The organism is Pseudoalteromonas sp. SG43-8 (assembly GCF_014164245.1).
Lineage (GTDB): Bacteria > Pseudomonadota > Gammaproteobacteria > Enterobacterales > Alteromonadaceae > Pseudoalteromonas > Pseudoalteromonas distincta.
In genome coordinates this window covers 995,898-1,053,568 of sequence record NZ_JACJEX010000001.1, presented here as the reverse complement: position 1 = coordinate 1,053,568, position 57,671 = coordinate 995,898, and the positions used below count along the sequence as shown (strand labels likewise).

Here is a 57,671-nt window from a genome sequence, read left to right as displayed (position 1 = left end):
AAGTAATTTAATTGTAGGCACGGAGCAGTTAAGTGAATGTGTACATGTTGATGTGCAGTCAGGTGTTGCAATAATGCCAAGTGGGCAAATACCTAGTAACCCATTAGAGCTTTTGTCTAACGCGCGCTTTAGTGAAGTAATTGATGGCTTGAAAGCTGAATACGATCATATAATCATAGATACGCCACCTACACAGGCAGTGAGTGACGCTTTAGTTATTGCACAGAGTGTAGACTCGGTAATTTATGTTGTTAAGTCTGATATTACGCGAATTAAGCCTATTAAGGCGGGTATTGAGCGTTTGTTTGAATCTAAAGCCCATGTTGCAGGTATTGTGCTTAACCAAGTAGATATGAGTAAAAGTAAAGACGAGCATAGCCATGGTTATTACGATTATTACGATTACTCGCAAAAACCTGAACAACCTAATGCATAGTTAAATACAAATCTATGATTGATATTCATTCCCATATTTTGCCAGGCATTGATGATGGTGCTAAAGATTTAAAAGAATCTTTAGCACTATTAACTATTGCACAAAATGATGGAATAACTCATATGGTTGCTACGCCACATATACATATTGGGCGATTTAATAACTTTGCCTCACAATTGTATAGCGAGCTTGCTAATTTAAAAGCACAGGCATTAGTAAATAATATTGGTATTAAATTAGCTGTGGCTGCTGAAGTTAGGCTTGATGTAGAACTAATGAGCTTAGTGCTTGGTAATAAACTCCCGTTTATTGGTACGCTTAATTCAGTAAATTATTTATTATTAGAACTTCCGCATTCGCATGTCCCCCAAGGTTACGATAAGTTTATAAATTGGCTAGCTAAACAAAATATAAAAGTAATTATTCCTCACCCTGAGCGTAATCGTGATATTCAAGTAAATCCTTTTTATATTGAGCGTTTGAAGCAATTAGGTTGTGAGTTTCAATTAACGGCTTCAAGCATTGAAGGTGCATGGGGCGAAACTGCAAAAAATATTAGTATAGGTATGCTAAAAAAGGGTTTAGTAACTTATATTGCATCTGATGCCCATTCAGTTAAGCGTAGGCCGCCTATTTTAAGTAAAGCTAAGCAAATAGTGAGCGAGCTAATCGGTCAAAATGATGGACATGATTTATTTTTTACTAACCCTAAGCGTCTAACAGAGTCGTTGTTTAATGAGTAATTTAAATGCAAACCGCCTCACACAAATTACCATACTTGCAGTTATTACATTAGTAATAGGTTATCAAAGCTTACAAAGTATGCGTGCAAATACATGGTATTTTAATGCACTTAATATTTTAAAGCAGACTGAAAGCACAATTACTCTCGAAGAGCTAAAGCTTGCAGATAGGGCAATTACATCTGCAACAAGCCAAGACCCTTCACAGCCTCATTACTGGCAGTTAAGTGCTTATGTAAAAATGCTCAATCTAGCCCTAACTAGTGACCAAAATATGAATAAGCGTTTGGTTTATCAACAAGCAGAAAAAGATTTATTAAAGTCATTAGAGTTAAGGCAAACATGGTCAGAAACGTGGATTGCACTGGCGAAAGTACTTAGTTATCAAGAAGGACCTACAGAACGAGTATATGAGTATATTCAGCAGGCTAAAAAATTTGGGCCGTACAAGTTTGATGTGCAGCTTGGTATTATTCAAATAGCTCTAATGAACTGGCAGCGACTCCCTCCAAAGTATAAAGCATTGTATGTTGCCGAGCTTAATTTAGCCGTTAAATATGGTTATAAATTTTATCAAGTTTTTGATGTTGCTAAGCAAGTTGATGCTTTGCCTATTTTATGTCTATCGCTTAAGTTTGGATCTCACTTTGAACCAGTTAGAACTAGCTGGATGTTTAAAAAACATTGTAACTAGGTAGGTTTCGAATGCGTTAAGTTTGTTTACGTTAAAGTGAAAACCAATTGCACAAAGAGAAGTGAATGAGGAGTAAATGAGTAGACACCGAGTAAGCTATTCACGAATCGATAGATCACTTCTCTATAAGCGCAGCGTCTCATAACCTCTTTGTGAATAATTGTCTTATTGGTAAAAGCGTTGTATTAAACAGCAGCAAGCAGCTCGTACTGTATCTCTACAAGAGTTTTGTGTTTACTTGTAATCGTGAAGCAGGTTCACGTTAAAGTTAAATCTGAAAAAACAATTGCACAAAGAGAAGTTAATTAGGATGAATGAGCAGACACCAAGTGATCTATTCAACTAACTGATTTATCCCTTCTCTAAAAGCGCAGCGTCTCATAACCTCTTTGTGAATACTTGTCTTATTGGTAAAAGCGTTGTATTAAACAGCAGCAAGCAGCTCGTACTTTATCTCTACAAGAGTTTTGTGTTTACTTGTAATCGTGAAGCAGGTTCACGTTAAAGTTAAATCTGAATAAACAATTGCACAAAGAGAAGTTTATGAGGAGTAAATGAGTAGACACCAAGTGATCTATTCAACTAACTGATTTATCACTTCTCTAAAAGCGCAGCGTCTCAAATCCTCTTTGTGAATATTTGTTTTATTGGTAAAAGCTGAATTGTTATTATACGGCGTAAAAAATTGCCCAGAGGTTAAAAACATCTGGGCTATAAATTGACTCTAGATTGAGCCTAGCGTTAACTAAAACACTTTCTTGGTTCTACAAGGGAGAAGAAAGTTCTTAAAGTATAGCCAAGTAGTTTAGTTATGCTCACTATAAAAAACATTTATTTATTATTAATGATAAATGGCTGAATCATAATGTTTATTATGTAATCATTACCATCGTTTTTTGTTTAAAGACAAGCCTTTAAGTTCAATATAGTTATATGTAATGTGTGATATAAAAATGATTGTAATTAATGTTATAAATATAGAGATATTATTAACTATAGCTCCCCCAAAATTTAAGTATCTTTGTGTTTCAATCATTGGTGCTATCTCTTGACTAAGTATCTTTTCAAGTATTACTCCAAGAGAAGTCACGCAAAATAATATTGCAGCATGGGTCATATATATAGAATAAGAAAGCTTGCCAGTAAACTGAAAAAGCCTTAGTTTTAGAATTTTTGAACAAAGCCCAACTTCAAATGCAAAAAATAAAACGGTTGCGAAGAACAGCAGTGGAGCGGCTAGAGGTTTATATTCGAATTTATTGTTCACCACCAGCACGATTAAAATTAATAATGAAGTTTCTATGAGAGTCGCAATTAAAAATGATGGTTTTAAATGAGATAGTTTTTTATAAATCACGTAAGTGAATGCACCACCAAAAAAGCAAGAAAGGCCTTTTAATACGCTTTCTACTAAAAAGTCGGATTTGAAATATAAAAGAATAAAAGCAATTGCTGAAACTAAAAGCCATACAGATTTTTTTTGTTTTTTAAAAAAAACAATTGAACAAAATAATAACGAATACATATAAAATTCAATGCTAATACTCCATGATGGGTAGTTAAAGCTCAGTGGGTTAGTGTATGAGGACCATGATTGGATTAATAATAAGTTAGGTATTATTTCATTTGGTGCAAAGTCATTAGTGAACGGTAAACTGTTAAATGAAAGCCCACCAAACTCATAAGCCAATAATTTTCCTCCTTCCAAGACTAAGAACACAATTAGCATAAACAGGTGAAGGGGGTAAATGCGAAAGAAGCGTGCTTTTATGAATGTTTTAAATTTAAGTCCTTCGCGAGAGCCATATCCATGGGCTAGAACAAATCCACTCAATATAAAGAAAAACTCTACAAATATAGCACTGCCTCTAAAAAAACTTAACTCAGTTATAGAATCAATAAAATGCATATGAAATATAACTACAGATATTGCACATATTCCTCTAAACGCATCTAAAGCTTCAAATCTTTTATTCATGTTTATCCCTAAAATCCTTTTGTATATGTATTATATAGCCGATGCATAATAAGCAAAGATAAAATTGCTCTAAACCCAGCTTATTAATTGTGTATTCTGCACGAGATCTCGTGGTAGTGAATTTTTGATCTTATTTTTTTGCCATTTACCCAGCCCAATAGGGCAACCACACAGTGTTAATACTACTTCACCTATTGTTTGAGTTGCTTTAGTTAAGCGTATATCTTTACCTTGAAAATAATCATTTGCTTGCTCATTATTTAAAGCAAATACATTGTTTTTACACTCATTGCCAAATACGGTTGCAAACTCGTGCGTTAGTCTTACGCCGTTTTTATGGATGATGCCAATTTGAATACCTAAGCGTGCATATTTAATTTTATTTTGCACGGCCTCAAATCCCTCAGGAAATAACCACAGTTCTTTATCACGCTGCATTAGGCTGCCAGGCAGGTTAGTTAACCCAAAATGCTTTTTAAGTGATTGCATAAATGCGGCACTTTGCTTTTTATCAAACTCGTTAAACGGGAATGCACCTTTTTTAACTGTTTGATTTGGATTATTACAGCTTGCGCGCTTTTTAAATTTTGCAATAAAAAAGCCTTCGCTATCGAACGTTTGCGGCCATACATGCAAATAGCCTTCAGTAGTTGTGGCTTTACTTGCACCTTCAAATAAATCACTTAGTGACTCAGGCTCTATATAGTCGCCAAATTCACTGAGCAAATAATCGCACACTTGCTGGTTTTCGAGTGGAGTAAGTGTGCAGGTTGAATATACTAATGTGCCACCTGGCTTTAATGCGTAAAACGCGCTTTTAATTAAGTCTTTTTGCACTTGGGCTATTTGTATGTTTGATTCTATTGACCAATTTTTTAGTGCGTCGGCGTCTTTACGTACCGTGCCTTCGCCAGAGCAGGGCGCGTCTAGCAATATGTTGTCAAAGCATTCAAACATGTAGTTGCCAAATATAATGCCATCAAAGTGTGAGAGCGCACAGTTACCAACCCCCATACGTTTGAGCGTTGCGCTGAGTACCTTTAAACGAGATGACGATAGCTCATTTGCAACAAGCACGCCTTGGTTATTCATAAGTGCAGCTAGCTGCGATGTTTTAGAACCCGGCGCTGATGCCATATCAAGCACGGTGCTACTTTGAGAGCCTGCGAGTTCAATGCTTTGCTTTAATGCTATAGGGGGCAGCATTGAGCTTGCTTCTTGCACGTACATAGCCCCGCTTAAATGTAAGTCGGTATTACCAAGGGCTAGGTTTTGCTCTTCATTGCTTGGGCGCTCTAACCAAAAGCCTTCACTGCACCATGGGATTGGGGTTAGCAGCCAATTTTTTTCAGTTGCACGTTTTATAAATTCTTCAATGCTAATTTTTAATGTATTAACGCGGATAGATTTTCTGAGCGGTCTGCGACAAGCATTTAAAAAGTCATCTAAGTTTAGATGCGCTGGTAAATAGGTTTTTACGTCATCAATAAAGTGCTCAGGAATAAAAGTGTTGGCGTTCACGCGTTAGCTCATACTATAAAAATAAAGCGCGATAATAGCATTTATATTAGGGGTTTTCAGCGCTAAAAAACGTAATATCTGATTTATTGCACTGTCGACACTTCACTGTTTTAGTCTATTTTAAAACCATTTTTATGCGACTTTAGATTAATAGTGTCGACAATAGGCGTGTTTTTTAGCTATTTTGATAGATTTAAGGGTTGACATGATTTTTTAATAAGCCCATAGTAACCACATCAATTGTCGACAATCTAAAAAATAACTTATGACACACACATTTTTAAACGAAGCGCCTATAACTACCGCATCAGATCAAGTATTTGTAGATATGCGCCGTGAGATTGTTGAAGGGAGCATAGTTCAAGGCAGTAAAATATCAGAGCCTGAGCTTGCCAAACGTTATGGTGTAAGCCGTGCAACGCTTAGAGAGGCATTAAATCGTCTAGAAAGTTGCTACCTTGTTGAGCGTAAAGCTAATGTAGGTTGCCGAGTAGTTGCCCTTACCGCTGAGCGTTTGATTGAAGTTTATCAAGTTCGCAGCTCACTTGAAGGCTTGGCATGTAGGCTTGCTGCCGACAATATGGAACCCGAAGAAGTAAAAGGCTTAAAGCAATTACTTAATCAGCACCTACAAACACAACGTGTTAAAGAGGGCGAGTCTTACTATCAAGAAGCCGGCGATTTAGATTTTCATTACCGTATTATTCAAGGCAGTAAAAACGCGCATTTAATTCATTTACTGTGTAATGAGCTCTATCAATTAATACGCATGTACCGTGTACAAATGGGCATGGTGGGGCCGCGTGTATCAAAAGCGTTTGATGAGCATTTAGCTATTATTAACGCCATTGAAAACCACGACGGCGAACTGGCCGAAATGCTTATGAAGCGCCACATAAGCGCATCGCAAGCAAATATTCAAACCAAATTCGACTTATTAGCTAAGCAAAAAGCATAAGCTGTTAAAAGTTAAAAGTTAAAAGTTAAAAGCTAGCAAAAGCAGTCAAACAGTCACAATTACAGATTAAAACTATAAGTTACTCCACGTAGCAACCGTTCAAAGTGAGGAGAAAGTAATGTCAGCAGGATTAAAATTTAAACACGCTATTGCCAATAACCGCCCGTTACAAGTAGTAGGTACTATTAACGCCTACACAGCGATGATGGCAGAAAAAATGGGTCACCAAGCTATTTACCTCTCAGGTGCAGGTGTTGCAAACGCCTCGTTTGGTATGCCTGATTTGGGTATGACAAGCCTTGATAACGTGCTTGAAGATATTCGTCGTATTACTGGTGCGAGCGATTTACCACTACTTGTTGATGCCGATACCGGTTGGGGTGGGGCGTTTAACATTGCACGCACAGTAAAAGAAATGACTAAAGCGGGTGCGGCGGGTTTTCATATAGAAGACCAAGTAGCGCAAAAGCGCTGTGGTCATCGCCCTAATAAAGAAATTGTAAGCCAAGGTGAAATGGTTGACCGCATTAAAGCGGCGGTTGATGCAAAAACCGATAGCGACTTTTATATTATGGCCCGTACCGATGCATTTCAAAAAGAAGGTTTAAACGCCGCGATAGACCGTGCAGCTGCCTGTGTTGAAGCCGGTGCTGACGCTATTTTTGCAGAAGCCGTAAACGACCTTGCTGATTACCAAGCATTTGCAAAAGCGATTAATGTACCAATTTTGGCAAACATTACTGAATTTGGCCAAACACCAATTTACACAAAAGAGCAGCTAAGTGATGTAGGTGTTGAAATGGTGCTTTACCCACTCAGTGCATTTAGAGCCATGAACAAAGCAGCATTAAACGTGTATTCAGCAATTTTAAATGAAGGCTCGCAACAAAGCCAAATTGAAAATATGCAAACGCGTTCTGAGCTTTACGACTTTTTAGATTACCACACGTACGAGAACACACTCGACACACTTTTTTCATCAAAATCTGACAAATAATAATTATTAAAAAATAAAATCACACACAAATTTAAGATAGGAGAAGATCATGGTAGATAAAGCATTAGGCGGCGCGGGTTTACGCGGACAAGTGGCTGGTCAAACAGCATTGTGTACTGTTGGACAAAGTGGTTCTGGTTTAACGTATTGTGGTTACGATATTAGCGAACTTGCCGAAAAAGCGCAGTTTGAAGAAGTGTCTTTTTTACTTTCACGCGGTGAGTTACCAACCACAAGCGAATTGGCAGAATATAAAGCAAAACTAAAAAGTTTACGCGGCTTACCTGATGCGCTTAAAACCGTGCTTGAAAACATTCCTAAAGACGCGCACCCAATGGATGTAATGCGCACGGGTTGCTCAATGTTGGGTAACCTTGAAATGGAAAATGATTTTAGCCAAGCTAATGATGCAATCGACCGTATGGTTGCTGTGTTCCCAAGTATTATTTGTTACTGGTACCGCTTTACACACGATGGCGTTCGCATTGAAACACAAACTGATGACGACTCAGTTGGCGCACATTTTTTAAATTTATTACACGACAAAGCACCTAGTGAATTGTTTGCACAGGTAATGAATGTATCACTAATTTTGTACGCAGAGCACGAGTTTAACGCCTCTACTTTTACAGGGCGTGTGTGTGCATCAACGCTTTCTGATATTCATTCTTGCGTAACTGGTGCGATTGGTACGCTGCGTGGTCCATTACATGGTGGTGCTAACGAAGCGGCAATGGATATGATTCAAGGCTTTACAAGCGCTGAACATGCTGAGAAAGAAATTATGGGCATGCTTGAACGTAAAGACAAAATAATGGGTTTTGGTCATGCTATTTATCGCGAGTCTGATCCGCGTAATGTAATTATTAAAAAGTGGTCTGAAAAACTAGCGGCAGAGGTGGGCGATACCGTACTTTACCCTGTTTCTGTTCGTTGTGAAGAAATTATGTGGCGCGAGAAAAAACTGTTTTGTAATGCCGATTTTTTCCATGCGTCTGCTTATCACTTTATGGATATTCCGACTAAGTTATTTACGCCAATATTTGTAATGAGCCGTGTTACGGGCTGGACAGCACATGTAAAAGAGCAACGCGCTAACAACCGTATTATTCGCCCAAGTGCCGATTACACAGGCCCTGATGCACGTAGTTACACACCAATAGAGTCACGTTAAAAAATGAGTGAGCACGCATGTGCTCACTTTTTTATTGCACATAGCCACTAGCGAGCAGTTTTTCTCAAACTTTTTATTAAGCACGCTAGCTGTGAGCAAACACCGTCACCAAATTAGCGAACCCTTACCATGACCATAATTAATAACACCCAATACCGTAAACCTTTACCGGGCTCAAATGTCGACTACTACGATACGCAAGAAGCCGTAGATGCAATTAAGCCAGGTGCATACGCCACACTACCTTATTCATCACGTGTATTTGCCGAAAACCTAGTACGCAGATGCGACCCTGCCATGTTAACCGATGCACTTAACCAGCTAATTGAGCGCAAGCAAGATTTAGATTTCCCGTGGTATCCCGCGCGCGTAGTATGCCACGATATTTTAGGCCAAACGGCACTTGTTGATTTAGCAGGTTTGCGTGATGCAATTGCAGCCAAAGGCGGTGACCCAGCAAAAGTGAATCCGGTAGTACCTACGCAGTTAATAGTGGATCATTCACTGGCGGTAGAGCATGCCGGTTTTGATCCTGACGCATTTGAAAAAAACCGCGCCATTGAAGACAGACGCAATGATGATCGTTTTCATTTTATAAACTGGACTAAAACTGCGTTTAAAAATATTGACGTGATCCCACCGGGTAACGGCATTATGCATCAAATTAATCTTGAAAAAATGTCGCCGGTTATTCAAAACCGAGATGGCATTGCATTCCCAGATACACTAGTTGGTACCGACAGCCACACGCCACATGTTGATGCGCTGGGCGTTATTGCTGTGGGTGTAGGCGGGCTTGAAGCTGAAAGTGTTATGCTTGGCCGTGCTTCTTATATTCGCTTACCTGATATTGTCGGTGTAGAACTAACAGGTAAGCGCCAACCCGGTATTACCGCGACCGATATTGTACTGGCTATTACTGAATTTTTACGTGAGCAACGTGTTGTATCTACTTATTTAGAGTTTTACGGTGAAGGTGCTGATGCGCTTACTCTTGGCGACAGAGCAACCATTTCAAACATGACACCTGAATTTGGCGCAACTGCAGCCATGTTTTATATCGACGATAAAACAATAGATTATTTGCGTTTAACAGGGCGTGAAGAAGAACAAATTGCCCTTGTAGAAAACTACGCAAAAACAGCAGGCCTTTGGAGCGATAGCTTAAAAACCGCAAAATACGAACGTGTACTTAAGTTTGATTTATCAAGCGTGGGGCGCAATATTGCCGGTCCATCTAATCCGCACCGCCGTGTATCGACAAGCGATTTAGCTAAAGAAGGTATTTCGGGCGTTGTTGAAAATGAAGAAGGCTTAATGCCAGACGGCGCATGTATTATTGCGGCTATTACTAGTTGTACCAATACCAGTAATCCACGCAATGTAATTGCTGCAGCACTCCTTGCCCGTAACGCAAATGCTAAGGGGTTAATGCGTAAACCTTGGGTTAAAACTTCATTAGCACCAGGTTCAAAAGCGGTGCAATCATACCTTGAAGATGCAAACCTACTAACAGAGCTTGAGCAACTTGGCTTTGGCATTGTTGGTTTTGCGTGTACTACCTGTAACGGTATGAGCGGGGCGCTTGACCCTGTTATTCAAAAAGAAGTAATCGAACGCGATTTATACACTACCGCGGTGCTTTCGGGCAATCGTAACTTTGATGGGCGTATTCATCCTTATGCTAAGCAAGCATTTTTAGCGTCACCTCCTTTAGTTGTTGCGTACGCTATTGCAGGTACTATTCGCTTTGATATTGAAAAAGGGATACTAGGGCAAGATCAACAAGGCAACGATATTACGCTTAAAGATTTATGGCCATCTGATGAGGAGATTGATGCAGTTATTAAGCAAAGCGTTAAGCCAGAGCAATTTAGAAAAGTATACGAGCCTATGTTTAATTTAACCGTAGATTACGGTGAAGATAACGACCCACTTTACGATTGGCGCCCAGAAAGCACCTACATTCGTCGCCCTCCTTATTGGGAAGGTGCACTTGCGGGTGAGCGCACTATGACCGGTATGCGCGCGCTTGCAGTACTTGGCGATAACATTACAACGGATCATTTATCGCCATCAAACGCGATTATGGCAAGTAGTGCTGCTGGCGAATACTTAACCAAAATGAACGTCCCAGAGGAAGACTATAACTCGTACGCAACGCACCGGGGCGATCATTTAACAGCGCAGCGCGCAACCTTTGCAAACCCAAAACTACTTAATGAAATGGTACTGGACGAAAACGGCGACGTTAAACAAGGTTCTTACGCTCGCCTAGAGCCACAAGGCACTAATACCCGTATGTGGGAAGCAATCGAAGCCTACATGGAGCGTAAACAGCCGCTTATTATCGTAGCCGGTGCCGATTACGGTCAAGGTTCGTCGCGCGATTGGGCTGCAAAAGGGGTAAGACTTGCAGGCGTTGAAGTAATAGCAGCTGAGGGCTTTGAGCGTATTCACCGTACTAACTTAATTGGTATGGGGGTTTTACCGCTTGAATTTAAAGCAGGCACAACGCGTAAAACCCTAAAGCTGGATGGCAGTGAAACGTACGATGTAACGGGCGATGTAAAACCAGGCGCCACCGTTAATTTAAGTATTACCCGTAAAGATGGTGAAGTGCTTACTGTGCCTATGAAGTGCCGTATAGATACCCAAGAAGAGCTTTCTATTTACGCAGCTGGTGGTGTGTTACAACGCTTTGCTCAAGACTTTTTAGAAGCAGCGCAATCTGCATAAGGGCAAACACTATGTTTAAACCGCAAATTAAAGTGCCTGCAACTTATATGCGTGGCGGCACCAGTAAAGGTGTATTTTTTAATTTAACTGATTTGCCAACGCCTGCTCAAGTAGCAGGCGAGGCGCGCGATAATTTATTACTGCGTGTTATTGGCAGCCCCGATCCGTATGCCAAACAAACGGATGGAATGGGCGGCGCTACATCAAGCACTAGTAAAACCGTAATCCTAAGTAAAAGTGAGCAAGCCGACCACGATGTTGATTACTTGTTTGGTCAAGTGGCTATAGATAAACCTTTTGTGGATTGGAGCGGTAACTGCGGTAACTTAACGTCAGCAGTGGGGGCTTTTGCCATTAGTAATGGTTTGGTCGATAAAAACCGAGTACCTAATAACGGTGTTGCTATTGTGCGCGTGTGGCAGGCTAATATTAAAAAAAGCATATTAGTGCATGTCCCTATGACCAATGGCGAAGTACAAGAAACCGGCGACTTTGAGCTCGATGGCGTTACATTTGCTGCAGCTGAAGTAAAACTTGAATTTATCGACCCCGCCGATGGCGATGGCGCGTTATTTCCAACAGGCAACGTAGTTGATGACTTAGAGGTTCCAGGTGTTGGCATTTTAAAAGCAACAATGATAAATGCAGGTATTCCTACTGTATTTATCAACGCCGCTGATATTGGTTATACCGGCACAGAGCTGCAAGACGATATAAATAACGATGTTGCAGCGCTTAAAAAGCTTGAAACCATTCGTGCTTATGGCGCTGTTAAAATGGGCTTAATCACTAATATTAGTGAAGCACAGGCTCGCCAACATACGCCAAAGGTTGCGTTTGTTGCAGCGCCTTTAGATTACAAAGCGTCTAGCGGTAAAATGATTGAGGCTGCCAATATCAACTTATTAGTACGTGCTATGTCGATGGGTAAACTGCACCACGCCATGATGGGCACAGCGGCTGTAGCTATTGGTACGGCTGCGGCTATTGAAGGCACACTCGTAAATATAGCCGCTGGTGGCGGCGCATTGAGTGAAGTTAACTTTGGTCACCCGTCGGGCACGCTAAAAGTAGGTGCTGAGGCTAAAAATAATGCTGGCAACTGGCTAGTTACCAAAGCAAGTATGAGCCGAAGTGCACGTGTATTAATGGAAGGGGTTGTAAGAGTCCCTTACTAATCACTGGTGAAGTTAAGCGCAACTAAACATTTATTTTAGTTAAGCAAACAAATTTTATAAACGTTTGCTTAGCTAAAGTAAAACCTACTCACACTCGTTAGAAATAATCCTTTTTCATTAATTTTTCGAATTATCGTCTTTTTTAGCTCTCATCCACCGCATTTACTTGAAGAATATAATTAACAAACTAGATTGTATGTAATATTCATTTAATAAAGTGAATATATTGTATCAATATGTGCTGGTTCTTTATGAGTGTCTATAGGTTATTGAATAATAGAGATGCTGATAAAGAAGTAGCTCATAGAATAAAGATAAATACTTCTATAAAACGTATAAATATGTAGCATAACTATATAGCTTAATGGTATTTTTAATGTTCTAGTAACAAAAGTTATGATTGTGTACTTTTTTGATGCTTTTAGAATATAAAAGCTTACATAAATCACTATCAACTAAACTAATTTCTGATACTCATTCCAGGCTATCAAGGAGAAATAAATGGTAAAGCGTACGATCAAATTTACACCTATTGCAGCTTCAGTTGCACTTACATTAGGCTTAACAGCATGTGGTTCTGATAACGACAGAAATATTCCTGTTGCACCTGTAGAATCTTTTACTGCAACGGGCGATGCACAATTTAACATTGAAGTAACAGGTAAAGCAGTTAAAGGTTCAATGAAAAGTGCAGTAGTAACTGTAATGACTTTAGATGCATCTGGTCAAAGCGTTCCTGTTGCATTTCGCTCAGCTGCCTCAGCAGAGGCTGAGTCTTTTACTGAAGAAGCACTATCACAAGATGCTGCAGATGCAGCGGTAGAAGCAAGTAAAATTGCCGCTAACCCTGAAGTGCTAACTGATGAAAACGGTCGTTACAGCATCTACCTAGATGATGATTTTACTGGACCTGTTTACATTACTGTTAAAACGTCTGAAGAAGGCGATGATAGCTTTTTACGTTGTGATGCTTACGTAGGTTGTGGCACTTACGATGAAGCGCCAGAAGTTGACGACGAAAATGATGGCGATATTGATATTGAGTTTGGCGAATGGTACAAAACTGACCTAGAGCTTTCAGTTGTTAAGTTTATTCCAGCTGTTGAAGCAGATACATCTGGAGCGAGCGGAGCAGCTGGCGACGATAATGTTTTAGGTTCTTATAAAGCTAATGTTACTTTTTTAACATCGTTAGTGGCGGGTCTTCTTCTTGACTCAGGTTCAAGTGTAGATGAAGACGCTATTGCTACAGCTAGCTTAAACACTGTTGTACAAGTAATGGGTCAAGACGCAGCACTTTTACTTTCTGCTATTATTGGCGATTTATCTAACGGCGGCGCTGTAGATTTAAGTAATGTTGATGGCGAAGAAGAACTTACTGACGGTATTTTAGCAATTGCACAGCTTTCATCTTCAATTCAAGGTTTACCTTCAATTGGTGATGTAATGAGCAGCATTAAAGCTGGTATTAAATCAGGCCAGTTTAAAGGTAATACTGACGCTGACATTGCTGCAATAGCTACAATGTTACAAACAGCAATTACAAATACTGCAAATATTTTTGTTGCTGTAGCAACGGGTGATGAAACTGCAATTGAAAACGCTTTAAAAGCGGCATTCTCTGCTAACAACCCTAATGCAACACAAGCACAAATTGATGCGTTTGCCGCTAATTCAGTAGGTATTGCTAAAAAAGCAAAAGCAGCGAAAGACAAAGCTGTTAAAAATGGTGCAGCAACTGATGCCGGCCTTGCAGCCGCTGCAGTAAAAGTTAAAAAAGCACTAGAAGTAATTGGTTGTACTGGTGCAGAGTGTACAGTTGGAGATGATTTTTATACAGCTCTAGCAGCTGCATTAACAGTAGAAGTTACAGCTTCACAGACTGCACTTACTGCATTAGAAATGGATATTGAAACAGCTCAAAGTTCACTTGCTGATGTTCAAGCAATGGGTGGCGATGCTCTTACAGCTGATAACGCAGCTGCATTTGTAAGCGCTGTTACATTACTGAAAAATGAAGCTGCTACTGCTGGTTTAACAGCTAAAGCGGGTTCTATTTTTGTTAAATCACAAGGTTATGTAACTGCTGCAAAAGCGTTAGTTACTCAAAGCTCTGATTACCAACAGATTCTTGATTCTGCAACGTCTTTACAAACAGATGCAGGTGTTGCTGTAACTGACACAGTTGCATACGACGCTGCATTAGCTGCACTAGTAGCAGAAGCAGAAGCAGCGATTGAAACGTTTGATATTGCTCTTGCTGCTGCAAAACTAGTTGCTGAAAACACTGCCGACGTTGCTGATGAGAAAAAATCAGCAGCAGACACAGCTGAAGCAGCTTCTACAAGCGCACTTGCTAACGCAGAAGGTGCAATGGTAGATACAGCCGCAAACGCAACGGAAGCTCTTGAGCTTGCAATGACTGCTGTTACTGCTGCGTCTGATTTTGCTGCTGCTGTTGATGCACTTGAAATTGCTATTGAGCAAGCACTTGTTGCTGCTAATGCTTACCTAGACCTTGAAGGCGAAGGCGCACAAGCAATGATTGATGCGCTTACAGCTATGCAAACAGCTGCTGTAGCTCAAGGTGAACTAGCTAGCGAGCAATTTGTAACAGCTTATAATCTACAACTTGTTGCTGAAGCGGCGGTTGCTAAACTTGAAGTACTAACTTCTGTTAAAGCTACATCAGAGTCATTATCGACTATGACTGTGCTTACTAATACTGGCGGTCAAGCGGTTATCGATGCAGCAGACGTTCTTGCTGACGTAATTGATGAACTAGCTGAAATGGGTAACTCAGGTGAAGGTACTTCTACTCGTCAACCTGATTGGTCATATAACTATGACTTAGATGCGTTAGTTTTAGAATTAGAAAACGAAACTACCGGTGAAATGATCAGTGCTTCAGCTTCTTACCAAGGCGAGCAATTAGTTGTTGCTTGGGGCGCTACATTAATGGGTGAAAATGACGCAACTGTGTCACTTGTTACGGGTGAAAGCCGTACTGCAGCTCTAGAAGAGTGTGAACTGTTTGCTGACGGTACGATTATTGATCCTACGCAAATTGATTCATGTTTAATATTCACATTTGATGGTGCAGTAAATGCTGACACAGTTGATGACGCTGAAATCGTTAACACTGAAGCTTGGAACCACGTTGAAATTATGGACGGTGATTCTGGTTTCACTGGTATGCTAAACCTTACTGCAACTGAAGAATCAGATTCTTCAAGTATTACACTTGAAGGTATGTCTGGCGACTTAGACTTTAAAGTAATGGGTATGGTTGACAGTAGTGGTGATGAAGATGAAAGTACATTAGAAGTTATGGTTAAAGGTGACGCAGCAATGGGTTACACATTGTCTCTAACTGGTATGGAATCTACAGGTTACACTGGTGATGTTAAAGCTATGTACAATGGCGAAATGATGTCATTTGGTACTGCTTCTAAAGTTACTAACGGTGTATCTATCACTTACATCGATGGTGATGTAGTGCCTTACACTGATGTTGATTTAATTGATTCATCTAAGTAATATTTAAACTATAAAAGGGGAAAGCAGCGCTTTTCCCTTTTTTTATAGAAAGCGATTAAATTATGAAAAAAAAAATTCTCTTGTTAGGATTTTCAACAGCTTTTATTTCTCCTCTTGCTTCCGCAGATAACCAATTTCAAATATTTACTCATTTTGACGCAGAAATTTATACTGAAGCACAACCAGTACAAGCCTTTGTAGATGATTTTGATGCACCATTAAAATCGGGTGACAGTGCATTTACCTATAATATTTTTGAAGTGGGTGTTGGCTACGGTAATTTTAAAGTGGGTTTACAAAGTCGTTATGACTATGTTCTTAACTTTGATCCTGATACAGCAAAATATACTCATACCGAAAAGAATGACTTAGAGTTTGAAGATAGATTTTATACTTATTACCTCGATGCTAAACAAGCAACGTCTAATGGTGTATTTGTATCTTATGATTTTAAATTTTTAGATAAAAATGCATTAACAATAACACCTAAGCTTTCTGTTTTTGCCAGCTCACACTATCAAGATGCGACAGTAAATGGTGAAATTTTTAGTGATGAAGTTGAAGGTGCTGTAACTGTCGATTACAACTTTTCAAAAGATATTTTATTTAAAGAATTTACACCTTCACAAAAGCCTGAAGGGCTAGGCTATAGCCTAGATATTTTTGCCGATTGGCAAGTAAATGACGAGCTTAAAGTTGGTTTTAGCGTAAAAGATTTGCTCTATAAAACTCAGTACGAAGACAGTGGCTCTGTAAAGGGTCAAACTACTGAAATTCCATTTAGCGAAGATGATAACGGCGATATTATTACTCAGCCAACAGTTTCATTAAAAACATCTGCATTTGGAAATACGGTATCTCATGATTTCGAAATGGAAATGCGACTACAAGCATTTGCCGATTACAGAATAAACGATCGGTTTTCGACTCAGTTAACTTTAAAACGTTACGATAAAGACACGTTTAGCCAATTAAAAGGCCGTATTCACTTTTGGGATCATTGGCGAGTACAAGCAGGCTACGAAACAAAAAGCGAAGCATTTTTAGTTGGTATAGAAAACGAATATTTTGGTCTTAATTTACAAACTGATAGCCTAGATTTAGATAAAGCCTATTATGCGAATGTGAATTGGTACGTGAACATTAAGTTTTAAGGAATGAAGATGTTAAAACAAATTATACCTTTAGGGGTCGCTATTGCATTGGCAGGTTGTGGTTCTTCATCAGACAGTGACAGTTCTGAATCTGTTGCAGTGAGTGAAATTACTACATCTTCTTCTGTGAGTTTTTATGTATCTAATTGGCAATCACCACAGGGCACGCTTAATGTTTTAGATAGCGATGGGGTGGTGCAAGAATCAATTGAAGTCGAAAACATCAATACTGCGAGTGTAAGTGTAACTCCACTTACTTTTAATAGTTTTGAGTTTATACCTAGCGATACCACTCTACCTTGTCCGCGATTTACAGGGTGTGGCAGAACTGTGCGTGGTGATGTAAATGACTTAAACGCAAACCGGTTAATCGATTACCAAGAATTGACAGCCGTTACTCTTAATTACAAAGCGGATGCATTTAGTGCACCGGGTGTAAATAAGGTTTATTTATCACCATTGAGCAAAGCAATTACAGAAGAAGGCTTTAGTGCTACACAGGCGAGTTTATCAGCCACGCCTTTTTATCATTTAACGCACAGTAATTTAAATGCAAGTGTTGAAGCAGAAATGGTGACAAATGCCTTCACCTACGCGGCAATTTTAGCTGGTGTTGCTGATAGTTCGTTTAGTGTTGAAAGTGCTTTTAATACATTTACTAACTTGGAGACTGACCAGCAAGCATGGCAAGATTACAGCGACTTAGCAGCGCAGTATGTTACAGACAACTTATTTAGCGACCAAGGTAATGCTTTGCTGAAAAATGTAGCTGGTCAAGTTAAGCAAACGATTGCAAGTGTAACTACATTTGCAAATTGGCAGGCTCGCTCAGCAGAAGTGCAAAGCTTAGACTCAAGAGAGTTACTTGTTGATACGCGAAATATAATTGGTGTTGCAAGACTTCAAGAAAAAAGCTATTCAGATGAATTAGACGCAAAATTTACTGAGCTTGAAGGTGCGTTTGATGAAGATACACAAAGAACCCTTGATGCACTTAGTAATGCTTTAAACGAAGTTATCACAAATTATTCACCACTAGCTGATGGCTCTACACCATCAGGGCAATATAAGCTTCGTGATTTAGATATTGATTACAACCAATCACCTTATACTTGGGCTATTACTGGCACATATGATGAGTTACCTATAACCATTGATTTATCAATTCCAACTTTCAGAGTAAGTGGTGTATTAGGTAATAAAATCGAAGGTGTAATGAGCGCAACGGTCACAAATGGTACTACGGTATTAAGTGTGGATGTAAGTGAGTTGCTGATTGAGTTTGATGGCATAGATGCTCAAAGTGAATTAAACCCAGAAGCCGATACGGGTATTACACAGGTAACCACCAACGTAATTATTAATAAAGCAGCGGGTAAACTCGAAGGTGATTTATCAGTAAACTTAAATCGTTTTGTTAATTCACTAGGTGAGGAGTCAACCACGTTATCTACTTTTGATTTTAATGGTGATTACGTAAGCGACATTCAAAACACTGCATTTCATATCACAGCAGTAGAGGCTTCGCCTTTTGTTGGTGAAGATAATGACGATTTAGCATTCACTTTTGAATTAGATTTTCCATTGAGTGGTGCAAGCGATTTTAAATTTGCGTACGTAGGCGATGTGGAAAACTTATCAGAACTTACCTCTACAGATATATTTGTTAGCATACAAAATCGCGCGTTAGATTTACGTATTCGTGATGTTAGTGGCAACATTAATCTAATAGCGAAAGGCGAAAATGGACGTTGGTTAGATGTAAAGCAAAAGGGCCGTAATTACAGTGGCGGTTTATATTTTGGTGATACTAAACTAGCTGATGTTACTGCGGTACGTGGTATTCCTGGTGTTTTATTTCCAAATGGTGAGTTTGAGTCGTTATTTTAACCATTAGATTAAATAATTAAAAACTCAGCATATGCCTTACAGCTCAGCGCTTTTTGCGATGAGTGAAGTGTTTTTATAGCTATTCAAAATCCGATATTAGTTTCTGATATCGGATTTTTTAATGTTTGTTATATTAGTTAAATGCGCCTGAATCGAGGTAGCTGCCAATCCCGAGTGTAAACATCCATAGCCCCCATAAGCTGTGTTCAATAACACACACGACCGTTGAGCGGCTTTGTGCGTAGGTATACGCAAACAGTAAACCGCCCAAAAAGGCTAAGGCTACTGCAATCCAATTGGCATACACAATATGCGCCAGCGCAAATACACTCGCACTGACTACAATACGCACTGCTTTTTTCGGCATGATGCGTTTATAACGATGAAAAAAATACGTTCGGAATATTAATTCTTGAGGAATAACCGACAGTATTGGATACAGCACCAATAGTAAAAGCCAACCATTAAATGAGTTACGGGGAAGGGTAAACCAGTTGCCTTGATGAATAATCCCGTAAAACATGCCTGAGAACAGCGCACCTAAAAAAAAGAAGCTAAACACACGCCTTTTAACAGCAGAAAATTGCCCAAGGCTTGTGAGTCTAAACCGTTTAAAATGGGGATCGCCTAGTAGCAACATACAACACACACTCATAAGTATAATAAGCGCAGGGATAAGCCAATTAGCTAAATGCTCGCGTAATCCAAAACCCAACAAGGGCAGCAATATAAAAATGAGGGTAAATTCAAACCAGCGGTATTGATTAGCGTTCAAGGTCGTCTCAACTTGCTTTTTTTAATAAGCTAACAAGCTAAGACGACACTTTTATGACGAGGGGCTTACTTTGCAGGTTCTTCTTCATCAGGGAGGTATTTGTACAAGGCAATAATGGTGGCAAAAATACTTACAAAGGTAATACCCATTAAACCAAATACTTTAAAGTTAACCCAAAAGTCGAGCGAAAAATTATATGCAATATAAATGTTTAGTGCTGCGATGCCAGAAGTAATTACAACCCACATTAAATTAAGCTTATCCCATAATGGTTCTGGGACAACAATGGCTTGCTTTGTATCATTAGCGTTTTCGAGGATTGAGCTAAGCGCTTTTTTAACGAGATTTTTATTAAGTACATAACGGCTAACAAGTAGCGTTAAACTTAAACCTGCATATATGAGTGTTGCTTTCCATTTAATGTATTGCTCATCATGAAGTACCAGCGTTAACGTACCGAACACGGCAGCAATGGCAAAAAATATCCAATGACGAGTAGGCACATTTCCATGTTTAAAGTAGCTATAAGCAACTTGAATAAGCGTAGTGGCCATTAATAAACCGGTAGCCCAATAAATATCGACGAGTTTAAACACTGCAAAAAACAGTATGAGTGGAATGTATTCAATTAATGCGTGCATATACTACCTAAATTATACAAAAAAGAGTCAAAGGCTTTTTACCACATAAAGCTTAGCAACTACAAGGTTGACTTGTTGCCCTGTAACCCTTAGCCTGCGTGGCTTTATTACCAATTTGGTTTGGTATTTTTTATATCATCATATTCCCACGCTTAACCAACACTGATTTGGCGTGTATTTAGGAGCCTAAAATGAATAAAGCAGAACTCGTTGCTGCCATTTCACAAAAAAGTGAATTAACAAAAAAAGATTCTCAAGCGGCACTTTCAAGCTTGCAAAAAGTCATTACTAAATCGCTTTCTGAGGGCGATCAAGTTCAAATTAATGGCTTTGGTACCTTTGCACTAAGTTATTACCCAGCGCGTACTGGGCGTAACCCACAAACAGGGGCTGCAATTGAAATAGAAGGCGCAAATAAAGCGGTTTTTAAACCGGCTAAAGCGTTAAAAGACCTGCTTTAAATAGCACTACTTAGCTTGGTCGTTGACTGAGCTTTGCCCATCACGCCAACAAGTTGTGCGTCTACAAAAATAAACATAATGCCGAGCGTTAGTTGTAGGCGTTGAGCTTGCTCACGCGAGAAGCGAAGTTTCTGTATTTAAATCACCAAGTAGCAAAGCTATGTCTGATCTATGTAGTTTTTTCATCCCTTCTAAATGATTTACATGGCATTATAAATCCTACTTAAATTAACTCCTTTATTTTCAATTGCTTGTTATCGGCACGCATCGTGCTTTTTTGATTGTGTATTTTAAATATACCTTTTAAGAAAATAAGGAGATCTCAATGAGTACATTACAAACAAGCACACGTTTACAAGGCAAAAAAATCGCAATTTTAGCCACTGATGGATTTGAGCAAAGTGAGCTTTTATCTCCACGCAGCGCATTACTTGATGCTGGTGCAAACATCGAAATAGTATCAATTAAAGAAGGCCAAATTACTGGCTGGGATGAAGACAAGTGGGGCGATAAAGTAACAGTAGATAAACTAGTTACAAACGCAGATCCTGCTGATTACGACGCGCTTATGCTTCCTGGTGGTTTATTTAATCCAGACAGTTTACGCCAAGATAAAGATGCTAAAGCATTTATTGATGGCTTTTTTGGCGCAGAAAAAAACAAACCCGTTGCTGCTATTTGCCACGCACCGTGGTTGTTAGCTGAAATTAATAAATTGCGCGACCGTACTATTACTTCTTTTCCTAGTATTAAAAGCGATTTAATTAATGCAGGTGCTAATTGGGTCGATCAAGAAGTATGTGTAGACCAAGGTTTGGTAACAAGCCGAAGCCCAGCTGATTTAGAAGCATTTAATGCTAAATTTATTGAAGAGATTTTAGAGGGTAAACACCAAGCTCACTAATTTGCTTTTAAAAAACAAAAAAGGGCATTTAATTGCCCTTTTTTAATGCGTAAATTTACACTTTTTATAATGCGGTTGCGGCTTTCATTTCACTAACAAATGCTTTTAACTGCGTTGTCATTGCGTCTAAATCGTTAAGGTTAGCTTCAATAATTTTAACTACAGCAGAGCCTGAAATAGCACCTGCTGCGCCTGCATTAAGTGCCGCTTTTACATCATCTGGCATTGAAATACCAAATCCTAAAAGAGCAGGAGCTGCATGGTATTCTTTTAATTTAGTAACAATATTACCCGCTGGCATTTGTGCTTTTGTATCGGTACCGGTAACACCAGCGCGCGATAGTAAATACGTATAACCACGACCGTAAGAGGCGCATTGGCGAAGAGTGTCGTCATCTGCATTAGGTGTGGCAATAAAAATTGGGTCTACACCGTTATCCATTGCTGACTTTCTAAATATTTTAGATTCATGCAGAGGCACGTCAGCCACTAAAATAGAGTCTACACCTACCGCTTTTGCATCTTTATAAAATGCTTCTATGCCGCGCTTAAAAACAAGGTTTGAGTAAAGCAATAATCCAATTGGAATATCGGCGTTATACTCGCGTATCTCTTTAATAACATCAAAGCAATCTTGCGTGTTAATGTGCACATCAAGTGCCCGAATATTTGCTTTTTGAATTACAGGGCCATCCGCAATCGGATCAGAAAACGGAATACCAAGCTCAAGTGCATCTGCGCCGCCATCAATTAAGCTTTTAATAATCGCAACACTTTGCTCTTTACCTGGGTCGCCAATTGTTACAAATGGTACAAACGCACCTTGTTTTTGCTCGTTAAGCGCTGCAAACATTTTACCGTAACGATCCGTTTTTACTTGGCTCATAGCTGACCTCTTTCAGATAGTACATTGTGAACGTGTGCTAAATCTTTATCGCCACGACCACTTAAATTAATAACTAAAACGCTTTCCTCGGTTTGCTCTTCTGCATACTTAAGTGCATAAGCAAGCGCATGGCTTGATTCAAGCGCCGGAATGATCCCTTCGTTTTTAGCAAGTGATTGAAACGCATCAAGCGCTTCTGTATCTGTGATACCCACGTATTGCGCTCGACCGGTTTCGTGTAAAAATGCGTGCTGAGGACCAACCGCAGGATAATCAAGACCCGCTGATACAGAGTAAGACTCTTCAATTTGGCCATCGTCGTTTTGCATAATGTACGTGTAAGTACCGTGTAATATACCTTTAGTGCCCTTACAAATTGTTGCACCGTGCTCATTTGTATCAAGCCCTTTACCAGCAGGCTCAACACCAATTAATTTAACGCCTGGCTCGTCAATAAAGTCGGTGAACATACCAATTGCGTTTGAACCACCACCAACACAGGCAATTACAGCGTCAGGTAAACGACCTTCGGCTTTAAGTACTTGTTGTTTAGCTTCTTCACCAATAACTTTTTGATACTCACGTACAATTGTTGGGAATGGGTGAGGGCCCGCTGCTGTGCCTAGTAGGTAGTGCGCGTCTTGATAATTAGCTGACCAGTCACGCAGAGCTTCATTTACTGCATCTTTTAATGTGCCAGAACCCGCTGTTACCGGAATAACCTCTGCGCCCATTAACTTCATTCTAAATACGTTTGGTTGCTGACGTTCAACGTCTTTTGCGCCCATATAAATTCGACATTTTAAACCCAGTAATGCACATGCAAGCGCTGTTGCAACGCCGTGTTGACCGGCACCTGTTTCAGCAATCACTTGTTTTTTACCCATACGCTTAGTAAGTAACGCTTGGCCAAGTACTTGGTTGGTTTTATGTGCGCCGCCGTGTAATAAGTCTTCACGCTTTAGATACAGTTTTACTTTTGGGTTTTTAACTAAATTGCGCGTTAAAGTAAGTGGGGTAGGACGACCCGCATACTCGTTTAATAATTTACTTAGCTCAGCCTGAAACTCAGGATCTTTTTGTGCTTTGTTAAATTCGTTTTCTAACTGCTTAAGCGCAGGGACAAGTAACTCGGGTACAAACATACCGCCAAACTCGCCAAAATAAGCTGGATTTTGCATTTTAACCTCAATAATTTCTGATGCTTGTAAAAGCATTATGTAATTTGTTAGGGCACTTTTTACCCGCAGATTCTTCAACGCCTGAGTTTAAATCAAGGCCTAAGGCACCTTTAAAAAGCGCATCTTTAATATTGTCTGGATTTAAGCCTCCAGCGAGCATAAACGGAGTGGTTGCATCATGAAGCACCGACCAATCAAATGCTTTACCTGTACCGCCAGTTTGTGTATCGCTGTGTGTATCGTAAAGGTGTCGGTCAACGCCATTTACAGGCGTTGGCAATGCATCTTTTATTGCTTGGGCTTTCCAAATCTCGCAACCGGTAGGTAACTGTGTACGCAACTGAGCGATGTAATCGTCACTTTCTTGACCATGTAATTGAACTGCCGCCAATTTTAGCACACTTGCGTATTGAGCAACTTGATCAATTGGGGCATCTACAAACACACCCACAAAATTAAGCGGGGCACTTTGGCTAAGCTCTTTTGCGCAATCTAAATCAACATAGCGTGGCGATTTAGGATGAAAAATTAAACCACCGTAAATAGCACCGTTTTGATATGCCGCTTGTGCATCTTGGCTACGCGTTAAACCACATACTTTATTGTCACCTAAAATAACACGGCGACATGCTTGCTCTAAATCACGCTCGCCCATAAGTGAGCTGCCAATTAAAAAACCATCGCATAATGGGGCTAAACGTTTTACGTCTTGATGGGTGTAAATACCCGACTCCGAAATAACCACTTTATCAGCCGGAATCAGTTTGCGTAGTTTTTCGGTAGTGGCTAAATCGGTGCTTAAATCGCGTAAATCACGGTTATTAATACCAATAATTTGTGCATCAAGCGCAAGTGCACGGTGTACTTCTTCTTCATTACTTACTTCGGTGAGTACCGACATATTCAGAGAATCGGCAACAGCGTGCAGTGCCTTATAGCTTTCGTCATCGAGTACTGAAAGCATCAGTAATATAGCGTCACCGCCGTAAATACGCGCCATATATACTTGGTACTCATCTATAAAAAAGTCTTTACAGATAAGCGGTTGTTCTACTTGGCTGCGCACAAATTCGAGGTAATCAAAACTGCCTTGAAAATATTTAGCATCAGTTAACACGCTCATGCAGGTAGCGTATTTTTTATAAACCGATGTGATTTCGGTTAAATCAAATGGCTCTCTAATTAGCCCTTTTGAAGGCGATGCTTTTTTACATTCTAAAATAAACTGTGTGCCTGGGGCGGCTAATGCTTTGTAAAAGCTACGGCTTGTAGGCACTGCAAGGTGCTTAAAGCTTTCAAGCGGGCGTGCGGATTTACGCTCAATGAGTTCTAATTTTTTATCAGCAACAATTTTGTCTAATACATTAGCCATTACTTACCTCAATAATTGCATTTAGTGTGTTCATGGCTTGCCCTGAACTTAATAATGTTTGTACTTGCTTTGCCCCTTCTTTTAACGTTTCTGCTTTACCTGTTAGGTATAAAAGGGCAGCTACGTTAACCACAATGGCAGCATTATGTGCATCTGTGCCTTTGCCGTGTAAGATGGCAAGGCTAGCATTTGCGTTGTATTGTGGGCCTTCACCAGCGAGTTGTTCAAGTGAATAGTTTGCAAGGTCAAAGTCGCTTGGGTTTAGCGTGTACTGCGTAATCTCGCCATTATTTAGCTCAACTACCGTTGTTGGGCCGTGTAGAGCTATTTCGTCAGTGCCCGAGCCGTGAACAATCATAGCGCGCTTTGTGCCAAGGGTTTTAAGTGTTTGTGCCATTGGCATACATAACGCTTCGTTATACACACCTAACAATTGCACATCAGGTGCTGCTGGGTTAGCAAGCGGGCCTAAAATATTAAAAATAGTGCGTGTTTTAAGCGCTGTACGCACGCCCATCGCATGGCGTACGCCACTGTGATAGTGCGGTGCAAATAAAAAGGTAAAATTGGTTTGCTCAAGGCATTTTGCTGCCTGCTCTGGGCTCATATCTATATTAATGCCCAACGCTTTTAGTAAGTCGGCAGAGCCTGAATTACTCGATACACTGCGATTACCATGTTTTACCATGTTAATGCCGGTAGCAGCGGCAACTATGGCTGCTGTTGTGCTTATGTTAATTGTGTTTGAGCCATCGCCGCCAGTGCCACAGCTATCAGCAAGTTGTGTACTGCTGGTAGTAAAAGCAACTGCGTTTTCGCGCATTGAGGCTGCAGCACCTGCTATTTCATCGCTTACTTCGCCTTTAATTTTAAGGCTTATTAGTAGGGCGGTTAGCTCAATCTCGCTCATGTTACCTTGCATTATTTCATCAAACAGTGCTTTGGCGCCTGCGTAGCTTAATGATTGCCCTGTAATTAGTTGTTCAATAGCGTGTTGAACATTTATGGGTTGTTCTGGTTGTGTACTCATAATGTCCTCTATTATTTGGCACGTGTTAAGTAAGCGACACTTTGCTGAAGTAGCATTGCTCCGTTTGGCGTCAGTATAGATTCTGGATGAAACTGGTAACCCAAAGCGTTGTCATCATGATGATAAATAGCCATAGGTATATCTTCGTACTGGGCAATAACCTTTATATTGTCAGGCACTTTTGTTGCCATTAATGAATGGTAACGTGCTACAGGCATTGTATTGCCCATACCATCAAATACAGGATGTTCGCCTAAATTAATAATTGAAGACTTACCATGTACGGTTTCACCCGCGTGACCGATTACTCCACCGTAGCTTTGTGTTAACGCTTGTTGGCCTAAACAAATGCCTAACATTGGGAAGTGGCCTTTAGAGAGCTCAATAAGCTCCATTAAACAGCCTGCATCGCTTGGTGTGCCAGGGCCTGGTGAAAGTACTAAGAGTACTTGTCCTTGCTCTTGGCGCATTTTGTTAAAAATAACCTCAGCGCTAATGTTGTTTCTGTAAACAACCAGTTCGCAGCCGAGCATCGTAAGCTCATCAACAAGGTTGTATGTAAATGAGTCAAAGTTATCTAAAAAATAGATTTTAATAGGATTCGCTTTACTCATTTTATACCGCCTTATACGTAGATTTTATGGCGGTGATAACCGCTTGTGCTTTAGCGCGAGTTTCGTTTGCTTCAGAAATAGGATCTGAGTCAAACACCACACCGGCACCAGCCTGTACATAAGCTATATTATTTTTAACAAAAGCAGAGCGAATAACAATACAACTATCCATTGCGCCATCACCGGTTAAGTAACCTACAGCGCCGCCATAACTGCCACGGCGTTTACCTTCTGTTTGACGAACAAGCTCAGCAGCACGCACTTTTGGTGCACCAACAAGGGTGCCCATGTTCATACACGCTTGGTAAGCATGCAGTGCATCAAGCTCTGGTTTTAATGTGCCAACAACGCGCGACACTAAATGCATTACTTGCGAATAGCGGTCTACTTTTAATAACTCTTTTGCAAAGCGAGTACCTGCAATACTAATACGTGCAACATCGTTACGTGCTAAATCGACAAGCATTAAATGCTCGGCGCGCTCTTTTTGATCGTTTCTTAGTTCCAGCTCAATGCGGCTGTCTAAGTCTGGATTTATTTGCCCGTTAGCAAATTTGCCGCGCGCTCGAGTACCAGCAATTGGGTAAACTTCTACTTGCTGATTACTTACGTCGTACTTAAGGGCCGACTCAGGAGAGGCGCCAAATAATGCAAAGTCTTCATCGCGCATATAAAACATGTAAGGGCTTGGGTTTTGCTTTTTAAGCTGGCTATACGCATGTAAAGAATCAGGGCAAGGTAGTGAAAATGTACGCGACGGCACTACCTGAAAAATATCGCCATCTACAATATTCTTTTTAAGCTTAACAACTTGCTCGCAATACGTTTCGTCGCTTATATCAACGCTTACTTCACATTCGCCACTTTGCATATCCGCACTAAATTCTGCTGCGCTATCGCACAGCGTATTTAACCGCTCAAGCTCTTTACCTACTTCAAAGCAGTTAGCGTGTACGTCTGGGCCATTAAATACATTGCCAATGAGTTCGGTTGTTTGCTTTTGATGATCAATAACAACTAACGTTTCAGCTAAATAAAATACGTAATCTGGGCAGGTGTTTTCGCCATCAGGTACATCACTTAACTGCTCAAAGTTTGCCACCATGTCGTAGGCAAACACACCGCCTAAAAATACCGAAAACGGATTTTCGGTAGTGCTTTGAATACTGTTAATACAGGTACGAAGAGCGCTGAAAGCGTTATCGGCAACAAGCTTACTTGCTTCGTCTATATCGCTGCTGGTGTCTTGGTAGTTAAGTGTAAGCGTTGTGTCGTTTAATTGTGAATCACAGCTCTTAACATTTGCTTGTAAGTAGCTTAATAATTGCTTGCCGTTATTTGATTGTGCGCTAACAGTTACCGTTTTACCCTTACATACAATGCGCAGGGCGCTATCAACTAAAATTAAACTTTTTACACTGTCTTTAGAATCAATCTCAGCCGATTCAAGCAGTAGTGAGTTAGGCTTATCAAGTGCCGCGTATAATGCAAGAGGGCTACTAATATAGTCGCGTACTTGCGTAATGCTTGTTACTTCGCCTGGTGTGGTAGTTATATGACTAAAAATCAAACCTCATTCCCTCAAAAAATTAAACCCCGCAGTGCTTTTGCAATGCGGGGTTTGAATAACGATATCTAAATTACAAACAGATCATTACCGTCCCGCTATATCAGGCGCCACCACCAACGATGTGTAAGAGTAAGACCGTTATTCATGTTTTTCTGCCTCAAAATTTATTAAATATTTTTAACGTATACGTTTCGTAAAATTTAGTTATAAAAAAACCCGCATAGTTGCGGGTTTTGAATTTTTGCTAGACACGACAATTCATCACCCGAAAATTACGAGTGCCACCACCAAATAGTGTTTAAGTTTGAATTGATCATTATTGTTAATTCTTAATGTGTCTGAAAGTGGCTACAGTAAAACGTATCTTATGCTTTTGTGTCAAGTGTTTATTTAAAACAATTTAGTCAAAAAAGTTGTTATACTTACATAAACACCAGTAACCCTTAATTTTAAGCAGTTTTCTTTTGATAAAATACGATTTACATAGCCATACTACACATTCAGACGGGCGTTTGACGGTTGAAGAATTATTGCATCGCGCTGTTGATAAAAATATTGATGTGTTTGCTATTACCGATCATGACACTGTGGCGGCTATTAAGCCTGCTCAGCAATTTATTGAAGCAGAAAACTTGCCGCTTTCATTAATAACGGGTACCGAAGTGTCTACCAAATGGGAAAGCTTCGAAATTCATATTGTAGGTTTAAATATTGATATTAATAATATTGACCTTACTTCTTTATTATCGGCTCAGCAGCAAAAGCGAGAAGAGCGTGCACTAGAAATTGGCGCACGCCTTGCAAAAAATGGCTTTGATGGCATTTACGAGCAAGCTAAAGAGCTGGCAAAAGACGCGCAAATTACGCGCGCACATTTTGCACGCGCTCTTATTGAGCGCGGTGTAGCTAAAAATTTCCCAGGTGTATTTAAAAAGTACTTAGGGCGTGGCAAAACAGGCTATGTACCTAGTTGCTGGTGCACCATGCAAACCGCTGTAGAGGCAATACATGCTGCTGGTGGTGTTGCTGTACTTGCGCACCCAAGTAGCTATCAAATGTCAAACAAGTGGCTACGCAAATTATTAGTAGAATTTAAAAGTGTAGGAGGAGACGCAATGGAAGTTGCACAACCTCAACAGGCGCCAAGCGAACGTCAATTTTTAGGTGAACTCAGCCGTGAGTACGAACTACTTTGCTCGCAAGGGTCAGATTTTCATTTTCCGACAAGCTATTTAGAGCTTGGTAAAAATTTATACTTACCGAAAGACTGCCAAGGTGTTTGGCAAGTTTGGGAAGGACAAGAAGGGGCATTAACATGAGTCAATTATTCCATATTCATCCTGATAACCCGCAACCAAGATTGATTAGTCAAGCCGTTGATATTATTAAACAAGGCGGTGTTGTTGTTTACCCAACAGATTCGGGCTATGCCATTGGCTGTAACATTGGTAATAAGCAAGCCAAAGAGCGCATAGAGCGTATTCGTGGTATTGAAAAAAACGATAATTTTACGCTAGTCTGCCGTGATTTATCGGAGCTATCTACTTATGCACGTGTAGATAACCAGCTATTTAGATTAATTAAAAATAATACGCCAGGGCCTTATACCTTTATTTTTAAAGGCACAAAAGAAGTCCCTAAGCGTTTATTAAACGACAAGAAAAAAACAATTGGTATGCGTGTAATTGAACACCCAATTGCTTGTGCGTTACTTGCCGAACTTGGCGAGCCATTAATGTCGTGTTCTTTAATTTTACCCGGGCAGCAGTTTACTGAATCAGATCCGGATGAAATATTAGAGCGATTAGATAAACACGTTGATTTAATTATTCACGGTGGCCATTTAGCCGAGCAAGCAACCACAGTAATCGACTTGTCGGAAGATGAAGTTAAAATATTGCGTGTTGGCTGTGGTGATACAAGCCCGTTTGAGTAATAACAAGTGAGCGAAAGTACTGCTGATACAAAAAGTAGTGAAAAGCCAGTGCAGCAAAAGCTGCCACTGGCTTTTTTGCATGGTAAAGCGGTTGTAGATAAACCAGAAGACTTATATATCCCGCCCGATGCGCTCGAAATAATATTAGAAACCTTTGAAGGCCCGCTAGATTTACTGCTTTATTTAATTAAAAAGCATAAACTTGATGTGCTCGATCTTTCTATTTTTAGTATTACAGAGCAGTATGTAAGTTACGTTGAAATGATGACCGAGTTTCAACTCGAACTTGCCGGCGAATATTTAGTAATGGCTGCGTTACTTGCACAAATTAAGTCGCGCTTATTACTCCCTGTTCACGAAGAGCTTGAAGAGGAAGAAGACCCTCGCGCTGAGCTTATTAAACGCCTGCAAGAATATGAGTTATTTAAAAAAGCCGCCGAAAACCTCGATGATATCCCCCGCGTTGGGCGTGATATTTTTATAGCGCATGCCGCTATGCCAATAAATGAAGACATAAGTCAAAACCTCCCTGATATTGAACTTAAAGACTTAATGCTGGCGTTGAGTGATGTTATGGCGCGAGCAAAAACGTTTGAACATCATCAAATTACTGCTGAAGTACTCTCAACCCGAGAGAGAATGAGCCAAATATTACAACAGCTATCGAAAGCAAATTCAGCAGTGGTATTTAATGCGCTTTTTACGCCTGATGAAGGGCGTAGTGGTGTTGTGGTTAGTTTTATAGCCATGCTAGAGCTCATTAAAGAAGGACTTGTTACCTGTTTGCAAGTAAGCCCAGAGAGCTTAATTTATGTCAGCTTGAGCGAGCAATCAACCCTATAAACTTATCTGTTGAATCCTCAACTTCTAAAAACTGTCTTTAATTATCAAAGTTCTGTGCGTATACGCACGTAAAGTGTTTGTAAATGTTATTTTCATTTACGGCTATGCACTATATTGTAACGTCATAGCATTATAGGACTTACACATGTTTAAAAATACACCTTCATCTTACGGACTTGTCGCCATTATTTTACATTGGCTCATGGCGTTGACTATTTTTGGCCTGTTTGGTTTAGGTTTATATATGGTTGAGCTTACTTATTACGATAGCTGGTATAAATGCTCGCTCGATTTACATAAAAGTATTGGTATTACGCTTGTGGCCGTATTTTTATTTAGAATTTTATGGCGTGCTTTATCTACACAACCTAAACCATTAGGTGAAAGTAAAGGCATGAACCAATTAGCACATACTGCGCATATTGCTATGTATATTATTTTGGCCGTTATAGCTGTTTCAGGGTATTTAATATCAACCGCAGACGGGCGTCCAATAGAAGTGTTTACCTTATTTAACGTATCAGCACTTGATTTTGCATTTGATGACCAAGCCGATATTGCAGGAAAAGTACATTATTATGGCGCGTGCACATTAATCGGGTTTGCAGTATTGCATGCACTAGGGGCGTTAAAACATCACTTTATCGATAAAGATAAAACCTTAATCAGAATGATCAAACCATTAAAGGATGATTAAAATGAAAAAATTATTAGTAAGCACAGCCGTTTCGGCTGCAATGATGTTATCGGCAACAGCCGCTAATGCAGCTGATTATGTAATTGATACAAAAGGCGGGCACGCATCTGTTAACTTTAAAATTAAACACTTAGGTTACAGCTGGTTATATGGTCGTTTTAATACTTTTGACGGCACATTTAGTTACGATGCTAAAAATCCTGATGCATCAAAAATTATGGTAAATATTGATACCACTAGCCTTGATTCTAACCATGCAGAGCGCGATAAGCACTTACACGGTAAAGATTTTTTAAATGTGGATAAATACCCAAAAGCGACATTTAAAAGCACCAGCATTAAATTTGATGAAGATGGTGAAGAGGCCGACGTAACCGGTGAATTTACGCTGCATGGCGTAACTAAAACTATTACCTTTGAAATAGATAAAGTGGGCGAAGGTAAAGATCCTTGGGGTGGATACCGCGTAGGTTTTGAAGGCGAAACCAGCCTTAAACTTACAGATTATGGTATTGATTACAACTTAGGGCCTGCATCTACTCATGTTGATATTATTTTATCAATAGAAGGCGTTCGTAAGTAATACAGTTATTGAATATAAAAACGCCACTAACTGTGGCGTTTTTTTTGCTTAACAGAAACTCAAATTAAGCGACTTTGAATTTGTTTATTTTGTGCTATTAATACGCGATTTTAATAGCGGCCTTAAATCCTCAGGCAACCAGCGCATAAGTAAATCGTTATAAGCCTGCGTTTTTTTAATGATTTTAAGCTGCTCATTAAGAATAGCGATGTCTTTTGCGCCTTGCTCGTTTTTAGTACAACCAATAAAGCCATAGCTGAGCGCTGGAGATTCGGTTAATGGACGCTGCGTTAAGTTTTCTTCAAAGTGCATTGATTTAGCTAAATAGTAATGCTCGCTTGGGTAACCCAACAAAATATCAATTCGTTTTAGGTTAAGCATATATGTAAGGCTCGCTAGGCTATCGCGAGTGGGTCTAATTACTAAATCAATGTTGGGTGTACTGTTTATTAAAGTATCTATCTCTTGGCCGTAAGAGCGGCTCATAGAAACTCCAAGAGTTAGTTTTTTATCTTGTATTAAATTGAGTAGTGATACTTCTTTAGATTCCGCTATATTTAGCGCTTTGGCGAGCTTTTTATGCATTGCTATTGAAGGCGAGAGGCCCGTTGTTGAGCTTTCGTCTGTGAAATAAATATGCTCTTTTCTGTAATCATTTTTATAAAGCGATAACGCACAAACATTATTTGAAGTATTGGACAGCTCTTGAATTACTTTACCTGAGGGGATAAGCATGCGGTTAAAGGTGATATTAGGAAGTTGTTTTTCAAGTAAAGAAATTATGCTTTCGTCACGGCCTAGGTATTGATATTGACCATTTAAAATATAATAGGGTGCAAAATCGTGCGCTAGCCAGTTTATGGTTCTAGCATTGCTTATTGAGCTCAGACAGAAAAAAAGTAAGAAAGTTAAAAATATACGGAGCATTACAACAGCTACCAGTAATTATTATTGTAAAACTATTGTAACCAATAAAGGGCTAAAAAGTAAAATGCCAGCAACAAGGCTGGCATAATATCTTATCAATAATTGCAATAATAGAATGGCAATTAAAGTTATATGTTGCTTAGTTAGCTTTTAGCCACTTAACAAACTGGCGTGCATCACTCGCTTTTTGAAATAATGCATTTTTTAAACCTTGTGTATCACTGAAGATTACACGATGTTTGTTTACTGAAATTGATTGCACTGGATGTGCTATTTGGATCATAGACCCGTTATATTTATAAGACATAATAAAACTCACTTTATTCTTGTTATTTATTCTGCGCTATATTTGTATAGCAAATTGCAGTCAATAAATTAACGATGTTGTGTTTAGCTTCATTACAGTGTTGACGATCTTTATGACACTTTTGCGATGATAGTAAAAAATCATCTCGGTATTATTCAAGGGGTTCTCGCCGTACAATAACTTAGCTTTCAAATATACGTTTTGCGGGGCTTACTGGATCAGGGTAAATGGTTAACCGCGGCGGTTTCTTTAAACCAGAGAGGGAAGGTAACTTATATATAAATTGTGTGCAAGCTATTTATTATAAAAATATTTATAATAAATCTTATCAACTGCTTACAAAGCCCATTTTTAGTTACCAAAGGATAAGTATGAATTACCTAATAGTGAGTGATATTTATGGTTTAACCCCTGCTTTAAGTAAGTTATCACAGGCAATTAGTTCAAATTTAGTGATTGTTGATCCATACAACAAAAAGATTCAAGCTATTGAAAGTGAACAAGATAGTTATAATAATTTTATACAGCAGTGTGGCCATGACAAATACACGGACAAACTTCTAGAATGCTTTGAGAGTTTAAAAGTGCCGACCACATGTATTGCGTTTAGCGCAGGGGCAAGTGCAGCATGGCGGGCACAGTTATTAACAGGCAATACACACCTTAAAAAGTTAATTGGCTTTTATCCGTCGCAAATTCGTAATTATTTAGCGTTAGATGCAAATGTACCCTGTGAATTCATATTCCCAGAAAGTGAGAGTCACTTTAATGTTGATGAAGTTATTAAAGCTTTAAGCACCAAAGCGAGTGTTAAGTGCTATAAAACCAATTTTTTGCATGGTTTTATGAACGAGTACTCAACCAATTTTAATGCGCAAGGGCTGGTTGAATATAGTAGCTATATAAAACAGAGCAGCCGTTAAAGCGTGTTTAGCTGCTTTTTATTAATATCAGGAAAATCAGTACGGGTATTATATTTTGCATACAGCGTTGTAAAAATGCTGCTGCTGGATAACTTATCTAACTCTTTTATAAAGGTTTTAGCACTAGAACGAGCGGGTCTACAGCATGTTTGATACTGTTTTATTATACCCGCGACAGATAAACCTTGTTTTTGTAGCTTAAGGTCGGCCTGTGCAAAAAAAGCCGCACCCGTCCAATAAACACGTTGCTGGGCGCGTTGTTTCCACATATCGGCAGAGAGCTCATTAAGTGGCTGTGTTTTAGTTTTAGTTTGCAGGCGGGCACGATCAAATCCTGCATTTAAACGTTGTACAAATTGCGGCTGGGTGATTATACCGCTGTCACGCATTATTACGTTTTGCATATAACTGGCAAAACCCTCGCTTAGCCAAAAACCGGAGTAGGGAAGTAGCGGCAAATATAAATGCGAAAGTTCATGGTATAGCGTCCAATCTTTAGTGAATGCATTTAAACTGGCGTAGCGATCTATATGTAGTTCAATCCCATCGGGGTTATTGCGTTTAACTGTAGCCCAAGGTACAGGCTCAAAAGCAAAGTATTGCGGTTTTAAATAAATAGGCAAAGTGGTTTGCTTTAAAGGCCCCAGTGTATTTTGTGTTTTTTCAACACTTTGATTAACCCATGTAGACACCGTATTTTGAGCATTACTTGAGAGCGAGCTAAGGTTATGTATGACTACTTCAACGGCTAATAAGTTAAAAGAGCTGATTGATAGTAGCAGTACAAAAAAGTATTTCATTAAAATGCTCCACTGTAATTTAATAACTGGTACGCCAAGCTTAATATACAAGACCAACTAAATGGATAAATAATCTCGCCTAATTCTTTATTTTTTAAAATGATAGTAACTATAAAAGTACAAATAAAGACACCTCAAGCTAAGCATGGTTTAATCAATTAATCGTTATTTTAAGTTAGGTTTTAGCCATGACGTATCAGCATATTCAAGTTCCTGAGCACGGCCAAAATATCACTATTGATGCACAAGGACATTGGCAAATACCGTTAGAACCTATCATTGCTTTTATTGATGGCGATGGCGTGGGGCTGGATGTTATGCCGGTGATGCGCCACGTTGTTGATAGTGCAATTGAGCATTGTTATAAAAGTGCACGGAAAATTCATTGGATGCAAGTTTATAATGGCGAGCAGGCCGCAAAGCTGTATGACGGTGACTGGTTCCCGCAAGAAACAATTAACGCGGTACGTGCCTGCAAAATTGCCATAAAAGGGCCGTTAACCACACCACTGGGTGGTGGCTTCAGATCGCTTAATGTTGCACTCAGGCAAGAAATGGATTTGTTTGTAAATATGCGCACTATAAAAGGCTTTAGTGCACTTCCTTCTCCTTTAAAAAATCCTTTTTTAACAAACATAACAGTGCTTCGTGATAGCAGCGAAGACGTGTACTCAGGTATTGAGTGGCAAGCAGGCAGTGTAGAAAGTGAAAAAATGCTCGATTTTTTATGTGAGGAAATGGGCGTAACCCGCTTAAGGTTTTCACAAGAATGCGGTATTGGTATTAAAAATATATCTAAAGAAGGCTCTGAGCGACTAATGCGCTTTGCCATTAACTATGCACTTAAAAACGATAGTGAATCATTAACGCTAGTGCATAAAGGCAATGTACTTAAATTTACCGATGGGGCATTTAAGCGTTGGGGGTATGCACTTGCACAAAGCGAATTTAATGCCACTGCACATGAAAATGGGCGTTGGCTGCAAATAGAGCGAGTAAATCAAGCACCTCTAATTATTAAAGAAGTTATAGCCGACAACATGCTGCAGCAATGTTTAATGCACCCAGAGCAATTTGATGTAGTGGTGACGACTAATCAAAATGGTGACTTTTTAGCGGATATGCTGAGCGCACAAGTTGGCGGTGTTGGCATAATGCCTGCTGCAAATTTAAATAACGATGTCGCATTTTTTGAGCCTACACACGGCACGTTTGAACGTATAGCAGGGCAAAATAAAGCAAACCCCAGCAGTAGTATTTTAAGTGCGGTATTAATGCTTAAATTTATGGGATGGGACGAGGCCGCATTACTAATAGAAAATGCGTTAGAGCAAACATTTAAAAGCGGTGAAGTAACCTTTGATTTAGCGCAAGAGCAGAGCGATAACTCAAGTATTCATAACTCGACAACCTTAACTTGTACTGGCTTTGCAAAGAAGGTTATCGAGCACTTTTAAACACATTCATTATTAAGCTGCTGAGGCAGTTTTTACTCTGTGCATGCAAGGGCGGTTGGTTAACTGCGCTGCACGATGGTAAATCTCATGTGCTTGAGGTTCATCGCACTGCGTACCACTAAGCGTATCCATTAACGCAACAACAATAATTGCAGGAACCTGGCAGCAATATTCGTCTAAAACGGCTTCTGTCGTTTGTGCATCAACATGGCAAAGTGGGTGGTTTTTAAGTTGGTATGCGTTTAGCAATGTATCCACTTCTAATACATCATTTGGTTGGTGCTTTGTTTTACGGCACTTACAACCAAACTCATCAACTAAAGTAGCTAATGCTTGGTAAGTTTCAGTGGTATTAGTTTTTGCGCATAACTGCTCTTCAATAAACTGGTGTAAGTTAGCATCAATAAATAACCCGTCTTGTTGTGTGAAGCTTGATGTTGTCATAATTATTACTCTTAGTTTGTTGGCTTAACTTCACTCTAGCGCTAAGTGTATTATTAATGAAATTGTTGTTTTCAATAACTGACATTGATTTCATCAATAGTAAGTTTTAAAACTAAATAAAAAAATAGAAAACATACCTAAATTATACTAATTAATTTGGTGCAGAGCGGTAAAAACGTGCACAAAACTGGAACAAGGGGATTAGTTGATGAGTTAAGGTGGATGCTTAGTTTATTGTTTTTATTGAATTTTAATTGTTTTATGAAGTTGGTACTAAGCTTGCTAATCATACACTGTAGGTAGACTCCTATATCGACGATTTCCAAAAGCGCCATGGTATTTTCCCAAAGTTGAATACCACGGCGCTTTTTTATTTTGAGCATTTATTTTATTTAGTCGTTACAGTAGCAATAACAATAGTAATGTTAAATTTTAATAAAGTAGGGAATAGCCACTAAGATAGCGCCTACAATCAACAGCATGCTAACACTGCTCATAAAATACGGAAATACCAATAACGACAAACCAATACAAAGTGGTACTACGGCTTTTTTTCTTCGCCCGTAAGTAAGGTAGCCAATACCAATGCCGCCAAACAAAACACTCCACGCAATTATTGATGCACTATCCATTTGTAAATTACCTATTTTGAAATACTGATTTAAATTACGATCGACATAGCCAGCTTTTCAATACCATGTGAAGGAGTCCATCTTTTAAATTCCACGAAGCCATGCTTTTTATATAAATTTATTGCAGGAGTATTAGCAACCGCAGTCTCCACTATTGCATGAGAAAAATCATCCATTGCTAAAACATAACTTATTAGCTTACTTGCGATACCTTTTTTAAAATGACTAGGATCAACGGTTAAACTACAAATATCTAAATACTCGTTGTTTGTATCTACTTCTATAACGGCTGCTAAACATTCATTTTCGCTGTAGCCATAAAAGGTTGTTTCTGATTTTTTTATACCTTTAATATTACGCGCTAAAGGAGGAAAGTTATGCGCGCCGATCAGTTTAGCCTCTATAGCATAGGAATTTTGAAAGACAGCAAAAATTATATTTGCAGTATCATTATTCTTATTATTAAGTTTGTTTATCATTATATTCTTCTAATGAAAGTAAAGCTTGGAAGTATGCGCGATAGTAAAATACCTGGTGCTTGATGTGATGAAAATAATAATTTATCTATCTGCAATCGTTTTAGCAAACGCTAATAACTCACGCCTTAACCATTGGTGCGCCGTTGCATGGTGCAGCAGTGGGCTCCATATCATTTTTACTTCAATAGGCACTATTTGAAATGGTACAGGGCTGATTACCAAATCAGTATGAGAGGTTAATAACTTAGCTTGCCTGCGCGGTAGGGTGGCAATAAGTTGCTCTGATTGGCAAAGCAGGCTTGCGACCATGTAGTGGCGAGTAAAAACACGTATTTTACGGGTTTGTTCTAGTTGCCAAAGCGCTTCATCTACCCAACCTAATTTTTGCTTTCCTGATTTATTAGTAACAGCGGCTTCAGGCCCCCAGCCGGCACGATTTACCCAAATGTGCTCTTTTTTTAAGTAGTCGTCTAACCCTGATTGTTGTAAAAATGTATTTTTAGGATGGGTTAAACAACAGTAATTATCGCGCCAAACACTGGCTTGATGAAACGAGCGTGGTAGGCCATTAAAGCGGTTTATTGCTAAATCAATAGTGCCTTTTTCCATGTCTTGCAGGTTTACGTCGCTTGGGCTTAATACATCAAAATTAATACCGGGATTTTTACTAAGCTGCGCAGTTATAAAAGGGGCTATTAAGGTCGACTCTATGTAGTCGTTTGCCATTATTCTAAACGTAACTTCAGCCGTTGTAGGGTTAAATTGCTCACTAGGCTGCGTAATAGCTTCGGCCATTTTTAAGAGCGCCTCAACTTCAGGCTTTAATGAAAGTGCCTTTGCCGTTGGCGTCATAGAGCCTGCGGCACGCACAAGTAGTGGGTCGTCAAATAAATCGCGCAAACGTTTTAATGCGTTACTCATAGCCGGTTGCGTAAGAGCAAGTTTATTTGCAGCTTTTGAAACACTTTTTTCATCGATGAGTACATTTAAGTAAACTAACAAGTTGAGGTCGACGTTTCTTATATTCATTAGATCAATGCTATTTATATGCTGTATTAATTATCTAAATTAAAGCCTGCTTGCTAAGGTGTAAACAATTAATAAAAAATAACCGCCATAACTGGCATCAATATAAGTGCTGTATTTATGCAAACTAGGCTAACACATCAATCTAATAATACGCTGCAAAACGTTATTGCCAGTAAGCTTGCACGATCTGTTTTTGCTGGATTTGAGGCGATGTTTTCGCAATTTTTAAATATTACACTGGGTGCACAAAGCCGTTTTGAACAACGACAGTACCATAGTGTGCAAAGTGCTATGCGTGAACGTTTACAAGTGTATGAGCGCGAAGTAAAAAACGTGAGTGAAGCCGTGAGAGTTATTGCTTATGCTGAACTTACTTGCCCGCAAACGTGGCAGTTAGCTAAAAATATTTACGGCGATATGGTACAAAATCACGAAAATAAACCTATTGCGCATACTTTTTTTAATTCAACGTTTGGGGCAATTTGGGACGATAAAAAAATTCGTACTGTGCATTTGTTTGTATTAAAAGCAAAGTATCGTAGTGAGCCACGCTCTTATGAAAGCTTAGTGAGCAGGGTATCGCTACACAATGGGTTTAATAACGCCGTTAAAACGCTTATCACTAATCAAGTATTTAGAGTGCCGTTTAGTCATTTAGAACGCGATGTAGCCACATTACAAAGTACGTTAATGCAAGGCGCTAAGCAGCAATGCAAACAGGTGTACGAACTTATAAATTTAAACGATGGGTATATTGAATACGCCAACTCATTATTTTTTAGAAACAAAGCCTGTTATTTAATTGGGCGCTGCATTGCTAAAAATGGCGACAATATGCCTTTTGCTATCGCTATTTTAAATACCGATGAGGGACTAAAGCTTGATGCTGTAATGATGGGCGCCGATCAATTAAGTTTATTATTTGGTTTTGCACGCACCTATTTTATGGTTGATACCGATAAACCCGCTCGTTATGTAGATTACTTAAGTGTGTTAATGCCACACAAACAACGCTTTGAGTTATTTAACGCCATTGGTTTTATAAAGCACGCCAAAACTGAGTTTTATCGGCACAAGGTTGATACGACTAAAAATAGCCCAGCCAACTTCAAGTATGTTAAAGCGCCAGGTACGCCGGGCATGGTAATGCTGGTATTTACTATTGAAGGGCTAGATTACGTTTATAAAGTAATTAAAGACAAATTTAGTGCGCCAAAAACAGCTACCAAAGCACAAGTGATAGACAAGTATAACTTTGTAAAACAAGCCGATAGGGTTGGTCGTTTGGTAGATACGCACGAATTTAGATATTTAGCGTTTGATTTAAGCCGTTTTAGCGACGAGCTGCTTGAGCAGATGAAAAGCCAAATTGGCAGCAGCATAGTTATATCTGGCAAGGCACTCATTTTAAAGCACGTTTATGTTGAGCGTAAAATGACCCCGCTTAATTTATATATTAACCAATGCGATAACAAAACCTTAGAGAGCGTGATGCATGACTACGGTAAAGCAATTAAAGAGTTAGCGGGCGCTAATATATTTCCGGGCGACATGCTAATGAAAAACTTTGGCGTAACGCGATGGGGGCGAGTTGTGTTTTACGACTTTGACGAAATTTGCCCACTAACCGATTGCAACTTTAGAGAGGTGCCACAAACCCAAAATGCACTTGAAGAGCTAAGTAGTAACTCGTATTTTGATATAGCTGAAAACGATATATTTCCGAGCCAATTTAAGGTGTTTTTTAGCGCCAACGAGATTGCGTTTAATTATTTTAATAATGAGCACAGCAACTTGTTTTTAGCGACGTTTTGGCAGAGTTGTCAGCAACAAGTACATAATGGTTATCTACCCGATGTTTATCCTTATAAACAAAGTTGGCGCTTTTGAGGTTGTTTGAATCTGTGTTCATCCCCATCTATATGTTATTACAGTTTTTAAACTTGGAGCAACAATGAAATATATTTCTCATGAAGATGGCAATCTTGCATTTAGTGAAACCGAAAAGCCGGTTGTAAAGAGCCATGAAGTACTTGTTAAAGTTGCAGCAATAGGTGTAAACCGTGCAGACAGTATGCAGCGCCAAGGTAAATACCCGGCCCCTGCGGGAGATAGCCCGATTTTAGGTTTAGAATGTGCGGGTACAGTTACTGAACTTGGAAAAGATGTAGATAAAAGCTGGCTAAACAAGCGTATTTTTACGTTGTGCTCAGGTGGTGCTTATAGCGAATATGTAGCAGTTGATTCAAAACAGCTTATGGAATTACCCGATGATGTAACAATGGCTGAGGGCGCTGCAATAAGCGAAGTGTATTTAACGGCATTTGGCGCGTTATTTGAGCTTGGTAAATTACAAAAAGGGCAAACAGCGCTTATTCATGCAGGTGCTAGTGGTGTGGGCGGTGCAGCAATTCAAATGGCCAAAAGCGCAGGTGCTACCGTAGTTATTACTGCCGGTACGGATGACAAATGCCAACACGCAAAAGAGCTCGGCGCCGATCATGCAATTAACTACAAAACCACCGACTTTGTAGAGTATATGAAAGCAAATGAGTTAACAGCAAATGCAATTGTTGATCCTGTTTCGGGGAGTTACTTAAATAAAAATGCCGCTATTGCAGCCATGGATTGCCAAATTGTAATGCTTGCATTTTTAGATGGACGTTTTGCAGAGGTTGATTTTGCCGCGCTTTTACAAAAGCGTATTTCGTTTCATGCCTCAACGCTTAGAAATCGTAGTATTGAGTTTAAACGCCAGGTGCGCGACAACTTTGTAGCGCGTTTTTACAATGATATTGCCACTAAAAAGTACGACTTTAACTTGTATAAAACATTGCCTTGGAGCGACGCAAACGAAGCCCATGCTATTTTAGAGCGTAATGAAAACGCAGGAAAAGTGGTTTTACTTGTAGAGTAACTCTTTAATTTTAGGGTTTAGCCCATATACTAAGCCCTATAAAAAACACTTAAGGTTTAATAATGAATCCAATACTAGCAATACTTAAAGAGCACAATGTAAGCGACGAAAAAGTAAAAGCATTGTTTGAAGCGTTTACTCAAAACCCAATGATGGCAATGGCGCTTGTTCAAGATCTTGGTATTCCGCCAGAAAAACTACAACAATTAATGGCAGTTGTGATGACTCAACCGCATCTTATTAAAGAAGCGACTGACGAACTTGGTTTAGATTTTGAAAAAGTAAAAGAAGCGAAAGAAAAACTAAATCAATAATTTGTTATGTCATGAAACAAAAATAAATAAAAAAGCATAAGTATCTACTTATGCTTTTTTAGTTGGCTTATTCTTTTATGACTACTCTTTTGGAAGTAGTACTGTGTCGATAACATGAATTACGCCGTTGCTTGCTTTTACATCAGCTTTTACAACTTTAGCGTCATTTATCATTACGCCCATGCTGTCGGCTTTAACCATAACTGATTGGCCTTGTAGTGTTTTCGCACTATCTACCTTCATTACATCGGCTGCCATCACTTTTCCAGACACTACGTGATAAGTTAATACCGCCGTTAGCTTATCTTTGTTTTCAGGCTTGAGTAGCATTTCAACCGTGCCTTCAGGTAATTTAGAAAATGCAGCATCTGTTGGTGCAAAAATAGTAAAGGGTCCTTTACCTTGCAGTGTTTCAACTAAACCTGCGGCTTTAACAGCAGCAACAAGAGTAGTGAACGAACCATTTTCAACGGCTACTTCAACAACGTCTTTTTTCATACCATGATGATCAGCATAAGCCATTGTAGTAAATCCAAGGCTTGCAGTTGTAAACAATAATGCAGTAGTAATTTTCTTAAACATTTTATTTTTCCTTTAAGTTAATACCCGTTGGTTTCGTTAAATGTTACGACGCTCTAAATTTAATCGATCAATTAAAATTAGTAGCCAACATGTTTTGTTACATCATTGATTGAACTGCAGCTAATTAGCAAAGTCATATAAACAGTTACTTAATTAAAGACTTGTTCAATTGAAGGGAATAGGCATGAAATTAGTTTATAAGTTTTGGAAAAATAACCGCTCTCTTATCGTATTTATTGCACTAATGAGCGTATTTAGAAGCGCTGTAGCCGATTGGTACGAAGTGCCAACAGGCTCTATGAAGCCAACAATTCAAGAAGGTGACAGAATACTTACCGATAAAATGGCCTACGATATTCGTGTCCCATTTACGCATATAAAACTACTTAAACTAGCGGACCCACAAACCGGTGATATTATTGTTTTTGACTCACAAGCTGCCGATAACCGTTTAATTAAACGTGTAATTGGTGTGCCAGGAGACACCGTTGCGCTTGAAAATAATGAGCTCATTATTAATGGTAAAAAACTTAATTATGCAGATCAGCAAAGCAACATAGACTCGCTTGATAAAATCGAAGATTTAAACGGATTAGCGCATTCGATAAGAGTGGCAAATATTCCTTCACGTTTATCGGGCTTTGATGCAATTACAATTCCTGATGATTATTATTTAGCAATGGGCGATAACCGCGACAATAGCGCTGACTCGCGTGTAATAGGTTTAATTCCGCGTAACGAGTTATTAGGAAAAGCAGAGCGCGTTATAGTCTCACTTGATTACGATAACTATTACCTACCAAGAAAAGACCGCGTATTGAAAAAGCTCAATTAAATAAGATAATTAATTTTAGAGTTAAAATATAACTGCCTATTTAGGCTGTTTACTTATATATTTTTTTACAAGCTTGGTAAGAACACTACGCTCTTGTTCGGTATTTAATATACGACTAAACATTACTTTAGCCCATAAAAAAACCGCTGACATATCAGCGGTTTTTTTATTGTATGAGTAATATTACATTACGCGCATACCAGGCTCTGAACCGTCATCTGGGTTAAGAATATAAATTTCTTTTCCGCCAGGACCTGCTGCTAATACCATGCCTTCAGACATACCAAAGCGCATTTTACGAGGCTTAAGGTTAGCAACCATAACGGTTAGCTTGCCTTCGATATCCTCAGGTGCGTAAGCTGATTTAATACCCGCAAACACTTGGCGAGTTTCGCCGCCTAAATCAAGTGTTAGCTTAAGTAGTTTATCTGCGCCTTCTACGTGCTCTGCTTTAGCAATTTTAGCTACGCGTAGGTCTACTTTTGCAAAATCATCGAACTCAATCTCGTCGCTAATTGGCTCTTTTGCAAGTGGGCTGTTAGGGTCAATTGTTACTTTTGGTGCTAAGCTTTCTTTAGATTCTTCAACCATTTTGTTCACTTTATCCATTTCAACACGTTGCATTAACGGTTTAAATTTATTGATAGGGTGGCTTACGAGTGCATTTTGAACGCCGTCCCATGCAAGGTCGTCATTTAAAAACGCTTGTACGTTATCAGCCATTCCTGGTAGCACGGGTTTTAAGTAAGTAATTAAAACGCGGAACAAGTTAAGACCAAGAGAACACACTTCGTGTGCTTCTTTTTGCTTAGTTTCGTCTTTAATTAATACCCAAGGTGCTGCGCCATCAATAAATTGGTTTGCTTTGTCGGCAAGCGCCATTATTTCGCGAATTGCGCGGCTGTAATCGCGGTTCTCATAGTGTGTTGTAATGCTCGGTGCAGCCGCTTGAAACTCTGCTAACAGCTCTGGTTGCATAATAGTACTGCTTAGCTTGCCATCAAACTTTTTAGTAATAAAGCCAGCACAACGGCTCGCTATGTTGACTACTTTACCTACTAGGTCTGAATTTACGCGCTGTGCAAAGTCTTCTAGGTTTAAATCCAGATCAACAATACCGCTGCTTAATTTTGCTGCGTAGTAGTAACGTAAGTATTCTGGGTTTAAGTTATCTAAATAAGTACGCGCTTTAATAAACGTACCCTTTGATTTAGACATTTTTTCGCCATTCACAGTTACAAAACCATGAGCGAATACGTTAGTTGGCTTTCTAAAATTAGCGCCTTCTAGCATTGCTGGCCAAAATAAGCTGTGGAAGTAGATAATGTCTTTACCAATAAAGTGATAAAGCTCTGCGTCTGAACCTTCAGCCCAAAACGCATCAAAGTCGAGGCCTTTTTTGTCACATAGGTTTTTAAAACTCGCCATGTAACCAATAGGTGCATCTAACCAAACGTAAAAATATTTGCCTGGTGCATTTGGGATTTCAAAACCAAAATAAGGTGCGTCACGGCTAATATCCCACTGTTGCAAGCCATCGGTAAACCATTCGTCTAGCTTGTTAGCCATTTCTTGTTGAATAGTGCCCGAGTGTAACCACTCCTTTAGCATGCCTTCAAATGCTGGCAGGTCAAAAAAGTAATGCTCAGAATCTTTAAGTACAGGCTCAGCACCTGACATTACAGAACGCGGGTTAATAAGTTCGGTAGGGCTGTATGTAGCACCACACGAATCACAGCTATCGCCGTTTTGGTTTTCAGACTTACACGTCGGGCAAGTACCTGTTACAAAGCGGTCTGGTAAGAAAATACCTTTTTCTGGATCAAATAATTGCGAAATAGTGTGCTTTTTAATATGACCGGCATCGTTTAGGCGGTTATAAATAAGTTCGCTTAATTCTTTGTTTTCTTGGCTGTGGGTGCTGTGGTAGTTATCAAATTTGATATTAAAGTCAGCAAAGTCGCGTTGGCGCTCTATGCTCACTTGTTTTACCATTTCTTCAGGCGTGATCCTTTGCTTTTGCGCATTAAGCATAATTGGCGTGCCGTGGGCATCGTCTGCGCAAACATAATAAGCTTCGTGGCCTTGTAGTTTTTGAAAACGTGACCAAATATCAGTTTGAATATATTCCAATAAATGACCTAGGTGAGTAGGGCCATTTGCATAAGGTAATGCGCTGGTAATCAGGATCTTTCGCTGCGTCATAATCATTCCGAATTGAGGATAAAACGCCGTTTTTATTATACAAACGGCAATTATCATTAATTTATCTACAAGCTATCTGCTTAGAGTGCGCACAGCTTATGGATTTTTATTAATTGACTGGTGTTAATGCCCTGAATGTTACATAATTCCGTGGCACTTTTCATCAAAGAAACGCTATTTAATTGCTATGTTTGGACTGTCGAAACTATTCTCTTCTAAATCGGTGCAAAAACAACCGATTATAACTGCCTTAGCGGCATATCGTAGTGCTGCTTTTGCCGTCGGTATTGATGAAAGCTTCATTGATACTATTACTCAAAATGACGATAAATCACTACAAATCAAATTAACTCTGCCATTTGCTGGGCAATCAGAAATGCCTTTAGTTGAGCAACACGTAAGTGAAAGCTTAAATGTGCCTGTAACAATTAGCGCCAAGGTTATCATTAAAGAGGCGGCTAAGTTTAAAGCGATTAAACATATTGTACTTATTGCCTCAGGCAAAGGTGGAGTAGGTAAGTCGACTACTGCTGTTAACTTGGCAGGCGCGCTTAAAAATGAAGGCGCAAAGGTGGGTATTTTAGATGCTGACATTTATGGCCCATCTATCCCAATGCTTTTAGGATTAGTGGGCGCAGAGCCCGTCACTAAAGATAACAAACAGCTACAGCCTTTTAATGCAAATGGCATTAAAGCGCAGTCAATTGGCTTTTTAGTTCCAAGCGATGATGCCACGGTATGGCGTGGACCAATGGCGTCAGGCGCGCTGAGCCAGTTACTTAATGAAACCGATTGGGGCGAGCTTGACTACTTAATTGTTGATATGCCACCGGGCACCGGTGATATTCAGCTTACAATGAGCCAAAAAGTACCCGCTAGCGGCACTGTTATTGTCACTACACCGCAAGACTTAGCGCTAGCCGATGCGCAAAAAGGCATTGCTATGTTTAATAAAGTAAACGTACCGGTGCTTGGCTTAATCGAAAATATGAGCCACTACATTTGCACTCACTGTGGTGAAGCTAACCACGTATTTGGTAAAGACGGCGCCCAAAAGCTGGCGCATAAGCACGGCGTGCCTGTACTTAGCCATATTCCACTTGCAATAGATATACGCGAGTATTCTGAGCAAGGTAAACTTATTGCAAGCGATAACGATGCCGCAATAAGCAAAACATACAGCGCAGCAGCAAGGCTAATAGCCAGCACGCTTTATTATCAACAGCATCACAATGCAATTGAAATTGTGATTACGGAAGATTAATAAATAATGAGACTTTCAGACACACATATTAAAGAATACTTAAGCGATGGCCGCATAGTTATTGAGCCTGCACCAACGAGCGAGATGATTTCAGGCGTGACTGCCGATTTACGCTTGGGTAATAAATTTAGAACGTTTAATGCGCATAATGCAGCATACGTCGATTTAAGTGGTCCAAAAGATCAGTTAAATAAAGCCATGGAATCGATCATGAGTGAAGAAATAGTGCTTGATGAAGGTGAAGCATTCTTTTTACACCCAGGTGAACTTGCACTAGCTATTACCCATGAAAAAGTAACGTTGCCAGCAGATATAGTAGGTTGGTTAGATGGACGCTCATCGCTTGCGCGTTTGGGGTTAATGGTGCATGTAACCGCGCATCGAATAGACCCAGGCTGGAGTGGCAATATTGTTTTAGAGTTTTACAACTCAGGTAAATTACCACTGGCACTACGCCCACTGATGAAAATTGGTGCTATGAGCTTTGAAATGTTATCGGGCCCGTGTGAAAACCCATACAATATTCGTAAAGATGCAAAATATAAAGATCAAAGCAGCGCAGTAGCAAGTCGTATTAGTGACGATAAATAATCACCAAATATAGACATTACTCGTCTATTTTATGAAGCGCATAACCCAGTAGTTCAAAATACTGGTTAAGCGCTTCATTTGCTTTATTAATATGCTCACTATTTGGGTATATTAAATTACTACTTTTTAAGCCTCCCACCAAAAAGCTATTTTTTATATATGTGTGGCCTTCAATACAGGCTTCAAAACACCGTGCTGCAAGCTCTTCTGGCATGCTCATATAATTCATATTGTGGGCTTTATCGTGTTCTATACACGCTTGTACAAAGTTATTTGCATCAATACCATCTTCATCTAAAAATACATGTTTATAAAAACTGTTCAAAGCATTATTAAGTGGATGCGATAAATTAGGCGTGTTTGAAAGCCACAATTTTGAGGCAAAGCCAAATTGTGATTTTGTTGCAAATAAGTGCTCGCTTATATGATGGTCAAACGCATGGAACCATTCATGAGCAAGTGCACCACCGCCTGCATTTTTTGCAAGAGCAAGTGTTTGAGAGGCTGCATTATAATGCGCTTGCACGCCTTTTTGACCACCATGGCCAAATGCAAAGTTAAGCTTCCCGCGCAGGCCAATTGCTTTAGGTGGTAAATGCAGTATTTGTGCAAGGTCGGCCAGTGCATCGTAAATTAAATTGGCGCTAATGTAGCGCTCTTCTTTAGTTACCCATTTACCAACGACCATTGACCTAAAGCCGAAGGTATCTCTTATATCGCTAAAGTCGACTTGGTCGTCAAAGCGATAGTCGGGTCCTTGGCGAGTAAAGCCACGTTTTAGTCTGTTAGGGTAGTTACGCATTGCAAGTTTCATATAGTAACGAGTTTAATCTAAGTAACGTGCTTTTACGTGCTCGGGCATGTGTTGGGTTTGTTTTTGTATTAATTCATTAAGCGCATTATAAAGTGGTGCGGGATTTAGCTGCTCTATTAAAAACAAACTATGCGCTACAGCTTCAAGTGTGGATAGGCTGTCGGCCCGAGGGGCTTTACGAATAGCATAACGATTTTTAGGTAGCTGTTTAAAACTGACCGTTTTAAATTTATTTAGTAATGTGGTGAGTTGCAAAATTTTGTAGGCTTTTTTCCATGTACCATCAACCACGATTAAATGAGTGATGCTTTTTACACTTGGCTGCTCAGTGTTATCGTCTAAATTTACAGCGTGTTCGTTAGGGTAGAGTAAAACAGTTGAGCTTACTGGCAGTGTTTTTAGTATGGAAAAGTCATCATTATTTTCGCCTTTGATTATTTGGCAATCAGTTAGGCATAAATTGAGTAGTTTAGCGGTATTTTTTGCTATTTTTTCTTCACTCGGGTGCTGTAGAATAATAACCGTAACTTTGTTGTTTATATTTGTAATTGCGCTGCAAATACAGGTGTTTATTGAAAAGTTACAATGTTTACAAAGTGTGCGTGCCATTTAATAAACTTTTTGTTGCCAGTATGATCCTCGCAATTATACATTTATAAGGTAATTAAGTTGGTTTTTTTTACGCATCAATATAAAGTAGTACTATTAAACTGTAACTTACATGGATTGTTTTAAGGGCTTAAAATATGACAGAAATAAATATTGATACATCAGCATTAGAGAGTATGGAATCGTTATTGGGTGAGCAGTTTGCTGATACACTTGATTTTTGCTGCTCAGAGTTTGAACGTTTGGGCTCAGAAGTGTTAGCAACCATTGGTAAAGATAAAGAAGCAGCTATTCGCCACTCCCATAGCTTAAAATCGAATGCGGCGCAGTTTGGAGCTTCAAGCCTTGCTGAAGTATCGCGTGTTATTGAACAAAATTTAAACCTAGATAACTTAGCTGAAGCTATCGACGCATCTAATAGCTTAATGGCTCAAGTAATAGGCTCTCAAGCTAAGCTAAATGAATGGTTAGCATCTCGTTAATTATTGAAGCTGAAACGTGAATTTATTTCAGTATTAAGCACCTAAATTGACTGGCATTTTACGCCTTTACTAGGTTAGTCTAAAGATTCACTAGTCGAGGTAAAAATGTCTGATATTAAAAAGAGTCACAAATTAGAAGGTGTATGTTATGACATTCGTGGGCCGGTTTTAGCACAAGCTAAAAAAATGGAAGACGAAGGTCAAAAAGTATTAAAATTGAATATAGGTAATCCAGCTGCTTTTGGTTTTGATATGCCAGAAGATATGCACCGCGATATTATCCGCAACTTATATTCAGCCCAAGGTTACTGTGACTCTAAAGGCCTCTATTCAGCCCGCGTGGCTATTTATCAGCACTACCAACAACGTGGATTACATAATTTAGATGTAGATAGTATCTATATTGGTAATGGCGTAAGCGAACTTATTCAGATGATCACCCAAGCGCTATTAAATAATGGCGATGAAGTGCTTATTCCAGCTCCAGATTATCCACTTTGGACTGCTTCTGTAACATTATCGGGTGGTAATCCGGTGCATTATTTATGTGATGAAGAGCAAGATTGGTATCCGGATATTGCAGATATAAAAAGCAAAATAACGTCTAAAACTAAAGCTTTGGTATTAATTAATCCTAATAATCCGACAGGTGCGGTTTACAGTGATGATTTGCTAATGCAATTAATTGATATAGCGCGTGAACATAAACTACTGTTATTGAGCGATGAGATTTACGAAAAGATTTTATACGATGGTATAACGCATACTTCAATCGGCTCACTGTGTGATGATGTACCAATCATTACTTTTAATGGTTTAGCTAAAACTTACCGTGCAGCAGGGCTAAGAATGGGGTGGATGGTGCTAAGCGGTCGTACCTCGGTAATGGATGATTTACGCAAAGGTCTTGAAATACTTTCATCTATGCGTTTGTGCGCCAATGTACCTGCGCAATATGCAATTCAACAAGCGTTGGGCGGTGTGCAATCAATTGATAATTTAATTAACCCAGGCGGGCGCTTATACGAGCAGCGCGATATAGCATGGCGCGGGTTAAACGCTATTGAAGGCATTAGTTGTAAAAAACCTAAAGGCGCGCTTTATGCGTTTGCCAAAGTAGATACAGCACTTTTTAACGTTAAAGATGATGAAAAGATGATGTACGATTTGCTAAAAGCCGAAAAAATATTACTTGTACATGGCAGGGCGTTTAATTGGCCCGAGCCGGATCATTTTAGATTAGTATTTTTACCAAGCAAAGATGATTTATCGGATGCGATGTTAAAAATGAAGCGTTTTTTTAAAGACTATCGCCAAGTATAGTTATTTAAAAAATAAAAAAACGAGCCAAATTTGGCTCGTTTTTTACTTTGGTCATGAATATATTGGCTAATACGCTTTATCTACACGCACCGTGTTGTCGTTCAAGTAAACTAATCTTACCTTATCGCCTTTGCTAAAGCGCATTGATTGGTCTTGATCTTGAACAACCATAAACTGGTCGCCGTTTTCAACTTGTATTAATAACTCTACAAAATGATTTTGCTGATAATGACTTTGCTGCTGCCTGTTATGTGCAACACTGCCGCCAATTACCGAGCCTAATATTGTTGCTACTGTGCGGCCGCTACCGCCACCAAACTGGTTGCCTACAACACCACCGAGTAATGCACCGCCGAAGGTTTTCCAGCCGTTGTTTTTGTCTTGAATGATTTCTTGTTCGGTAATATTGCGTACCGATTTTACGTCACCAAATAAAACCTGTTGGACAGGCACTGCTTTATTTCGCTCATATTGGGCAAAAGTTGGCGCGCTCATAGTAATTAGAGCACACATTACTAATATTATAGCTTTCATAATAATCTCCTATTGGTAGCAAGTACGGGCTTGTTAGCCCGTAAAGGCTTAGTAACTACCAACCAAATGTCGATTTTTCTTTAGTTTTACGAATTTCAGTTTCGTCTGCCCATTCAACTAGGCCGCTTTCCATATCCATTAAACGCATCGTAAATTTATAGTATACGTCTGATTTGTCGGCATTTGATTTAACTATGCTCGATAAATTTCCGTATAACATATATTGCGCGCCAATTTGTTTACCAAATGCAACGGCTGTTGCAGGGTTAACAAGGGCATCTTCGTTTTGAAACGTTAATTGCTCACGTACTGACTCAACACGCGTCATATCTACAAAACGGAACTTACCACTGCGTAGCATTTGCGTTGAGATTGAATCGGTGATTGATTCAGTATCAATGTGCTCACTAGTTTTGTTTTTAATACGCTCAACAAATACTACAGGGCGTTTATTAGCGGTCATTGTGCCAACAACGGGTGAGCTGAGTAATGAATCGGTCATTTGGCTCGCTACTTTTTGTAAATCGGTAGAGCCAAAATTAATATCGGTTGTTTCTACTGCTTGTGCGTCGCCATAACTTACTACGGCTTTATTAGCACAGCCACTTAATACTAAAGCGCTGAGGCCAACTAAAGCGTAAGTTGATACTGTTTTAAATTTGTTACTGATGATCATGGTTGTTTCCTTTAATCTTTAAATTCTTGTGATTCGGTAGACACTTCTCTTACTGCTAAAGAAAAGGTAACCGCATCAGAGCTCGGTGCTAAGCCCGGTAATTGTGTTTTTGCAAAACCAAATAAGGTGAGTGCTTGCCAAGGTGAATGGTTGCCTTTAATTACAAAGCCGTCTTTATCAAACCAATTAAACTGATACTGCAAATATTGTGATTTTTTATACTGGCTTGAAAGTGTCACTACTACATCGGTTAACTGGTTGGTTTGACGTGTTTTCACATCAGTAATGGCCAGCTTTTTACCAAGCTCTGGGTTATCTACACGTAATTGCTCATTAAACTGGTTTTTATTTTGTTCAACAGAAATACCCGATGTAACCGGTTGGCTGGAACATGCACTGAGCATTAAGGCTGCTAATAATGGCGCTATGTATTTCATGATGGCTCCTAAAGTTGAACTACGTGGTAATTAAAGTAGTTATTAATAGAGGTTAAGTAAATTAACGTTAACCCTTGCTTACTAATGGTAAAATTTATAGGTGCTTGTGTGCCAATATGCACAGAATGCTCACCTGTATTTAGGCTTTGCCTTGCGACACTTATTTGATTTGGAAGTGTAAGCCAGCTGCGTGTATCAGCTTGCTCAGACGCCAAATTATAAATATTAGCAAGTATGTTACCTACATCACCGGCACTACGAGCAAGTTCTGCCCGCACTTTCTCTTTAGCTACTAATCTAAGTACTTGGCGAGCGACTTTTGCAGGTATTTGATCTTCTAGAGTTTTAGCTGCAAGTGCTTCAATGTGTACTAATGGGCTCAGCTCTAAGCTTTGTGCATCTATATTTATATTGTTAAGGCGGCGCACATAGGCATTATCTTTATATACCGGCATCGCCAAGCTGTAAAAGCGTGCATCGCCACGTGATGAATAAATTGGCAAGCGCAGTTTAAATTCATCTTGTTTTGGTACTAATCCTTGTTCAAATAAAACAATTACTTCGCCTTGTGATGAAGAAATAGTGGGCGTATCGCCAAAGCGTTTATTAAATTCATTTAAGTCTTGGTCAAACCCTTGTTTTTTAGCAAGGCGCATTACATCTTGCTGTAAATAAATATTGTTAGGTTGTATAGCCAATGCTTTTTTATAATCTATATAGGCGTCGTCGTATTGTTTAGCACTTTGGTAAAGCAAAGCAGATAAGTAAAATGTGTAGGCATTTTGAAAGCCATTTTTTATGTTTCTGGTTACATTGCTCATGCTTGGATAGTGTTGCTGAGCTTCTTTAGCGGTTGAGTCTACTTCTGCTTCATTCTCGCTAAGCGCATCAACTTGTACTTTATTAGCTCGGCGAATTTCGACCAATGCGCCTTCAACATCATTTTTATACACGTAGTTAAGTGCTTTATAACTATGAAGCATGCTCATTTCGTAAGCGGGTGGCACATAAGTTATTGCTGAGTCGTTGGTAAATAAAGCGTTACTTTGTTCAAGGCCCGCACTAACTTGTATTTTGGCGGCTTCACGCTTTTTTTGCATTTGCGTATACACGTTCTCAAATTTACTTTGTGCATCATCTGGCGTATTTGCTAAGTCGTTTAAACGAGCTTGCTCAAGTTGGTTGAGTAAGTAGCTGCTGTGCAAGGTGCTATTATTAGCAATAAGGGATTGCGCTTCTTCGATGTTGTTTTTCTCGATCGCATTTCTTATTGGTGTCATTTGCGTGGCATAGTCATTAAATAGGTCATTAAAACCCATTGTGCTACACCCACTTAAAATAAAACAAAAGCTTAAAATTATACTGCGGCGCACTGAGCACTCCTCTTAATTTACCTGTATACATTAACATACTATTTTTAGCTAAATGTGTGAAATATTGTAAAAAATCGTAGAGTAAAACTGCCTGCTAATAAAGAAATATAAAATGACATTGGTGAACAAAGTGTGAATTTTTTTTGGTTTATTATCAACTCCACTGAAATAGTATTTTCGCTTTAGCGGTCTTGCTAAGAGTTATATCACTCAGAGGAAATAAAAAATGAAAAAGTTCACAGGTGCAGCAATGGCTGTAATGGTAGCAGGTTTAGTTGGTTGTAATGCAACAGAGGCAGAAACGTCAACATCAAGTGCAGTTGCTAATAATGGCGCAACAACTGATTTAGTTCATTGTTATGATGCGAATGTATGTGGTGGCCATAACGATTGTAAAACAGCTGAGAATGCATGTGCAGGTCAAGCGTCATGTAAAGGAACTGGTTTTGTGGCAATGCCTGCAAAATCATGTGCTGACGTTGGCGGTACAGTAAAAGATAAATGGGTTGGCAGTGTAGCTAAAGCAGATTTAGTACATTGTAACGATGTAAATGTGTGTGGCGGTCATAACGATTGTAAGACTGCTAATAATGCTTGTGCTGGACATGCATCATGTAAAGGCACCGGTTTTGTATCAATGCCTGCAAAAGCATGTGGTGATATTGGTGGTTCTGTAGGTAGCTAATACCAATTTATCGAACGCATAAAATAAGCCTGAACGATGTGTTTTCTTATTCAGGCTTATTAAGGAAGTTTATGACAAATCGTTTTTTAGGTTTTGGTTTAGGACTGAGATCCCCGCATTTTGAGCAAATTATTGCAGAGAAACCAGCTGTAGACTGGTTTGAAATTATCTCAGAAAACTATTTTGTAGCCGGTGGAAAACCTTGGCATTATTTAAATAAAATAAGAGCAGATTATCCGATTGTTATGCATGGGGTATCAATGTCGATTGGTAGTATTGACCCTATTAATAAGGACTACTTAAATCAGTTAAAAAACACAATTGCGAGGGTTGAGCCGCAGTGGGTGTCTGATCATTTATGTTTCACCCAAGTGGGCGGTGTTAATAGCCACGATTTACTACCAATGCCTTACACCTCAGAGGCGCTTGATCATTTAGCAAATAAAATTTCGCAAGTTCAGGACTACCTGGGGCGCGAAATGATTTTTGAAAATGTATCGAGCTATTTAACCTATAACGATTCACAAATGAGTGAGTGGGAATTCTTAGCGCAATTACATAAGCAAACAGGCTGTAAGTTTTTAATGGATGTAAATAATGTTTATGTAAGTGCACGAAATCACGACTTTAATGCAATGGATTATTTATCAGCTATTCCGAGTACAGCTATTGCACAAATACACTTAGCAGGACATCAAGACTTTGGTACGCATATTATAGATACTCACGATGAAGATGTTCCCGATGCGGTATGGGACTTATATGCTCAGTATGCAAAAACATTAAATCCGGTAAGTACCATGATTGAACGCGATGATAATATTGGCTCCCTTGATGATTTAATTACTGAGCTTGAGCATGCTAAAACGCTAGTGAAACCGTTTTGGGATATAAGATCATGAGTGATTTAGCAAAGCTGCAACAACAGTTTATGAATTTACTGCAAGGAGAAAGTTCGGATATTAGCGAGCAAATTGCGCAGCAAGGGCAGTTAAATACACAACAGCGACTCTCTATTTATCAAAGCGCTTATAAAATTCGCTTAAGAGCCGTGATTGAGCAAGATCACGAACAGTTGGGTATTTACTTAGGTGATGATTTATTTGAGATGATGGTTGATGGTTATTTAGCTTTATATCCTTCAACTCATACGTCACTACGAATTTTTGCAGAGAAACTACCAGATTATTTAGCCGCTAATACTCCTTTTAGTGATTACCCCATACTTGCAGATATAGCCAAATTTGAACGACTATTACTAAGTACTTTTGATGCAAGCGATAAAACATTACTCAATGTATCAGAGCTTGAAAGTATTGAACCTCAGCAATGGCCAACTTTACTATTAAAATTACATCCAAGTGTACAGTTAGTTGTGTTTAATACGTTGGCGGTTGAAAGTTGGCAGGCAATAAAACAAAAGCAAACACCGCCAGAGCCAAGAGTCTCAGAACCTCGCTTTTGGGTTGTAGCACGTGATGCTCAAAGACGTACACAATATTTAAGCGTTGATGCACAAGAATACCGCTTACTGAGTTTATTAAAACAAAACACACCCTTTGCACAGTTATGTCAATCCTGTTTAAATGAACTCCCGGGTGAGAAAATCGCTGGGTTTTTAATTACTAAAATTAATCAATGGCTTGAACGTGGTTGGTTAATTAGCGAGTGAGTTAAAACAATATAGTTATTTTTCGTTGCGAAGGAATTTTTTTGAAAGCCACCATATACACATTAATTGCTTTAATTGCGTTTGCCGCAAATTCTCTATTTTGCAGAATGGCCTTAGCAGAAGGTTATATAGATGCTTGGAACTTTACTGTTATTCGCTTACTTAGCGGGGCTGCATGTTTGGGCATTATAATGGCTATTTATACCCATAATTTAAAACGTAAAGGCACATTCAATCCCGCTATTTTAAGTGACAGAGGAAGCTGGCGAAGCAGTATTAGCCTGCTTGTTTACGCGCTTTGTTTTTCGATTGCCTACGTAGAGCTAGATACCGGTACCGGTGCACTAATTTTATTTTCTGCTGTGCAACTTACTATGATTGGCTGGGGTATTTATCAAAAAGAGCAATTAAGCGTACTCCAGTGGTGTGCATTTATAGTGGCGTTATCTGGTTTTGTATATTTAATGCTGCCATCTGCAGCGGTGCCTTCATTATTAGGTGCATCACTTATGGCACTCAGTGGTGTGGCATGGGGTATTTACAGTATTCGCGGTAAAGTGTGCGTATCGCCACTGCGTACTACTGGGTTTAACTTTATAAGAAGCTTAGTTGCTATCCCTGTTTTATTACTTGTAGGTATGAGTTATTTAAAAAATATGAGTATTGAAGGGGTATTACTTGCGTGTGCCTCGGGGGCAATAGCGTCTGGAGTTGGTTATAGTGTTTGGTATGTAGCAATGCCACTACTTAAAAGTACCCAAGCTGCGGTTGTGCAACTTTGTGTGCCGGTACTTGCTGCCATTGCTGGTGTTATGTTTTTATCAGAGCAGGTAACAATGGAGTTTATAGTAGCAAGCTCGTTAAT

Annotated in this window: 57 protein-coding genes (2 of these 57 cut by a window edge); 32 read left to right on the top strand and 25 right to left on the bottom strand. The window is 39.3% G+C overall.

Translation table 11 applies throughout. The features are described 5' to 3' along the window. The 3 genes in view from H5122_RS04735 to H5122_RS04725 are tightly spaced (at most 14 nt apart) and all read left to right on the top strand, a layout consistent with a single transcriptional unit that may run on beyond the window. Window positions 1-436 carry the 3' end of a polysaccharide biosynthesis tyrosine autokinase gene (locus H5122_RS04735; protein ID WP_182681424.1) on the top strand. Its footprint begins 1,772 nt before the window's first position, so only the last 436 of its 2,208 coding nucleotides appear in the window; its start codon lies beyond the left edge, outside the window; it ends in the stop codon at window positions 434-436. 14 nt (window positions 437-450) lie between these two features. Continuing rightward, the gene (locus H5122_RS04730) at window positions 451-1,179 is read left to right on the top strand and encodes a tyrosine-protein phosphatase (protein WP_182681423.1); all 729 of its coding nucleotides are present in this window, start codon (window positions 451-453) and stop codon (window positions 1,177-1,179) included. Continuing rightward, window positions 1,172-1,873, top strand: a complete 702-nt coding sequence (locus tag H5122_RS04725) for a VpsP family polysaccharide biosynthesis protein (protein WP_182681422.1) — start codon at window positions 1,172-1,174, stop codon at window positions 1,871-1,873. Before H5122_RS04730 ends, H5122_RS04725 begins: the two co-directional genes overlap by 8 nt. A gap of 883 nt (window positions 1,874-2,756) precedes the next feature. Here H5122_RS04725 and H5122_RS04720 read toward each other — a convergent pair. Together H5122_RS04720 and rsmF are read right to left on the bottom strand one after the other, a co-directional pair. Continuing rightward, complete coding sequence (locus H5122_RS04720) at window positions 2,757-3,851, bottom strand: acyltransferase (protein ID WP_182681421.1); 1,095 nt, start codon at window positions 3,849-3,851, stop codon at window positions 2,757-2,759. A 69-nt stretch (window positions 3,852-3,920) separates the two neighbouring features. Further along, window positions 3,921-5,372 (bottom strand): 16S rRNA (cytosine(1407)-C(5))-methyltransferase RsmF, encoded by a 1,452-nt coding sequence (gene rsmF, locus H5122_RS04715; RefSeq protein WP_182681420.1) that lies wholly within the window; start codon window positions 5,370-5,372, stop codon window positions 3,921-3,923. A gap of 265 nt (window positions 5,373-5,637) precedes the next feature. Here rsmF and H5122_RS04710 point away from each other — a divergent pair, with 265 nt between their 5' ends. The 8 genes from H5122_RS04710 (at window position 5,638) to H5122_RS04675 (ending at window position 19,002) form a co-directional block, all read left to right on the top strand. Next, on the top strand, window positions 5,638-6,330 hold the full coding sequence (locus H5122_RS04710) for a GntR family transcriptional regulator (RefSeq protein ID WP_002962362.1): 693 nt from the start codon (window positions 5,638-5,640) through the stop codon (window positions 6,328-6,330). A 118-nt stretch (window positions 6,331-6,448) separates the two neighbouring features. Next, window positions 6,449-7,327, top strand: coding sequence for a methylisocitrate lyase (gene prpB, locus H5122_RS04705; RefSeq protein WP_182681419.1), 879 nt, complete (start codon window positions 6,449-6,451; stop codon window positions 7,325-7,327). Between the two features lie 49 nt (window positions 7,328-7,376). After that, window positions 7,377-8,501 carry a 2-methylcitrate synthase gene (gene prpC, locus H5122_RS04700; protein WP_182681418.1) on the top strand — a complete coding sequence of 375 codons (1,125 nt, stop codon included), beginning with the start codon at window positions 7,377-7,379 and terminating at the stop codon, window positions 8,499-8,501. Window positions 8,502-8,630: 129 nt separating this feature from the next. Next, entirely contained in the window at window positions 8,631-11,240 is a 2,610-nt protein-coding gene (gene acnD / locus H5122_RS04695; RefSeq protein WP_182681417.1) for a Fe/S-dependent 2-methylisocitrate dehydratase AcnD, read from the top strand. 11 nt (window positions 11,241-11,251) lie between these two features. Beyond that, window positions 11,252-12,418 carry a 2-methylaconitate cis-trans isomerase PrpF gene (gene prpF / locus H5122_RS04690; protein WP_182681416.1) on the top strand — a complete coding sequence of 389 codons (1,167 nt, stop codon included), beginning with the start codon at window positions 11,252-11,254 and terminating at the stop codon, window positions 12,416-12,418. Window positions 12,419-12,919: 501 nt separating this feature from the next. After that, entirely contained in the window at window positions 12,920-15,958 is a 3,039-nt protein-coding gene (locus H5122_RS04685; protein ID WP_182681415.1) for a hypothetical protein, read from the top strand. Between the two features lie 62 nt (window positions 15,959-16,020). Further along, window positions 16,021-17,112, top strand: coding sequence for a hypothetical protein (locus H5122_RS04680; protein WP_039489982.1), 1,092 nt, complete (start codon window positions 16,021-16,023; stop codon window positions 17,110-17,112). Window positions 17,113-17,121: 9 nt separating this feature from the next. Beyond that, a complete protein-coding gene (locus H5122_RS04675; RefSeq protein WP_182681414.1) occupies window positions 17,122-19,002 on the top strand; it encodes a hypothetical protein in 1,881 nt (626 codons plus the stop codon). A 133-nt stretch (window positions 19,003-19,135) separates the two neighbouring features. On the opposite strand, the gene H5122_RS04670 is transcribed toward H5122_RS04675, so the two are convergent. Together H5122_RS04670 and H5122_RS04665 are read right to left on the bottom strand one after the other, a co-directional pair. Beyond that, on the bottom strand, window positions 19,136-19,777 hold the full coding sequence (locus H5122_RS04670; RefSeq protein ID WP_182674247.1) for a CPBP family intramembrane glutamic endopeptidase: 642 nt from the start codon (window positions 19,775-19,777) through the stop codon (window positions 19,136-19,138). 65 nt (window positions 19,778-19,842) lie between these two features. Next, on the bottom strand, window positions 19,843-20,418 hold the full coding sequence (locus H5122_RS04665) for an inner membrane-spanning protein YciB (RefSeq protein ID WP_182681413.1): 576 nt from the start codon (window positions 20,416-20,418) through the stop codon (window positions 19,843-19,845). Between the two features lie 191 nt (window positions 20,419-20,609). Between H5122_RS04665 and H5122_RS04660 the strand changes: the two genes are divergently transcribed. After that, window positions 20,610-20,879 (top strand): HU family DNA-binding protein, encoded by a 270-nt coding sequence (locus H5122_RS04660; protein ID WP_182681412.1) that lies wholly within the window; start codon window positions 20,610-20,612, stop codon window positions 20,877-20,879. A gap of 325 nt (window positions 20,880-21,204) precedes the next feature. Then, window positions 21,205-21,783: a type 1 glutamine amidotransferase domain-containing protein gene (locus H5122_RS04655; protein WP_024595007.1), complete on the top strand. Its 579-nt coding sequence runs from the start codon at window positions 21,205-21,207 to the stop codon at window positions 21,781-21,783. Between the two features lie 64 nt (window positions 21,784-21,847). Here the strand turns inward: H5122_RS04655 and trpA are convergent, their stop codons facing one another. The 6 genes from trpA to H5122_RS04625 are packed head-to-tail and all read right to left on the bottom strand — an operon-like array spanning window position 21,848 to window position 28,436. Further along, window positions 21,848-22,669: a tryptophan synthase subunit alpha gene (gene trpA / locus H5122_RS04650; RefSeq protein ID WP_182681411.1), complete on the bottom strand. Its 822-nt coding sequence runs from the start codon at window positions 22,667-22,669 to the stop codon at window positions 21,848-21,850. After that, window positions 22,666-23,850 (bottom strand): tryptophan synthase subunit beta, encoded by a 1,185-nt coding sequence (gene trpB / locus H5122_RS04645; RefSeq protein WP_002961582.1) that lies wholly within the window; start codon window positions 23,848-23,850, stop codon window positions 22,666-22,668. The genes trpA and trpB overlap by 4 nt, the downstream gene beginning before the upstream one ends. Before the next feature lie 7 nt (window positions 23,851-23,857). Next, window positions 23,858-25,222: a bifunctional indole-3-glycerol-phosphate synthase TrpC/phosphoribosylanthranilate isomerase TrpF gene (gene trpCF, locus H5122_RS04640; RefSeq protein ID WP_182681410.1), complete on the bottom strand. Its 1,365-nt coding sequence runs from the start codon at window positions 25,220-25,222 to the stop codon at window positions 23,858-23,860. Beyond that, a complete protein-coding gene (trpD, locus tag H5122_RS04635; RefSeq protein ID WP_182681409.1) occupies window positions 25,215-26,252 on the bottom strand; it encodes an anthranilate phosphoribosyltransferase in 1,038 nt (345 codons plus the stop codon). The genes trpCF and trpD overlap by 8 nt, the downstream gene beginning before the upstream one ends. Before the next feature lie 11 nt (window positions 26,253-26,263). Then, window positions 26,264-26,866 carry an aminodeoxychorismate/anthranilate synthase component II gene (locus H5122_RS04630; RefSeq protein WP_149592564.1) on the bottom strand — a complete coding sequence of 201 codons (603 nt, stop codon included), beginning with the start codon at window positions 26,864-26,866 and terminating at the stop codon, window positions 26,264-26,266. 1 nt (window position 26,867) lies between these two features. Beyond that, on the bottom strand, window positions 26,868-28,436 hold the full coding sequence (locus tag H5122_RS04625; RefSeq protein WP_182681408.1) for an anthranilate synthase component 1: 1,569 nt from the start codon (window positions 28,434-28,436) through the stop codon (window positions 26,868-26,870). Between the two features lie 464 nt (window positions 28,437-28,900). Here H5122_RS04625 and H5122_RS04620 point away from each other — a divergent pair, with 464 nt between their 5' ends. The 5 genes from H5122_RS04620 to H5122_RS04600 all read left to right on the top strand — a co-directional run bounded on the left by H5122_RS04620 (window position 28,901) and on the right by H5122_RS04600 (window position 32,495). Continuing rightward, window positions 28,901-29,755 carry an RNase RNM gene (locus H5122_RS04620; protein ID WP_002961577.1) on the top strand — a complete coding sequence of 285 codons (855 nt, stop codon included), beginning with the start codon at window positions 28,901-28,903 and terminating at the stop codon, window positions 29,753-29,755. Further along, window positions 29,752-30,372, top strand: a complete 621-nt coding sequence (locus H5122_RS04615; protein WP_002961576.1) for an L-threonylcarbamoyladenylate synthase — start codon at window positions 29,752-29,754, stop codon at window positions 30,370-30,372. Before H5122_RS04620 ends, H5122_RS04615 begins: the two co-directional genes overlap by 4 nt. Before the next feature lie 6 nt (window positions 30,373-30,378). After that, window positions 30,379-31,215, top strand: coding sequence for a ScpA family protein (locus H5122_RS04610; RefSeq protein WP_182681407.1), 837 nt, complete (start codon window positions 30,379-30,381; stop codon window positions 31,213-31,215). A gap of 145 nt (window positions 31,216-31,360) precedes the next feature. Then, a complete protein-coding gene (locus tag H5122_RS04605; protein ID WP_182681406.1) occupies window positions 31,361-31,912 on the top strand; it encodes a cytochrome b in 552 nt (183 codons plus the stop codon). 1 nt (window position 31,913) lies between these two features. Continuing rightward, a complete protein-coding gene (locus tag H5122_RS04600; protein ID WP_039489966.1) occupies window positions 31,914-32,495 on the top strand; it encodes a YceI family protein in 582 nt (193 codons plus the stop codon). A gap of 84 nt (window positions 32,496-32,579) precedes the next feature. Here H5122_RS04600 and H5122_RS04595 read toward each other — a convergent pair whose 3' ends face one another. Further along, window positions 32,580-33,422 (bottom strand): transporter substrate-binding domain-containing protein, encoded by an 843-nt coding sequence (locus H5122_RS04595; RefSeq protein WP_182681405.1) that lies wholly within the window; start codon window positions 33,420-33,422, stop codon window positions 32,580-32,582. 139 nt (window positions 33,423-33,561) lie between these two features. Continuing rightward, window positions 33,562-33,729, bottom strand: a complete 168-nt coding sequence (locus H5122_RS04590) for a hypothetical protein (protein ID WP_002961566.1) — start codon at window positions 33,727-33,729, stop codon at window positions 33,562-33,564. 371 nt (window positions 33,730-34,100) lie between these two features. On the opposite strand from H5122_RS04590, the gene H5122_RS04585 reads away from it, so the two are divergent. Beyond that, window positions 34,101-34,652 (top strand): hypothetical protein, encoded by a 552-nt coding sequence (locus tag H5122_RS04585; RefSeq protein ID WP_182681404.1) that lies wholly within the window; start codon window positions 34,101-34,103, stop codon window positions 34,650-34,652. Here the strand turns inward: H5122_RS04585 and H5122_RS04580 are convergent. Next, entirely contained in the window at window positions 34,649-35,452 is an 804-nt protein-coding gene (locus H5122_RS04580) for a hypothetical protein (RefSeq protein ID WP_182681403.1), read from the bottom strand. The two genes, H5122_RS04585 and H5122_RS04580, sit on opposite strands and share 4 nt — an antisense overlap. 188 nt (window positions 35,453-35,640) lie before the next feature. Here H5122_RS04580 and icd point away from each other — a divergent pair, with 188 nt between their 5' ends. Next, window positions 35,641-36,909 carry an NADP-dependent isocitrate dehydrogenase gene (gene icd / locus H5122_RS04575; RefSeq protein WP_138488944.1) on the top strand — a complete coding sequence of 423 codons (1,269 nt, stop codon included), beginning with the start codon at window positions 35,641-35,643 and terminating at the stop codon, window positions 36,907-36,909. Between the two features lie 12 nt (window positions 36,910-36,921). Here the strand turns inward: icd and H5122_RS04570 are convergent, their stop codons facing one another. The 4 genes from H5122_RS04570 to H5122_RS04555 form a co-directional block, all read right to left on the bottom strand. Further along, window positions 36,922-37,353, bottom strand: coding sequence for a hypothetical protein (locus H5122_RS04570; RefSeq protein WP_002961558.1), 432 nt, complete (start codon window positions 37,351-37,353; stop codon window positions 36,922-36,924). A gap of 425 nt (window positions 37,354-37,778) precedes the next feature. Continuing rightward, window positions 37,779-37,985, bottom strand: coding sequence for a hypothetical protein (locus H5122_RS04565; protein ID WP_007375422.1), 207 nt, complete (start codon window positions 37,983-37,985; stop codon window positions 37,779-37,781). A gap of 29 nt (window positions 37,986-38,014) precedes the next feature. Further along, on the bottom strand, window positions 38,015-38,464 hold the full coding sequence (locus H5122_RS04560; protein WP_182681402.1) for an N-acetyltransferase: 450 nt from the start codon (window positions 38,462-38,464) through the stop codon (window positions 38,015-38,017). An 81-nt stretch (window positions 38,465-38,545) separates the two neighbouring features. Further along, window positions 38,546-39,493: a LysR family transcriptional regulator gene (locus H5122_RS04555; RefSeq protein ID WP_182681401.1), complete on the bottom strand. Its 948-nt coding sequence runs from the start codon at window positions 39,491-39,493 to the stop codon at window positions 38,546-38,548. A 117-nt stretch (window positions 39,494-39,610) separates the two neighbouring features. Between H5122_RS04555 and aceK the strand changes: the two genes are divergently transcribed. The 3 genes from aceK (at window position 39,611) to H5122_RS04540 (ending at window position 42,724) form a co-directional block, all read left to right on the top strand. Then, window positions 39,611-41,383, top strand: coding sequence for a bifunctional isocitrate dehydrogenase kinase/phosphatase (gene aceK, locus H5122_RS04550; protein ID WP_182681400.1), 1,773 nt, complete (start codon window positions 39,611-39,613; stop codon window positions 41,381-41,383). A 64-nt stretch (window positions 41,384-41,447) separates the two neighbouring features. Then, the gene (locus tag H5122_RS04545; RefSeq protein WP_182681399.1) at window positions 41,448-42,410 is read left to right on the top strand and encodes a zinc-binding dehydrogenase; all 963 of its coding nucleotides are present in this window, start codon (window positions 41,448-41,450) and stop codon (window positions 42,408-42,410) included. Window positions 42,411-42,472: 62 nt separating this feature from the next. Next, window positions 42,473-42,724: a DUF2999 family protein gene (locus H5122_RS04540; RefSeq protein WP_182681398.1), complete on the top strand. Its 252-nt coding sequence runs from the start codon at window positions 42,473-42,475 to the stop codon at window positions 42,722-42,724. 81 nt (window positions 42,725-42,805) lie between these two features. On the opposite strand, the gene H5122_RS04535 is transcribed toward H5122_RS04540, so the two are convergent. Further along, a complete protein-coding gene (locus tag H5122_RS04535; protein ID WP_007582534.1) occupies window positions 42,806-43,306 on the bottom strand; it encodes a fasciclin domain-containing protein in 501 nt (166 codons plus the stop codon). A gap of 184 nt (window positions 43,307-43,490) precedes the next feature. Here H5122_RS04535 and lepB point away from each other — a divergent pair, with 184 nt between their 5' ends. Next, a complete protein-coding gene (gene lepB / locus H5122_RS04530) occupies window positions 43,491-44,141 on the top strand; it encodes a signal peptidase I (RefSeq protein WP_024597614.1) in 651 nt (216 codons plus the stop codon). A 183-nt stretch (window positions 44,142-44,324) separates the two neighbouring features. On the opposite strand, the gene metG is transcribed toward lepB, so the two are convergent. Further along, window positions 44,325-46,346 (bottom strand): methionine--tRNA ligase, encoded by a 2,022-nt coding sequence (gene metG, locus H5122_RS04525; RefSeq protein ID WP_182681397.1) that lies wholly within the window; start codon window positions 46,344-46,346, stop codon window positions 44,325-44,327. A gap of 187 nt (window positions 46,347-46,533) precedes the next feature. On the opposite strand from metG, the gene apbC reads away from it, so the two are divergent. Together apbC and dcd are read left to right on the top strand one after the other, a co-directional pair. Beyond that, on the top strand, window positions 46,534-47,610 hold the full coding sequence (apbC, locus tag H5122_RS04520) for an iron-sulfur cluster carrier protein ApbC (RefSeq protein ID WP_182681396.1): 1,077 nt from the start codon (window positions 46,534-46,536) through the stop codon (window positions 47,608-47,610). A gap of 6 nt (window positions 47,611-47,616) precedes the next feature. Then, on the top strand, window positions 47,617-48,201 hold the full coding sequence (dcd, locus tag H5122_RS04515) for a dCTP deaminase (RefSeq protein WP_002959670.1): 585 nt from the start codon (window positions 47,617-47,619) through the stop codon (window positions 48,199-48,201). Window positions 48,202-48,217: 16 nt separating this feature from the next. On the opposite strand, the gene H5122_RS04510 is transcribed toward dcd, so the two are convergent. Both H5122_RS04510 and H5122_RS04505 read right to left on the bottom strand, forming a co-directional pair. Next, a complete protein-coding gene (locus H5122_RS04510) occupies window positions 48,218-49,003 on the bottom strand; it encodes a CLCA_X family protein (protein WP_182681439.1) in 786 nt (261 codons plus the stop codon). A 24-nt stretch (window positions 49,004-49,027) separates the two neighbouring features. Next, a complete protein-coding gene (locus tag H5122_RS04505; protein ID WP_182674227.1) occupies window positions 49,028-49,624 on the bottom strand; it encodes a tRNA-uridine aminocarboxypropyltransferase in 597 nt (198 codons plus the stop codon). A 137-nt stretch (window positions 49,625-49,761) separates the two neighbouring features. Here H5122_RS04505 and H5122_RS04500 point away from each other — a divergent pair, with 137 nt between their 5' ends. Next, window positions 49,762-50,106 (top strand): Hpt domain-containing protein, encoded by a 345-nt coding sequence (locus H5122_RS04500; RefSeq protein WP_182674226.1) that lies wholly within the window; start codon window positions 49,762-49,764, stop codon window positions 50,104-50,106. Between the two features lie 105 nt (window positions 50,107-50,211). After that, window positions 50,212-51,429, top strand: coding sequence for a pyridoxal phosphate-dependent aminotransferase (locus H5122_RS04495; protein WP_182681395.1), 1,218 nt, complete (start codon window positions 50,212-50,214; stop codon window positions 51,427-51,429). Between the two features lie 66 nt (window positions 51,430-51,495). Here the strand turns inward: H5122_RS04495 and H5122_RS04490 are convergent, their stop codons facing one another. From H5122_RS04490 to H5122_RS04475, 4 genes are read right to left on the bottom strand one after another with little or no spacing between them, the layout of a single operon-like run. Continuing rightward, window positions 51,496-51,963, bottom strand: a complete 468-nt coding sequence (locus H5122_RS04490) for a glycine zipper 2TM domain-containing protein (protein ID WP_182681394.1) — start codon at window positions 51,961-51,963, stop codon at window positions 51,496-51,498. Window positions 51,964-52,018: 55 nt separating this feature from the next. Beyond that, window positions 52,019-52,639 carry a penicillin-binding protein activator LpoB gene (lpoB, locus tag H5122_RS04485; RefSeq protein ID WP_002959677.1) on the bottom strand — a complete coding sequence of 207 codons (621 nt, stop codon included), beginning with the start codon at window positions 52,637-52,639 and terminating at the stop codon, window positions 52,019-52,021. An 11-nt stretch (window positions 52,640-52,650) separates the two neighbouring features. Beyond that, window positions 52,651-53,076 (bottom strand): YcfL family protein, encoded by a 426-nt coding sequence (locus H5122_RS04480; protein ID WP_002959678.1) that lies wholly within the window; start codon window positions 53,074-53,076, stop codon window positions 52,651-52,653. Between the two features lie 8 nt (window positions 53,077-53,084). Then, window positions 53,085-54,449, bottom strand: a complete 1,365-nt coding sequence (locus H5122_RS04475) for a COG3014 family protein (RefSeq protein ID WP_182681393.1) — start codon at window positions 54,447-54,449, stop codon at window positions 53,085-53,087. Window positions 54,450-54,675: 226 nt separating this feature from the next. Between H5122_RS04475 and H5122_RS04470 the strand changes: the two genes are divergently transcribed. The 4 genes from H5122_RS04470 to H5122_RS04455 all read left to right on the top strand — a co-directional run. Next, a complete protein-coding gene (locus H5122_RS04470; RefSeq protein ID WP_182674223.1) occupies window positions 54,676-55,134 on the top strand; it encodes a hypothetical protein in 459 nt (152 codons plus the stop codon). 71 nt (window positions 55,135-55,205) lie between these two features. Next, window positions 55,206-56,036 (top strand): DUF692 domain-containing protein, encoded by an 831-nt coding sequence (locus H5122_RS04465; RefSeq protein ID WP_182674222.1) that lies wholly within the window; start codon window positions 55,206-55,208, stop codon window positions 56,034-56,036. Then, window positions 56,033-56,806, top strand: a complete 774-nt coding sequence (locus H5122_RS04460) for a DNA-binding domain-containing protein (protein WP_182681392.1) — start codon at window positions 56,033-56,035, stop codon at window positions 56,804-56,806. Before H5122_RS04465 ends, H5122_RS04460 begins: the two co-directional genes overlap by 4 nt. Window positions 56,807-56,847: 41 nt before the next feature. Continuing rightward, window positions 56,848-57,671, top strand: the 5' portion of a protein-coding gene (locus H5122_RS04455; RefSeq protein ID WP_182681391.1) for a DMT family transporter. It continues 46 nt past the right edge of the window; only the first 824 of its 870 coding nucleotides appear in the window; the start codon lies at window positions 56,848-56,850; the stop codon falls past the right edge of the window.

What these genes read in the sequence shown, in the direction of transcription:
- H5122_RS04560 (WP_182681402.1), bottom strand. Translation starts at nt 38,464, where the DNA reads ATGATAAACAAACTTAATAATAAGAATAATGATACTGCAAATATAATT.
- H5122_RS04540 (WP_182681398.1), top strand. Translation starts at nt 42,473, where the DNA reads ATGAATCCAATACTAGCAATACTTAAAGAGCACAATGTAAGCGACGAA.
- H5122_RS04725 (WP_182681422.1), top strand. Translation starts at nt 1,172, where the DNA reads ATGAGTAATTTAAATGCAAACCGCCTCACACAAATTACCATACTTGCA.
- H5122_RS04570 (WP_002961558.1), bottom strand. Translation starts at nt 37,353, where the DNA reads ATGACAACATCAAGCTTCACACAACAAGACGGGTTATTTATTGATGCT.
- H5122_RS04545 (WP_182681399.1), top strand. Translation starts at nt 41,448, where the DNA reads ATGAAATATATTTCTCATGAAGATGGCAATCTTGCATTTAGTGAAACC.
- H5122_RS04730 (WP_182681423.1), top strand. Translation starts at nt 451, where the DNA reads ATGATTGATATTCATTCCCATATTTTGCCAGGCATTGATGATGGTGCT.
- H5122_RS04585 (WP_182681404.1), top strand. Translation starts at nt 34,101, where the DNA reads ATGAATTACCTAATAGTGAGTGATATTTATGGTTTAACCCCTGCTTTA.
- H5122_RS04555 (WP_182681401.1), bottom strand. Translation starts at nt 39,493, where the DNA reads ATGAATATAAGAAACGTCGACCTCAACTTGTTAGTTTACTTAAATGTA.
- H5122_RS04720 (WP_182681421.1), bottom strand. Translation starts at nt 3,851, where the DNA reads ATGAATAAAAGATTTGAAGCTTTAGATGCGTTTAGAGGAATATGTGCA.
- trpD (WP_182681409.1), bottom strand. Translation starts at nt 26,252, where the DNA reads ATGAGTACACAACCAGAACAACCCATAAATGTTCAACACGCTATTGAA.
- H5122_RS04565 (WP_007375422.1), bottom strand. Translation starts at nt 37,985, where the DNA reads ATGGATAGTGCATCAATAATTGCGTGGAGTGTTTTGTTTGGCGGCATT.
- icd (WP_138488944.1), top strand. Translation starts at nt 35,641, where the DNA reads ATGACGTATCAGCATATTCAAGTTCCTGAGCACGGCCAAAATATCACT.
- trpB (WP_002961582.1), bottom strand. Translation starts at nt 23,850, where the DNA reads ATGCAAAATCCAGCTTATTTTGGCGAGTTTGGCGGTATGTTTGTACCC.
- H5122_RS04470 (WP_182674223.1), top strand. Translation starts at nt 54,676, where the DNA reads ATGAAAAAGTTCACAGGTGCAGCAATGGCTGTAATGGTAGCAGGTTTA.
- H5122_RS04580 (WP_182681403.1), bottom strand. Translation starts at nt 35,452, where the DNA reads ATGAAATACTTTTTTGTACTGCTACTATCAATCAGCTCTTTTAACTTA.
- H5122_RS04655 (WP_024595007.1), top strand. Translation starts at nt 21,205, where the DNA reads ATGAGTACATTACAAACAAGCACACGTTTACAAGGCAAAAAAATCGCA.
- H5122_RS04665 (WP_182681413.1), bottom strand. Translation starts at nt 20,418, where the DNA reads ATGCACGCATTAATTGAATACATTCCACTCATACTGTTTTTTGCAGTG.
- H5122_RS04460 (WP_182681392.1), top strand. Translation starts at nt 56,033, where the DNA reads ATGAGTGATTTAGCAAAGCTGCAACAACAGTTTATGAATTTACTGCAA.
- metG (WP_182681397.1), bottom strand. Translation starts at nt 46,346, where the DNA reads ATGACGCAGCGAAAGATCCTGATTACCAGCGCATTACCTTATGCAAAT.
- H5122_RS04505 (WP_182674227.1), bottom strand. Translation starts at nt 49,624, where the DNA reads ATGGCACGCACACTTTGTAAACATTGTAACTTTTCAATAAACACCTGT.
- H5122_RS04615 (WP_002961576.1), top strand. Translation starts at nt 29,752, where the DNA reads ATGAGTCAATTATTCCATATTCATCCTGATAACCCGCAACCAAGATTG.
- prpC (WP_182681418.1), top strand. Translation starts at nt 7,377, where the DNA reads ATGGTAGATAAAGCATTAGGCGGCGCGGGTTTACGCGGACAAGTGGCT.
- H5122_RS04600 (WP_039489966.1), top strand. Translation starts at nt 31,914, where the DNA reads ATGAAAAAATTATTAGTAAGCACAGCCGTTTCGGCTGCAATGATGTTA.
- H5122_RS04480 (WP_002959678.1), bottom strand. Translation starts at nt 53,076, where the DNA reads ATGAAATACATAGCGCCATTATTAGCAGCCTTAATGCTCAGTGCATGT.
- H5122_RS04685 (WP_182681415.1), top strand. Translation starts at nt 12,920, where the DNA reads ATGGTAAAGCGTACGATCAAATTTACACCTATTGCAGCTTCAGTTGCA.
- trpCF (WP_182681410.1), bottom strand. Translation starts at nt 25,222, where the DNA reads ATGGCTAATGTATTAGACAAAATTGTTGCTGATAAAAAATTAGAACTC.
- H5122_RS04535 (WP_007582534.1), bottom strand. Translation starts at nt 43,306, where the DNA reads ATGTTTAAGAAAATTACTACTGCATTATTGTTTACAACTGCAAGCCTT.
- H5122_RS04495 (WP_182681395.1), top strand. Translation starts at nt 50,212, where the DNA reads ATGTCTGATATTAAAAAGAGTCACAAATTAGAAGGTGTATGTTATGAC.
- prpB (WP_182681419.1), top strand. Translation starts at nt 6,449, where the DNA reads ATGTCAGCAGGATTAAAATTTAAACACGCTATTGCCAATAACCGCCCG.
- H5122_RS04465 (WP_182674222.1), top strand. Translation starts at nt 55,206, where the DNA reads ATGACAAATCGTTTTTTAGGTTTTGGTTTAGGACTGAGATCCCCGCAT.
- H5122_RS04590 (WP_002961566.1), bottom strand. Translation starts at nt 33,729, where the DNA reads ATGTCTTATAAATATAACGGGTCTATGATCCAAATAGCACATCCAGTG.
- H5122_RS04710 (WP_002962362.1), top strand. Translation starts at nt 5,638, where the DNA reads ATGACACACACATTTTTAAACGAAGCGCCTATAACTACCGCATCAGAT.
- acnD (WP_182681417.1), top strand. Translation starts at nt 8,631, where the DNA reads ATGACCATAATTAATAACACCCAATACCGTAAACCTTTACCGGGCTCA.
- H5122_RS04595 (WP_182681405.1), bottom strand. Translation starts at nt 33,422, where the DNA reads ATGCTCCGTATATTTTTAACTTTCTTACTTTTTTTCTGTCTGAGCTCA.
- H5122_RS04510 (WP_182681439.1), bottom strand. Translation starts at nt 49,003, where the DNA reads ATGCGTAACTACCCTAACAGACTAAAACGTGGCTTTACTCGCCAAGGA.
- aceK (WP_182681400.1), top strand. Translation starts at nt 39,611, where the DNA reads ATGCAAACTAGGCTAACACATCAATCTAATAATACGCTGCAAAACGTT.
- H5122_RS04490 (WP_182681394.1), bottom strand. Translation starts at nt 51,963, where the DNA reads ATGAAAGCTATAATATTAGTAATGTGTGCTCTAATTACTATGAGCGCG.
- H5122_RS04630 (WP_149592564.1), bottom strand. Translation starts at nt 26,866, where the DNA reads ATGAGTAAAGCGAATCCTATTAAAATCTATTTTTTAGATAACTTTGAC.
- H5122_RS04660 (WP_182681412.1), top strand. Translation starts at nt 20,610, where the DNA reads ATGAATAAAGCAGAACTCGTTGCTGCCATTTCACAAAAAAGTGAATTA.
- lpoB (WP_002959677.1), bottom strand. Translation starts at nt 52,639, where the DNA reads ATGATCATCAGTAACAAATTTAAAACAGTATCAACTTACGCTTTAGTT.
- apbC (WP_182681396.1), top strand. Translation starts at nt 46,534, where the DNA reads ATGTTTGGACTGTCGAAACTATTCTCTTCTAAATCGGTGCAAAAACAA.
- H5122_RS04605 (WP_182681406.1), top strand. Translation starts at nt 31,361, where the DNA reads ATGTTTAAAAATACACCTTCATCTTACGGACTTGTCGCCATTATTTTA.
- trpA (WP_182681411.1), bottom strand. Translation starts at nt 22,669, where the DNA reads ATGAGCCAAGTAAAAACGGATCGTTACGGTAAAATGTTTGCAGCGCTT.
- H5122_RS04500 (WP_182674226.1), top strand. Translation starts at nt 49,762, where the DNA reads ATGACAGAAATAAATATTGATACATCAGCATTAGAGAGTATGGAATCG.
- dcd (WP_002959670.1), top strand. Translation starts at nt 47,617, where the DNA reads ATGAGACTTTCAGACACACATATTAAAGAATACTTAAGCGATGGCCGC.
- H5122_RS04675 (WP_182681414.1), top strand. Translation starts at nt 17,122, where the DNA reads ATGTTAAAACAAATTATACCTTTAGGGGTCGCTATTGCATTGGCAGGT.
- prpF (WP_182681416.1), top strand. Translation starts at nt 11,252, where the DNA reads ATGTTTAAACCGCAAATTAAAGTGCCTGCAACTTATATGCGTGGCGGC.
- H5122_RS04680 (WP_039489982.1), top strand. Translation starts at nt 16,021, where the DNA reads ATGAAAAAAAAAATTCTCTTGTTAGGATTTTCAACAGCTTTTATTTCT.
- lepB (WP_024597614.1), top strand. Translation starts at nt 43,491, where the DNA reads ATGAAATTAGTTTATAAGTTTTGGAAAAATAACCGCTCTCTTATCGTA.